Here is a 47,237-nt window from a genome sequence, read left to right as displayed (position 1 = left end):
AGCTCGCGCCAGCAGGAGTCCGACAGCGGCAACACTTACAACCAGCGCTACGACACCAACACCATCGGCGTCGAAGTCAGCCTGCCGCTGTATGCCGGTGGAGGCATCTCGGCGTCCACCCGCCAGGCCAGCCGCGCCATGGAGCAGGCCGAGTACGAGCTGGAGGGCAAGACCCGCGAAACCCTGATCGAACTGCGTCGGCAGTTCAGCGCCTGCCTGTCGGGGGTGAGCAAGCTGCGCGCCTATCAAAAGGCCCTGGCATCGGCCGAAGCGCTGGTGGTGTCGACCAAGCAGAGCATCCTGGGCGGTGAGCGAGTCAACCTTGATGCACTGAACGCCGAGCAGCAGCTCTACAGCACCCGGCGCGACCTGGCCCAGGCACGCTATGACTACCTGATGGCCTGGACCAAATTGCATTACTACGCCGGCAACTTGCGTGACACCGACCTGGCCAAGGTGGATGAGGCGTTTGGACGTTGATTTTTGGGTGTTAAACAACAATAAGAGAGGACTGGCATGGGTATATTTGACTATAAAAACCTCGGCACCGAGGGCTCCAAGGCGTTGTTCGCGGATGCGATGGCGATCACGTTGTACACCTATCACAACCTGGATAACGGCTTTGCCGTGGGTTACCAACACAATGGCCTGGGGTTGGGCCTACCGGCCACGCTGGTCGGTGCATTGCTCGGCAGCACTGATTCCCAGGGCGTTATCCCCGGCTTACCGTGGAATCCGGATTCAGAGAAAGCCGCCCTGGACGCGGTGCAAAAGGCCGGCTGGACGCCGATCAGCGCCAGCACACTGGGCTACGGCGGCAAGGTCGATGCACGAGGCACGTTCTTCGGCGAGAAGGCAGGCTACACCACGGCCCAGGTCGAGGTGCTGGGCAAGTACGATGACGCCGGCAAACTCCTGGAAATCGGCATCGGCTTTCGCGGCACCTCGGGGCCGCGGGAAACCCTGATCAGCGACTCCATCGGCGACCTGGTCAGCGATCTGCTGGCGGCGCTGGGGCCCAAGGATTACGCGAAGAATTACGCCGGCGAAGCCTTTGGCGGCTTGCTCAAGAACGTCGCCGACTACGCCAGCGCCCATGGCCTGAGTGGCAAGGACGTGCTGGTCAGCGGGCATAGCCTGGGGGGCCTCGCGGTCAACAGCCTGGCGGACCTGAGCGGTAACAAATGGGGCGGCTTCTACAAGGACGCCCACTACGTGGCCTACGCGTCGCCGACCCAGAGTGCCGGCGACAAGGTGCTCAATATCGGCTACGAGAACGACCCGGTATTCCGTGCGCTGGATGGCTCATCCTTCAACCTGTCGTCCCTGGGCGTGCACGACAAACCCCATGAGTCGACCACCGATAACATCGTCAGCTTCAACGACCACTACGCCTCGACGGTGTGGAACGTGCTGCCGTTTTCCATCGCCAACCTGCCGACCTGGCTCTCGCACCTGCCCACCGGGTATGGCGATGGCATGACACGGATTCTCGAGTCAGGGTTCTACGAGCAGATGAGCCGCGACGCCACCGTGATTGTCGCCAACCTGTCAGACCCGGCGCGGGCCAACACCTGGGTGCAGGACCTCAACCGCAATGCCGAGCCGCACAAAGGCAATACCTTCATCATCGGCAGTGACGGCGATGACCTGATCCAAGGAGGGAAGGGCGTGGATTTTATCGAGGGCGGGAAGGGCAACGACACCCTCCGTGATAACAGCGGGCATAACACTTTTCTGTTCAGCGGACATTTCGGGCAAGACCGGGTGATTGGCTATCAATCGACGGACAAGCTGGTGTTCAAGGATCTGCAGGGGAGTGTGGATTACCGGGAGCACGGAGGCGATACGGTGATCAGTGTGGGGGGCGATTCGGTGACGTTGGTCGGGGTGAGTGGAGGGTTGGGCGAGGTGGTGATCGGCTAGGACTGAAATGCAGTTGAAAAAGGTGGGAGGGGGCTTGCTCCCGATTGCGGTGGAGCAGCCAACGCATTTATCGACGGGTACACCGCCATCGGGGGCAAGCCCCCTCCCACATTTGATAGGTTTCGGCTTTGGGAATCAGTCTTCCTTGCGCACGGTGGCGACGTCGTCGGCCTTCACCCGTACACGTTTGCCGGCGATATCGGTGAATTCGTAAAAACCGTCGGCGGTCTTGGTTTTTGGGGTGTCCTTGGTCAAATACTGAGTGCCATTTTGCATCGTCACTACGGTTTGCGTCGCGCAACCGGCCAATACCAGAAAAGTGAGTGCAACCAGCGGCAGACCCAAATTCTTCATGTTCATAACCCTTACCTTAACCGTGAAAGTCCCACGCCAGAGGCCGTGGGCGACAAATGTTACGCCATCGACTTCAGCATCTGATCACTTTTATGTAAAAAGTTGCAGGCGCCATTTATCTATTACCGATTGCAACCGGGCCTTTGCGACGGCACTCTGTATGCATAACCAGTATTTGATCGCTGCGCGCCATGGCCAATCCCCTCGAAGAACCGCTCTATTACCTGCATAACTTCCGCCAAGTCCTGCATTGGCTGGGGCAACGCTATGCGGATCTGCTCGACCCGGACGAAGAGCATTTCATTCAGCAATTTGACAGGTTGCCGCAAGCGTCCCAGGCCTTATTGGTGCGCATGGTGATGCGCAAGGGCGTGCATTTTCGTGCGGGCAAGCTCAACTATGTGGAGATCGGTTGCACCCAGGCCGCTGCCGGGCCATTGCTGGAGCTGGGCTGGGTTGACGACGAATGCCTGCTGGCCTTTGACGCGTTGTTCGCCTTGCTGCAAAAAGGCGAGATTCTCGCTGCATTCAAGCCTTGGATCGAACAACCCAAAGCCAAGAAAACCGATTGGCTGGAAGGGTTGTCGGCGCATTTCACCGACAATCGCTGCTTTGCCCACTGGTGCCCCGACCTTGCCGACACGTTGTACAGCCTCACCGTGATGGACCTGTGCGATCGTCTGCGCCTGATGTTCTTCGGCAACTTGCATCAGGACTGGTCCGAGTTCGTGCTGGCTGACCTGGGCATCTACACCTACGAAAAAGTCGAGTTCTGCACCGAATCCCGTGGCTTGCGCAGCCGTGATGACGTGCAGGGTTTTCTGTTCCTGCACCAGTGCCAGCAGGCTTTTGAAACCGGTGCGGCGCTGGAGGAGGTACTGGCCCAGGTCGCCACATTGAACACCGACAATCCCTGGCTGGAAAAACGGCGGGCCAAGCTGTTGTTCCAAGTGGGTCAATATTGCGAGCGCACTGCCGAATTGGCGCTGGCGGAACAGATTTATCGCGCCTGCGCCTACCCCGGCGCCCGCTCACGCTTGATCCGTGTGCTGGAGCGCCAGGAGCACTACGTGCAAGCCATGGCCCTGGCGAACGCCGCCCAACAGGCCCCGGAAAGCGCCGCCGAGCAGCAGCACTTGCTGCGTGTGGTGCCACGCCTGCGGCGCAAACTGGGCAAGCCGGCCTTGCCCAAGGTCAAGCCACGGCCGGTCACGCGCCTGGACTTGGCACTCGCGCTACCGGACCCGCTGATGTCGGTGGAGTATTGCGTGCAGGCTCACCTCAGCGAGCCTGATGGGCCGGTGCACTATGTTGAAAACGGCCTGATCAACTCGCTGTTCGGCCTGTTGTGCTGGGACGTGATCTTTGCGCCGCTGCCGGGTTCGTTTTTCCACCCGTTCCAGCGTGGGCCGGCGGATCTGCACAGTGAAGACTTTCACCTGCGCCGCGCGCCGCTGTTCGCCGCGTGTTTCGAACAATTGCAGGACGAGCGCTACAAAACCACCATCCGCCAACGCTACAGCGAAAAATGGGGGATCCAGTCGCCCTTCGTGTTCTGGAACCTGCTCAGCGCAGAACTGCTGGAGCAGGCCCTGGCCTGCCTGCCCGCCGAACACCTGCGCTACTGGTTTGAACGGCTGCTGCTGGACATCCGCGCCAACCGCGCCGGCATGCCGGACCTGATCCAGTTCTGGCCCGCGCAGAAGACCTACCGCATGATCGAGGTCAAGGGCCCCGGCGATCGCCTGCAAGACAACCAGCTGCGCTGGCTGGAGTTCTGCGGTGAATACCAGATGCCGGTGACGGTCTGCTATGTACGCTGGGCAGCGTCCGCTTGAGTTACAACGTTGCCGTGCGTGCACTGTGTGAGTTCACGGCCAAGGTCGGTGACCTGGACCTGCGCTTCACGCCGTCGCCCAGCGCCCAGGAAGGCATTGTCGGCCACCGCACCGTCGCCTCGCGGCGCAGCCCGCACTACCAGAATGAAGTGGCGCTCGAAGGTGAGTACCAGCAACTCAAGGTGCGGGGCAGGGCGGACGGCTACGACCCGGACGCCAACCGCCTGGAAGAAGTGAAAACCTATCGCGGCGACCTCGACGCCCAACCCGCCAACCACCGGCAACTGCATTGGGCCCAGGTCAAAGTGTACGGCTGGTTGATGTGCCAGAAACTCGGCCTCTCGCAGATCGACCTGGCGCTGGTGTACTTCGACATCGTCGGCGAGGGCGAGACGGTGCTCAACCAACACTTCCACGCCAGCGAACTGGAGCCGTTCTTCAACCAGCAATGCGCGCTGTTCCTCGGTTGGGCCCAGCAGGAAATGGCGCACCGCGAAGCGCGCAATAGGGCCGCGCAGGCCCTGGCGTTTCCCCATGCCGGTTTTCGTCCTGGCCAGCGCTCGCTTGCTGAATCGGTGTACAAGGCCGTCAGTACCGGCCGCTGCCTGATGGCCCAGGCGCCTACCGGCATCGGCAAGACCATCGGCACGATTTTCCCGTTGCTCAAGGCCCTGGCGCCCCAGCAACTGGACACGCTGTTCTTCCTTACCGCCAAAACCCCCGGCCGCAAGCTCGCCCTGGACGCCGCCCACGTGCTGCACACCAGCAGCCCCGAGCTGCAATTGCGCGTCCTGGAGCTGGTGGCGCGGGACAAAGCCTGCGAGCACCTGGACAACGCCTGTCACGGCGACGCCTGCCCCTTGGCCAAGGGTTTCTACGATCGCTTGCCCGCCGCGCGCATCGCCGCGTCCAAGGTGCGCCTGCTGGACCAGCGCAACCTGCGCGACGTGGCCCTGGCCCATGACGTCTGTCCCTATTACCTGAGCCAGGAAATGGCGCGCTGGGCCGACCTGGTGGTCGCCGACTACAACTACTATTTCGATTTTGGCGCCATGCTGTTCGGCCTGGCCCAGCTCAACCAGTGGCGCGCGGCAGTGCTGGTGGACGAAGCGCACAACCTGGTCGAACGGGCCCGCTCGATGTACAGCGCGAGCCTCGACCAATACCACCTCAAGACCCTGCGCGACGTCGCGCCCGAGCCCTTGAAAAAACCCTTGCAGCGCCTCAACCGTGAGTGGAACGCGCTGCACAAGGACCAGATCGCGCCGTACCAGGCTTATGCCGCCCGCCCGGAAAAACTGTTGCAGGCCCTGAGCCTGTGCGCCAGCAGCATGGGCGAGTATTTCAATGAGCATCCCGAATCGCTCAGCGGCGACCTGCAAGCCTTCTATTTCGAGGTGCTGCAATTTGCCAAAGTCGCCGAGCTGTTCAACGAACACTTCATTTTCGACATCAGCAAACGCCAGCTCAGCGGCAAACGCAGCAGCTCAACCCTGTGCCTGCGCAACGTGGTGCCCGCCGAATTCATCCGCCCACGCTTGACTGCGGCCCGCAGCAGCGTGCTGTTTTCCGCGACCCTGAGCCCCCGTCATTACTACGCGGATTTGCTCGGTTTGCCGGCGGACACGGCCTGGGTCGATGTGGAGTCGCCGTTCAAGGCCGAGCAATTGCAGGTGCGCATCGTCGATGCGGTCTCCACGCGTTTCGTGCATCGCCACGCCTCTTTGGAACCTATTGTTGAACTGATCGCCCGCCAATACACCGCGCAGCCTGGCAACTACCTGGCGTTCTTCTCAAGCTTTGATTACCTGCAGCAGGTGGCGCAGTTGCTGGCCGAGCGACACCCGCAGATCATACTCTGGCAACAGTCACGCGGCATGGCCGAGGCCGAGCGCCAGGCGTTCCTCGACCAATTCACCGAACACAGCCAGGGTGTCGGCTTTGCCGTGCTCGGCGGCGCCTTTGGTGAAGGCATCGACCTGCCCGGCGCCCGTTTGATCGGCGCCTTCATCGCCACCCTCGGGTTGCCCCAACTCAACCCGGTCAATGAACAGATGAAACTGCGCATGGGCGCGATCTTCGGTTCAGGCTACGACTACACCTACCTGTACCCCGGCATTCAGAAAGTGGTGCAGGCAGCGGGCAGGGTCATCCGCAGCCAGCAGGACCGTGGCGTGGTGATGTTGATCGATGACCGCTTCGGCGAAGCGCGGGTACGTCAGTTGTTGCCGCGTTGGTGGGCGGTTGCATGAGGCATTCCCGCGATCAATGATGCTGGTGGCGTTGAAAACAATGCCGCACGCTGGGGAAAACCTCGAAAAGGCCATGCCAATGAGCGAGCAACTCATCTGCGTCAACGGTATTGAGTTAAGCGTCCACATCGCCGGTCCCGAAGACGGCAGGCCGATCTGGCTGCTTCACGGCTTCCCGGAGTGCTGGCACTCCTGGCGCGAGCAGATTCCCGCGCTGGCGGCTGCGGGCTATCGGGTGTTTGCCCCTGAAATGCGCGGCTACGGCCAGTCAGGTTCGCCGGCCGAGATCGCCGATTATGATCTGCTGACGCTGTGTGGCGATATCCAGCAGGCCATGGACCATTTTGGCCATGCGCAGGTGGTCATGGTCGGCCATGACTGGGGCGCGGTCGTGGCCTGGCACCTGGCGTTGCTCGAACCTGAACGGATCACGCGCTTGATCACGCTGTCGGTGCCGTTTGCCGGGCGGGCCCGTAGACCGGTGATTGAAATCATGCGCGAGCTGTACGCCGACCGCTTCAACTACATCCTGTATTTCCAGGAACCGGGCGTCGCCGAGCAGGAGTTGAACGCCGATATCGAGCGTACCTTGCGCCTGTTCATGCAGGATCAGGATGTGTTTCTGCAAAGCAAACCCGCGAATGCCAGGTTGCTTGAGGGGGTTCCGGCACCCCGCGCCTTGCCGCACTGGTGCTCCCAGGCGGATCTGGAGGTCTACGTGCACACCTTCGCCGAGCATGGGTTTCGCGGCCCGTTGAACTGGTACCGCAACTTCGAACGCAACTGGCAACGCACAGAAAGCCTGGCCGGCAAGCAGGTGCTGCAACCCACGCTGTTCCTGATCGGCGACCGCGACCCGGTCGGGGTCTTCGAGGCCCACACGCTCAAGCGCATGCCTGAGTCAGTGCCTCACCTTGAGCAGCATGTGCTGCTCAACTGTGGCCACTGGATCCAGAACGAGCAAGGGCAGCAGGTCAACGCACTGATGCTCGGGTTTCTAGGGAAAGCGGGGGCTGCTTAGACCACTTCCAGGTATGAGCTGTGTATCGCCCGCGCCAGCTCGCGCACCGTGTCGATGAATTCCGTGAGACGGCTATGCAAACCATCCTCCAGAATCTCATCAATCCCGGTATACCTGAGCCGCGCCTCGAACTCCGCCGCCAACCGCTGCGCCGTGCGCCCATAACTGCCGGGCAGATCCGCCAGGATATGGCTCAATTCCTCGATACACGCATGCAACGAACGCGGCACATCGCTGCGCAGCAACAGCAGCTCCGACACCGACCGCGCATTCAAGGCATTCGGGTACAGCTCGGTATACGCCTCAAACGACGACAACGCGCGGAGCAGGGCGCTCCACTGGTAATAACCGCGTGCCGACAAGTCGCTGACTTCTTCCGACTCTTCGCCAAACATCTCGTAACGCGCATCCAGCAGACGCAGGGTGTTGTCCGCGCGCTCGACAAAAGTGCCCAAGCGGATAAACCGATAGGCGTCGTTGCGCATGATTGTCCCGGAGGTCGCCCCACGGAACAGGTGTGAACGCTGCTTGACCCAGTCACAAAAGTGACTGATGCCATGCCGCGCCAGGCCGCCGGCGGCGATGCTGCGCATTTCCAGCCAGGTAGCGTTGAGGTTTTCCCACATGTCGGCGGTGATGCGCCCGCGTACCGCGTGGGCATTGCCACGTGCAGCGCGCAGGCAGTTGTAGATGCTGGCGGGGTTTTCTTCGTCGAGGGCGAAAAAATGCAGCATGCGTTCGGCGTCCAGCTGTTTATGACGCTCAAGGTAGCTGTCCAGGGTGCCGCTGCTGAGCAACGACATGGCCAGTTCATCCAGGCCATCGCTGCGCCCGGCCTGGGGCATCAACGACAGCGAGTAACTGACTTCCAGCATGCGCGCCAGGTTCTCGGCACGCTCCAGGTAACGGGACATCCAGTACAAATCTGCGGCGGTTCTACTCAACATACTCAGCCCTCCACCACCCAGGTGTCCTTGGTTCCGCCGCCTTGCGACGAGTTGACGATCAACGAGCCTTCCTTCAGCGCCACGCGGGTGAGACCGCCGGGCACCAGGCGGGTTTCCTTGCCCGAGAGCACAAACGGCCGCAGGTCGATATGCCGTGGGGCGATGCCATTTTCGACAAAGGTCGGGCAGGTGGACAGGCTCAAGGTCGGTTGGGCGATGTAAGCGTGAGGACGGGCCTTGATGCGCTGGCGGAAGTCCTCGATCTCGGCGGCGGTGGAGGCCGGGCCGACCAGCATGCCGTAGCCGCCGGAGCCCTGGGTTTCCTTGACCACCAGTTCCGGCAAGTGGGCCAGGACGTGAGACAGCTCATCGGGTTTGCGGCACTGGAAAGTGGGTACGTTCTGTAGCACCGGTTCTTCATCCAGGTAGAAACGGATCATTTCCGGCACATAGGGGTAGATCGACTTGTCGTCGGCCACGCCGGTGCCGATGGCATTGGCCAGCACCACATTGCCGGCGCAATAGGCGGCGACCAGGCCGGGCACGCCGAGCATCGATTCGGGGTTGAAGGCCTTGGGGTCGAGGAAGGCGTCGTCGATACGTCGGTAAATCACGTCCACCGGCTTGGGGCCATCGGTGGTGCGCATGAACACCTTGAGGTCGTGCACGAACAGGTCGGCGCCTTCCACCAGCTCCACGCCCATTTCCCGTGCCAAGAACGCATGCTCGAAGAACGCGCTGTTGAAGCGCCCCGGCGTCAGCACCACCACATTGGGGTTGTCCAGGCGGCTTGAGCTTTTAAGGGTCTTGAGCAGCAGGTTGGGGTAGTGGTCCACCGGCGCAATGCGCTGTTTGGCAAACACCTCGGGGAACAGGCGCATCATCATCTTGCGGTCTTCGAGCATGTAGCTCACGCCGCTGGGGGTGCGCAGGTTGTCTTCCAGCACGTAGTAGGTGCCGTCGCCGTCGCGCACCAGGTCCACCCCGGAGATATGCGAGTAGATGTCGCGGTGCAGGTCCAGGCCGACCATCGCCTTCTGGTAGCCCTCGTTGCCCAGCACCTGCTCCGCCGGAATGATCCCGGCCTTGATGATGCGCTGGTCGTGGTAGATGTCGGCGAGGAACATGTTCAGCGCGTTGACGCGCTGGATGCAGCCGCGTTCGATCACGCTCCATTCACTGGCGGGGATGCTGCGCGGGATGATGTCGAAGGGGATCAGGCGCTCGGTGTCTTGTTCGTCGCCATACAGGGTGAAGGTGATCCCGGCGCGGTGAAACAGCAAATCGGCTTCACGGCGACGCTGGGCCAGCAGTTCCGGCGGCGTATTCGCCAGCCAGCGGGAGAAATCCTGATAGTGCGCGCGGCACGCGCCGTTCGCGTCATTCATTTCATCGAAGAAAGATAGAGCCATTCCAGTACCTTGTCAGTGCCGAGGAGAGCTTGGGTGGCACTGCCGCTTAAAAAACCGCATATTTTTATGAGCCCGTGGCCGATGGTGCCAATGGGCCTGGTCCTTACTTTCTTGTGGGGTCGGCTCTGGGTCGGGGGGTAACGAATGCTCCTTTATTCGGGCAGATGAATGGTTTAAGCAATGCCTGTGCCGAAACGCCCAAATTCTGTGTAGTGAGCGGGCTTGCCCCGCGCTGGAGTGCGTAGCGCTCCTGTTTGTTGGGGGCCGCTACGCTGCCCAGCGCGGGGCAAGCCCGCTCACTACAAGAGCCCTGTCTTCCGTGGGGCACGCAGTGCGCCGGAATGGTGCGCGAACAAACTTGAACTTCACCCACCCCCGATTCTTCTAATAGGACTCGAACCTGTGTGGAGCACTGTCGTGCCCAGAATCATTCCTTCTCCCAATACGCCGGAAGCGGCGCTGGCCGACCACAGCGAACACAACGCGAAAATCTTCGGCTCACCCAAGGACCGCCTCGATTTCTACCGGCGCGAAATCCAGTACGAAACCACCATTTTGGCCAACCGCACCGACGCCTACCTCACCGCGCAGTCGTTCCTGGTCATCGCCTTTGTGTCCGGCATGGGCAACCTCAACCCGGAGTGGGGCAAGCTGTTCACCCTGGTGGTGCCGGTGTTCCTGGTCGCGCTAGGCATTCTCAGCTCCCTTAACGCCTGGCCAGGCATTCGGGCCGCGTACGAGATCATCGACCACTGGCACTACAAGCAAAGCGAACTGCTGCGCAGCGAGCCGGTGATGGGCTTGGCCTACGATGAGTCGCCGCTGTTTTCCGAAATGGAGTCGTCCCACAAGGGCTATCGCAAGTCGTTGCTGTTCTCCATGCGTGCGCCCTGGCTGTTCATGGTGTTCTGGCTGGTGCTGGGGATTTATGCGTTCTATATCCAGGTCGACAATCCGATCCGGTGAGCAATCGGACGGAACTTCGCCGGTCGGCGCAGCGCCTTACCTTCAGGCCCTGCTGATTTCCCTCCGGCCTACCAAGAGGTGACCCATGAGCACGAATAAAGACCCCCAACTCGATAACCGTAATGATCCGGCCATCGACGGCGGCGAACCGGCGCCGGGTACCGCTGCCGACGCGCCCAAGGACCCGGTTCCGGCCAAAGACCCCAAAGCCAAGGAAAACGACTACAGTCCAGACTTCAAGCCCGAGCGCGAGCCCAAGCCTGAAACCGATGCTGATATCGACACCCAAGGCGGTTAGAGGAGACGATCATGTCAAAAGAACTCGACGAAGAACTCAACGATCCGGGCAATGAAGACCCGGGTTCGTTGATGGACGATGCAGAAGTGCCGCTCAACGATCTGGATGACGCGGCAGATGTGGGTAATAGCGAGGGTCAAGACTGAGCTTTCACCTGGGCACGTCGTTCATACCACGCCAGCATCGGCTGGGTACTCAGGCCATGAACGACGATGCTCAAGGCAATGACGGACAGGGTCAGGTTCACGGCCACCGCACTGCTGGTGCCGATCAACCCATGATTGAGCGCGTAGAACAGGTAGTAAATGCTGCCGATCCCACGAATCCCGAACCAGCCCATCAGGCCGCGCTGCCTGAGGTCGACCAGACGCCCCCAGGGCATCGCCAGCACGCCCATCGGGCGAATCACACAGAATAACAACGCCGCCACCGGCAGCGCGCGCCAATCCCAATGGCTCACCAGCACGATCCCCAGCACCGTCACAAGGAACACCTCCATCGAACGCTCCACCAGGCTGCCGAAAGAGAGCATGTCGCCCATCATCACGCCGGCGGCGATCTGGGTATCTTTCAATTCGCTGACGTCGCCCTGCAGCGCGTGCTCGGGCTCGACTTCCAGGTGACCCACCACCGGCAGCGCAAGGTGCTCCGAGGGTGTCTGCGAACTGCCGGTTGAGCGAAATTCCGCCTGGCGCAGACCAAGCCCTGCCGCGAACACCGACAGGAAGCCATAACCGCCCACCGCTTCGGCCACTACGTAGGCCAGCGCGATCAAGGCGAGCGTCAGGTAGTCATTGGGCGAGAGCGTGCTGTCACTGTGGGTGATGCGCAACCACAGCGTCACCCGGCCAATGCCGCGGCCCATCCAATAGCCGATCAACAACCCGACCGGTACCGCCCAAACCAGGTTCTTCAGCACCCAACCGCCCAGCCAGTCACCGTCAAACCCGCCGTGCTGCATGAACAGCAGGGCGAAGATCACAAACGGGAAGGCGGTGCCGTCGTTCAAGCCTGCTTCACCAGACAGCCCGAAGCGCAGCGCGTCATAATCCTGGGCGTTATTGACCTGCACCAGTCCCGCCAGCACCGGATCGGTCGGTGCCAGGACCGCCCCCACCAGCAGCGACACACCCCACGACATTGCAAACAGGTAGTGCAGCGTCAGGCAGAGGCCGAGGATGGTCAGCAGCATCACCGGCCCGGCCATGCCAAATGCGATGCGCCAGAGCCGGTGTTTGAGCGGCAGACGCAGCTTTAAACCGCTGACGAACAGCGAAAACAGCACCGCGACTTCGGTCAGGTGCTCCATCCAGCGCGCGGAATGCTTGATATCCAGGTGCAACAGGTCGACGCCCAGCGGGCCGATCCCTACGCCCAGGAGCAGGCACACCGCCGAGGTCGTGACCGGCATCCAGCGCAGGTAAGAGGAGGTGAGGGCAAGCGTGAGCAATACGGCGCCCAGTACGGCCATCCATAGAATAAAAGTCATCGGACATCTACCGGGCCGTGGTCTGTCCGGGTTTGAGAGCAAGCGTCGCGTGCAGGTTCAATGTGATTGCGCCCACGCCGATTTCACGGCCCCTCTAAGCGCTCCAGCAACAGGCGCTCCAAGGTTTCCACTGGCAACGGCCGGCTGAACAGATACCCCTGGATCTGATCGCAGCCGGCCTCTTTCAAAAACGCCAACTGCGGCTGGGTTTCCACGCCTTCGGCCACCACCCGCAGGTTGAGACTGTGGGCCAGTTCAATGATGGTGCGGGTGATCGCCGCATCCTGCGGGTTGCTGGTGACTTCGCGGATAAACGCGATGTCGATCTTCAGCGTGTCGATGGGAAACCGCCGCAGGTACGCCAGGCTCGAGTAGCCGGTGCCGAAGTCGTCAATGGAGATTTTCACGCCCATGGTGTGCAGGCGTTGCAGGCTAGCGATGGTGTGCTGGGTGTTTTCCATCAACGACCCTTCCGTCAGTTCCACTTCCAGCCAGTGCGGCTCGACCAGGTGTTGCTTGAGCAGGCGCGCGATATCGGCAATCAGGTCGCCTTCGATCAACTGATGACCGGAGACGTTGACCGACACCTCCACCGGGCCAATCGGCCCTTGTTGCCACTCGGCGATCTGTCGGCACACCTGTTCGATCACCCAGCGCCCCACGGGCACGATCAAGCCCAGGCTTTCCAGGATGGGCACGAACACGGCCGGCGACACGGCGCCATAGTCCGGCCGTTCCCAGCGCAGCAACGCCTCGAGGGCGCACAGGCGGCCGCTGGCCACCTCGACCTTGGGCTGGTAATGCAGGGTGAATTCATGGTGTTCGACGGCCTGGCGCAAGGCATTTTCCAAGTCTTGCCGGGCCAGGTCATGCACGTTCATGCCGGTAGGGCGTTGTGCCAGCTCGCGCGAATGGCTCACCCAGTCGCCGCGCGTCTTGAGCCGCAACAGGTTACGTACCCGCAACCAGAGTTCGACACGCTCCACGGGCTTGGTGATGAATTCCTCGGCGCCGGCCTCCAGTCCGTTGACCCGTGCACTCGGTTCGCTGAGGGCCGACAACATGATGATCGGAATGCCTGCCGTGGTTTCATCACCTTTCAACTGGCTGGCGACTTCGTAGCCGTCCATGCCTGGCATCATGATGTCCAGCAGGATCAGGTCCGGTGGCTGTTGCGCCACCAATTGCAGGGCTTCTTCGCCGCTGCCCGCACTGAGGGTCTGGTAGCCCTCGTGTTGCAGCAAGGTTTCCAGGAGCTTGCGAACCTGAGGTTCATCATCAACGATCAACAGCGTCGCGGGTTGGCTGGCCATGGAGAGGACTCATATGAGGGGTTTGGTGTGCTGTTGCAGCAAGGTGTCGATCACCTGGTACAGCTCTTTGTAACGCAGCGGCTTGATGATGTAGGCGTCACACCCGGCCAGCCGGGTTTTTTCACGGTCTTCTTTCATCGCCATGGCCGTCAGGGCAATCACCGGGATGTGTGCGGTAAGCGGGTCACCCTTGAGCAGCGCGGTGGCGGCCAGGCCGTCCATGCCCGGCAACTGGATGTCCATCAGGATCAGCGCCGGTTGCTGTTCGCGGGCCAGGGTCAGGCCGGTTTCGGCATCGGGCGCCCACAGCACGGTGTGACCTGCATTCACGAGCAATAAGCGCGCCAGGCGCATATTGGCCTCATTGTCTTCAACGATCAGGATGTTGGCCATGCAGCCTCCGCAGCGCGGTGCAGCGGCAGCCAGGCCACAAACCGCGCGCCACAGCCTGCGCGGCTGGCCACGGCGACGCTGCCGCCATGCAGGTCCGTCAATTGCTTGACCATCGCCAGCCCCAGGCCGGTGCCTTCGAATTTGCGCGCCAAGCTACTGTCGATCTGGCTGAATGCCTTGAACAGCTTGCCCATGTCGTCCTCGGCAATCCCGATGCCCGTGTCGCTGACGCTCAACTCGAGGAACTGTTGGTGGGGGCTATCGGGCAAGGCAAAGTTGTACACCGGCCATTCGCCTGGAATCTGCCCGACTTGCTCGCGGGGCACCTGGCGCACCGTCAGCGTCACTGAGCTGCCGTGCTCGCTGAACTTTACGGCGTTGGCCAGCAGGTTGTAGACGATCTGTTTGGTCTTGCGCAGGTCCAGCGCCAGGCAGCCGAGGTCTTCGGGGCTTTCGAGTTTCAACTGGATGCGTTGCAGCGCGGCTTTTTCCCGCACGATCAGCAGGCTGTTGGCCAATAACCCCGCCAGCTCCACGGCTTCCAGCTCCAGCTCCATCATCCCGGCCTCGACTTTGGACAGGTCGAGGATGTCATTGATCAGCGACAGCAGGTGCTGGCCGCTGGTGAAAATGTCGCCGATGTATTCGCGTTGGGTGTCGCTCATTTCGCCGACCAGGCCATCCTTGAGCGCCTCGGAAAAGCCGATCACCGCATTCAACGGCGTGCGCAGTTCATGGGACATGGTGGCGAGGAACTCGGACTTCATATGGCTGGCATGTTCCAGCTCCAGGTTCTTCTCTTCCAGCGCCCGCTCGAAGCCTTTGCGCTCGGCCTCTTCCTGCTTGCGCGCGGTGTTGTCGGTGCCGATCAACAGGTAGCCGATGATGGTGTCGTAGCGGTTGCGCAGGGCGGTCACCGAGACCATGGCCGACAGGCGACTGCCGTCCTTGCGGATATAGGTCAGCTCATAGATGTCTTCGATGCCACGCGAGGCCTTGAACACCAACGCTTCGAAACCCGGCGTGATCGGCGTGTCCAGCTCCAGGCTGAGGGCGGCGGCGCGGGTGATCAGTTCGACGGGGTCGGAGATGTCGGCAGGGGTGATGCGGTTGACCACATCGGCGGCGGCATAGCCGAGCATGCGTTCGGCGCCGACGTTGAAGATCTGGATGACGCCTTTTTCATCGGTGGCGATGCTGGAAAAGTACGCGCTGTTGAAGATCGCGTCCTGCAGGGCGCCGGTCTTGAGCAAGGTTTTCTGGCGCTTGAATTCGACGATCTTTTCCGCTCGCGATTGCGGTTGTTCGGGTAACGGTGTGTCCATCGCTAGGCTATTCCGTGACGTTCAGGCCCGCCACCGTCAGACGACGAGGGCGCAGAGCATACTCACAGAAGACCGCTTGGGGCGATGAGGAGGAGATGAGGTTCAAGAACAATAGCAGAGACTGTGGCGTTTTGATGGCTGACCCGTTGCACATACACTCAAACGGATAGGTATGACGAAAAAAGACATCTTTATCGTGAATTCGACGTGATGAAACGTTTCACCTTTCGATAAATGGTCAATGCAAGCGCTTGCGTAAGCAAATGTATCTACATTAGAGTCGGCCTCAATCGACAACAAAAATAATAAATCCAGGAGCTCATCCATGAGCCTTGAACCCTTGCTTGAGATGCAGGGCATCAGCAAAACCTTCAACGGTTTGCGCGTGCTCAAGAATGTCGGCCTGAAGGTCTACCCCGGCGAAATCCACGCCTTGATGGGGGAGAACGGCGCCGGCAAGTCCACCCTAATGAAAATCCTCTCCGGCGCCTACCAAGCCGACCCTGGCGGTGAAATCCGCATTGGCGGTCAAACCATTCCCACCTTCGACCCTGCCACCGCCAAAGCCCTCGGCATCGCCGTGATCTACCAGGAACTGAGCCTGTGCCCCAACCTGAGCGTGGCCGAGAACATCTACCTGGGCCGCGAACTGCGGCGCGGTTGGACCATCGACCGCAAGGGCATGGAGGCCGGTTGCATCGAAGTGCTGCAACGCCTGGGCGCGGAGTTCACCCCGGCAACGCGGGTCAGCAGCCTGTCGATCGCCGAACGCCAACTGGTGGAAATCGCCCGCGCCTTGCACGCCCACGCCAAGATCCTGGTTATGGACGAACCGACCACGCCGTTGTCTTCCCGTGAGACCGACCGCCTGTTCGCGCTGATCAAACAGCTGCGCAGCCAGGGGTTGGCGATCATCTATATCAGCCACCGCATGGCCGAGATCTATGAGTTGTCGGACCGTGTGTCCGTGCTGCGCGACGGCCAATACATCGGCGAACTGACCCGCGAGGCGCTGTCGGCCGAAGTGCTGGTTAAAATGATGGTGGGTCGTGACCTGTCCGGCTTCTACAAGAAGGAACACGCGGCTTACAACCCCGGCAACGTGGTGATGCGTGTGCGCGACATGGCCGACGGCAAGCGCGTGCGCAACTGCAGTTTTGACCTGCATGCCGGGGAAGTGCTGGGCATTGCCGGCCTGGTCGGGGCAGGGCGCACCGAGCTGGCGCGCCTGATCTTCGCCGCCGACCCGCGCACCTCCGGCACGCTGGAAGTGGTCGGCAAGACCGTCACGCAACTGCGCACCCCGGCGGATGCCATTCGCGCAGGCGTCGTTTACCTCACCGAAGACCGCAAGGCCCAAGGCCTGTTCCTGGACATGAGCGTGGCCGACAACATCAACGTCTGCGCTTGCGTGCCGGATGCCCATGCCGGCGTACTGGATCGCGGGCATGCCGCGCAGCGCGCCACGGACGCGATCAAGTCGCTATCGATCCGCGTGGCGTCGGGCAAGGTCAATGTCGGCGCCTTGTCCGGCGGCAATCAACAGAAGGTGCTGCTGGCGCGACTGCTGGAGGTCAAGCCGCATGTGCTGATCCTCGACGAGCCCACGCGCGGCGTGGACATCGGCTCCAAGTCCGAAATCTACCGCATCATCAATCAACTGGCCCAGGCCGGCGTTGGCATCGTGGTGATCTCCAGCGAACTGCCGGAAATCATCGGCACCTGCGACCGCGTGCTGATCATGCGCGAAGGCCAGTTGGTGGCTGAAGTCGGCGGCGCGTCAGGCCAGGTTATTTCCCAGGAACGTATTATTGACCTCGCCACCGGTGGCGATCAGGTGGTAGCCAATGGCTGAATTGAATGTTGCAACAATCGGTAAAGCTGAGCGCGCACGCGAACTGATGCGCACGGTGGGCATGTTGCCGGTGCTGATCCTGTTACTGGTGGGCTTTGCCTTGGCCAGTGAGAACTTCCTGACGGTGCAGAACCTGTCGATCATTACCCAGCAGGCCTCGGTGAACGTGGTGCTGGCGGCGGGCATGACCTTTGTGATCCTCACGGCGGGGATCGATCTGTCGGTGGGCGCGATCCTGGCGGCGTCGGCGGTGGTGGCGTTGCAAGCGTCAATGTCGCCGCAGTTCGGCATGTTCGGGATCGCCGCCGGTATCGGCTTCGGGCTGCTACTCGGGTTGGTCAACGGCGGGTTGATCGCCTTCATGCGCCTGCCGCCGTTTATCGTCACCCTCGGTGCGTTGACCGCCATGCGCGGCCTGGCGCGCCTGCTGGCGGACGACAAGACCGTCTTCAACCCGGACCTGCCGTTTGCCTTTATCGGCAATGATTCGATCCTCGGTGTGCCCTGGCTGGTGGTGATCGCCGTGGCGGTGGTGGCGCTGTCGTGGTTCATCCTGCGCCGCACGGTGATGGGCGTGCAGATCTATTCGGTGGGCGGCAACCCTGAAGCGGCGCGGTTGTCGGGGATCAAGGTGTGGAAGGTGCTGCTGTTTGTCTACGCCATGTCCGGCGCCTTGGCCGGGCTGGGCGCGGTGATGAGCGCGTCGCGCCTGTTCGCCGCCAACGGCCTGCAACTGGGGCAATCCTATGAGCTGGATGCGATCGCCGCGGTGATCCTCGGCGGCACCAGCTTTACCGGCGGCGTCGGCACCATCGGCGGCACGCTGATCGGTGCGCTGATCATCGCGGTACTCACCAACGGTTTGGTGTTGCTGGGCGTCTCGGACATCTGGCAGTACATCATCAAGGGCATCGTGATCATTGGCGCCGTGGCGCTGGATCGTTATCGCCAGTCCGGTGCGCGGACCTGATTTCACTCATACAACAATCACAAGAGAGACCCGCATGAACCTTAAACGCATGTTTCCCGTCATTGCCTTGGCTGCCCTGATGTCCCACGTCGTCGAGGCCCGAGAGTTGAAAGCGCTCGGCATCAGCATGGGCTCACTGGGCAACCCGTATTTCGTGACCCTGGCCGACGGCGCGACCGCCAGGGCCAAGGAATTGAACCCCAACGTCAAGGTCACCTCGGTGTCCGCCGACTATGACCTGAGCAAACAGTTTTCGCAGATCGATAACTTCATCTCCTCCAAGGTCGACCTGATCCTGATCAACGCCGTCGACCCGTCCGCCATGGCCTCGGCCATCAAGAAAGCCCGCGACGCCGGCATCGTCGTGGTCGCCGTGGACGTGGACGCCAAGGGCGTGAACGCAACCGTGCAGACCGACAACGTCGAAGCCGGCAAGCTGGCCTGCCAGTACCTGGTGGACAAGCTGGCCGGCAAGGGCAATGTGATTATCCAGAACGGCCCGCAAGTCACCGCCGTGACTGACCGGGTCAAAGGCTGCAAGTCCGCACTCGCGGCCGCGCCGGAGATCAAGGTGCTGTCCGATGACCAGGACGGCAAGGGTTCCCGCGAAGGCGGCCTGAACGTGATGCAGGGCTATCTCACGCGCTTCCCGAAAATCGACGGACTGTTCGCGATCAACGACCCGCAAGCCATCGGCAGCGACCTGGCGGCCAAGCAGCTCAAGCGCAGCGGCATCATCATCACCTCGGTGGACGGTGCGCCGGATATCGAGAACGCGCTGAAGACCGACACGCAGATCCAGGCATCGGCCAGCCAAGACCCCTGGGCCATGGCGCAAACCGCAGTGAACGTGGGCAATGACATTCTCAACGACAAAGCCCCTGCCGAAGCGATTACCCTGCTCACGCCAAAACTGATTACCCGCGACAACGTCGCTACCTACAGTGGTTGGTCGAGCAAACATTGATCCAGTGAGAGGAACTGCACCGTGGTGACCATGGATGACGTGGCAAGCCGGGCAGGGGTGTCGACGTCGACCGTGTCACACGTGTTGAACGGCACCCGCAAAGTCAGCCCGGCCACGGTGCAGGCGGTGCAGCACGCGATCCAGGCGTTGGGGTACATCCCCAACACTCTGGCGCGCTCGCTGGCCCGCTCCAGTACCAACACCATCGGCGTGGCGATTTCTGCGCTGTCCAACCATTACTTCAGCGAAACCGTGCACGCGATTGAAACCGAGTGCGCCAAGCACGGCTTCATGATGCTGTTTGTCGATACCCACGACGACCCGGAGCAGGAATTGCGGGTGGTCACGGCGCTGCATCATCGGCGGGTCGACGGGATTGTGCTGGCGCCGTCAAACGGCTCCAAGGCCCTGGCGTACCTGCGGGCCAACGAAATTCCCTCAGTGCTGGTGGACCGCATGATGAGCGAGCATTTCGACCAGGTCGGGGTGGAGAATGCCCTGCCGACCCAGGCCCTGGTTGAGCACCTGATTGCCCATGGTCACCGTCGGATCGGCTTTATCGCCGGGCGCGAGGGGTTCAGCACCACCGACGAGCGCGTTGCCGGGTATCGGGCTGCGCTGCAGGCGGCGGGGCTGGTGTTTGATCCGCAACTGCTGGTCAACGGCGGCTCCAATACTGAGCCCGCCCGGCAAGCCACGGTGCGGCTGCTCGGCCTGGCGGCGCCGCCCACGGCGATCATGGCCGGTAACAACCTGATGACGCTCGGCGCCATGCAGGCCCTGCGTGACGCGCAGATCGACGTGCCGTCACAGATGGCCCTGGTGGGCTTTGATGATTTCGACTGGGCGGATTTTTTCGTGCCGCGCCTGACCTTGATCGCTCAGCCGGTCCAGGCACTCGGCGCCCAGGCGGTAAACCTGCTGTTGCAACGCATGGCGTGTCCCACCGCACCGCCCCACAGCGTGCGCCTGGCGCCGACCTTGCAATGGCGTAATTCATGTGGCTGCGATTGATTGGAAGACCTGCATATGAGCCGTCCTGTTTCCCTCGGCATCGACCTCGGCACCTCGGAACTCAAGGCCATCCTGATGGACCTCGACGGGCAGGTGCTGGCCCACGCCGGCGTGCGCCTGAGTGTGTCGCGGCGCCATAGCGGCTGGTCCGAGCAGGCGCCGGAAGACTGGTGGCAGGCGTGTTTACAGGCGCTGACCGAGTTGCGCGGGCATGCGGCGTTCGCCCACGTGGCCTGTATCGGCCTCTCCGGGCAGATGCACGGCGCGGTATTGCTGGGAGCTGACAACCGCGTGTTGTACCCGGCGATCCTGTGGGATGACTCCCGCGCCATCGCCGAGGCCGAGCAGCTGGGCGCGGCGTTCGCGGACGTGACCGGCAGCTTGCCGATGGCCGGGCTGACCGCGCCGAAACTGCTGTGGCTGCAACAGCATGAGCCAGCGGTGTTCAAGGCCATCGACTGCGTGTTGTCACCCAAGGATTACCTGCGTTTGCGCTTGAGTGGCGAGCGTATCAGCGAAATGTCCGACGCTGCGGGTACGTTGTGGCTGGATGTGGCACGGCGTGAGTGGTTCGTCCCGATGCTGCGAGCAACAGGCCTCACGCTTGAGCAGATGCCCAGGTTGGTGGAAGGCGGTGCCGCCAGCGCTGGGTTAAACGTGGACGGACTGGGCTTGCCTGCTTCGGTCGTTATCGCCGGCGGCGGTGGCGATAACCCGGTGGCGGCGGTGGGTATCGGTGCAATCAATGCAGGGGACGGGTTTATCACTCTGGGCACCAGCGCGGCCATCGTCGCCATCACCGACCACGCCGCCGGCAACCCGGCCAGCGCGGTACACAGCTTCTGCCATGCACTGCCGGACCGTTGGTACACCATGGGCGCGATGCTCGCCGGCGCCAGTTGCTTGCGCTGGGTGACGCGCCTGACGGGCATGCCGGATGAGCAAACACTGTTGGATCAGGTGCAGGCGCAATTGCCGATGGGGCAACCGGTGCCCCTGGACACGCCGTTGTTCCTGCCTTACCTCGCCGGTGAACGCACGCCGCATAACGACCCGTTATTGCGCGGTGGCTTTATGAGCCTTGGCCATGACTGCACGCCAGCCCTGCTGGGTTATGCGGTGATGGAGGGGGTGGGGTTTGGTTTGCTGGATGCGTTGCACGCGGTGGAGTCCGCTGGGGCCAACCTCGGCGCCTGCGCCCTGGTCGGCGGCGGCGCACGGAGTGAATATTGGGCACAGTTGCTGGCCAATATCCTGCAGCGGGAGGTCTTCACCTTGCACGGCAGTGAGTTGAGTGCCTGCGTGGGCGCGGCGAAGCTGGGGTTTCTGGCGATCGGCCAAGGGGCGGCCTTGCTTCAGGCAGGGATGGCGGTGAAAGCGCGGTACTTCCCCGATGCCACGCAGCGAGCAGTATTGGAGGCGCGTTATCACAAGTTCCAGGGGTTGCTGGCGGCGGCTAAGACGCTGCACGAATAGTGGAGACGCTAATCCGCCAAAGGCGGCAAGCGCCGTTTCACCGGGGTTTTCTTGACGATTGCCGTGTTGGTTTCGGCATACGCGTTGATCCGGTCGAGCAAATTGTCGAGATGGTCCATGGTGCGCACGTGCAACCGCGCGATGAAGCAGTCTTCGCCCGTGACCTTGTCGCACTCGGTGAATTCGGGGATGGCCTGGATCTGGCGCTCCACCTCCTGCAATTTGCCCGGCAACGGGCGGATGCGCACGATGGCTTGCAGCAGGTAGCCAAAGTGCTTGGGGTCGATGTCTACGGTGTAGTGGGTGAGCACGCCGCGCTCTTCCAGGCGGCGCAGGCGTTCGCCAACGCTGGGTGACGACAGCCCGGTGATGCCCGCCAGGGCCTTGAGGGACAGGCGCGAGTCGTCCATCAAGGCGGCGATCAGTTGCTGGTCGATGGTGTCGATCATGGTATTTGCCTAATAAGAAAAGGTGATCTGGCGGTTTTGCCTTTTTTAGTCGCTGGAGCCACTGACCCGCAGATTGCCATACTTGAGCCTCACTTGAGGAGCCTCAATCATGGATACATCTATCCGTCGCGGGTCGTGGGAAATGGTCGCCGCCATGCTGATCTCGGGCACCATTGGCTGGTTTGTCTTGGTCTCCGGCGTGTCGGTGATCGAGGTGGTGTTCTGGCGCTGTGTCATCGGCGGCCTGACACTGTTGCTGGTGTGCGCACTGCTGGGCTACTTGCGCCTGGACCTGCTGAGTTGGGCCACGTTGGGCCTGGCGATGCTCAGCGGCGTGGCGATAGTCGGCAACTGGCTGCTGTTGTTCGAATCCTATTCCCGCGCGTCGATTGCCATCAGCACGGCGGTGTACAACGTGCAGCCGTTCTTGTTGGTGATGCTGGCAGCGCTGTTCCTGGGTGAAAAGATCACCGTGCAGAAATTGGCGTGGCTGAGCGTGGCGTTCCTGGGGATGCTGGCGATTGTCACCGCGCATGGCGATCAACAGACCGGCGACGATTACCTGGCAGGCATCGCATTGGCATTGGGCGCGGCCTTCCTGTACGCCATAGCGGCGCTGATCATCAAACGTCTAAAAGAAGTGCCGCCGCATTTGATGGCGTTGATCCAGGTGACCACCGGCGCGCTGTTACTCGCGCCGAGGGTGCCTTGGCATAGCCTGCCGGACTCGACCAACGCCTGGACGGCAGTGGTGACGCTCGGCGTGGTACACACCGGCTTGATGTATGTATTGCTGTACGGGGCGATCCAGAAGCTGCCCACGGCCATTACCGGCGCGCTGTCGTTTATCTACCCGATTGCGGCGATCTTCGTTGATTGGATCGCCTTCGGGCATCGCCTGGGCTGGCTGCAATGGCTGGGGGTGGTGGCCATTCTATTGGCGGCTGCAGGGTTGCAGCGGGGCTGGTGGTGGCCCCGCTCCCGCAGGGTTAGTGCGTGCCCTGAAAGATGATATTTTCCGGATTGAAATGCTCCACCACGCTGCCCGGCTGCGGTAGCCCGAGGATGTGCCCCTTGATCTTGCCTACCACGTGCATCTCGCAGGGTTTGCAGTCGAACTTCAGGGTCAGCACTTCGTCGCCGTGGATCAACTGCATCGGCGCGACCTTGGTCTTCACGCCCGTCACACCCTTAGCCTGTTTAGGGCACAGGTTGAACGAGAAGCGCAGGCAGTGCTTGGTGATCATCACCGGGACTTCGCCGGTTTCTTCGTGGGCTTCGAAGGCGGCGTCGATCAGCTTCACACCGTGCCGGTGGTAGAAATCACGGGCTTTCTGGTTGTAGACATTGGCCAGGAACGACAGGTGCGCATCCGGGTAGACCGGCGGCGGCGAGGTTTCGGCCTTGCGGCCACCGCGTGGGTGAGCGGCGATGCGAGCAGTGGTCAGCGCCTCGATCACTTCACGGCGCAGGGCCTTGAGCTGCGAATTGGGGATGAAAAACGCTTGCGGCGCATCCAGCTGAATGTGGGTCGCGTGGTACTCGGTAGTGCCCAGTTGGCCGAGAAGGTCACGCAGGGTGTCCAGCGCCTGTTCCGGCTTGTTGGCCACACCAAACGGGCCGGGCAGGGTGACGCTGGCGCTGATGCCTTCTTCGCTGGTGGCGATGACTTCAAGCTGCTCTTCACGCAAACGAGCAACCCAGGACAGGCCGATACGGCGTTCGGACGAGGTCTTCAACAGCGCCTGTTGCCAGTTGTGATCGAGGTTGCGGTTCAGCGGGTGGTTCGGGCGCAGTTGATGCAGGCCGGCCGGCATTTCATTCGGCTCGACGCGGTAGCGGTAGCGCTTCTCGCCGTCTTCCTCGAACTCACCTTTAGGCTCGGCGATGTTGGCGCGGAAACCCACCACTTCGCGTTTGACCAGCACATTCAGGCCGTCGCCATTGGACAGCGGCTCATGGGTGACCACTTGCAGGTCGCGCTTGCCGGCTTTTTCCACCACGCCCACCGGCAGGCCGGTGAAGGTCGGGGTGTCGAAGGCGCCGATGTCGATCTTGCGGTCACTGACGAAATAGTCGGTGCTGCCACGGTGGAACGTTTTTTCCGGGTCGGGCAAGAAGAAGTGCGCGGTGCGGCCGCTGGAAGCACAGGCCAGGTCCGGGCGGTCTTCGAGAATCTCGTCGAGGCGCTGACGGTAATAGGCGGTGATGTTCTTCACATAGCCCATGTCCTTGTAGCGGCCTTCGATCTTGAACGAACGCACGCCGGCTTCGACCAGGGCGCGCAAGTTGGCGCTCTGGTTGTTGTCTTTCATCGACAGCAAGTGCTTTTCAAAGGCCACGACGCGGCCCTGGTCATCTTTCAAGGTGTACGGCAGGCGGCAGGCCTGGGAGCAATCGCCACGGTTGGCGCTGCGGCCGTTCTGCGCGTGCGAGATGTTGCACTGGCCGGAGAATGCCACGCACAGGGCGCCGTGGATGAAGAACTCAACGGCGGCCTCGGTTTCGTCGGCAATGGCGCGGATCTCTTGCAGGTTCAGCTCACGGGCCAATACCAACTGCGAGAAACCGGCCTGGTCGAGAAACTTGGCGCGGGCGAGGGTGCGAATGTCGGTCTGGGTGCTGGCGTGCAGCTCGATGGGCGGAATATCCAGCTCCATCACGCCCAGGTCTTGCACGATCAACGCGTCGACACCGGCGTCGTAGAGCTGATGGATCAGCTTGCGCGCGGGTTCCAGTTCGTTGTCGTGCAGGATGGTGTTGATGGTGGTGAAGACGCGGGCGTGGTAACGGCGGGCGAATTCCACCAGGGAAGCGATGTCGCTCACGTCGTTACAGGCGTTATGGCGGGCGCCGAAGCTAGGCCCGCCAATGTAGATGGCGTCGGCGCCGTGCAAAATGGCCTCGCGTGCGATGGCGACATCGCGGGCAGGGCTGAGCAATTCCAGGTGGTGCTTGGGCAAGGACATAGTTTTTTTAGTCAGGCTTGTCACGGTCGAGGCGGGCATTGTAGCGATGAAAACCCCTACAAGCATCCGCGCATTGTCCGATTGTGACCGCTGGTGGAGCCTGACTCAGGCTTTGGCAGCCATCGCGGTGACTTCCACGCGCATACCCTCTACCGCCAACGCGGCCACGCCAACTGCCGCACGCACCGGCCAGGGCTTGGCGAAGAAGCGTTTGTAGACCTCGTTGAAAGCGGCGCGGTCGGCCATGTCCGTCAGATAAATGGTCAGGTGCATCACCCGGTCCATGCCGCTGCCGGCCTTTTCCAGGGCGACTTTCAGGGCTTGAAGGGTGCATTCGCTCTGCTGGGTGATGTCGCCCAGTTCCAGGCTGCCGTCGGCGCGGGTCGGGATCTGGGTGGACACCAGGATGCCGTTGAAGCCGATCACGTCGGAAGAAATCGAATCGGCATCCGGGTCCGGGGTGTAGTGCAGGTCGTGGTTGGCCATGGGCGCCTCTCGTTGGCAGGTTCAGAAAGGCGCCATGGTCCCCGAAAATGACGGAGGGGGCAAACTACGCCCAGCGGCGGAACAGTACGCTCGCATTCACACCGCCAAAGCCGAAGCCATTGGACAGCGCGTACTCAATCGGCATTGGCCGGGCTTGACCACGCAGCAGGTCCAGACCGTCAGCAAGGGCGTCGGGGTTTTCCAGGTTGAGCGTCACCGGAGCCACCTGGTCGCGCAGGGCGAGTACGGTGAAGATGGCTTCGATCCCGCCCGCCGCTCCGAGCAGGTGGCCGGTGGCGGATTTGGTCGAACTGATCGCCAGGCTGCCGCCCGTACCGAAGACCGTTCTGATTGCGGCCAACTCACCTTTGTCACCCACCGGGGTCGAGGTGGCGTGGGCGTTCAAGTACTGCACCTGATCCGCATTGATACCGGCCTGACGCAAGGCCTGCACCATCGCGCGTTGCGCACCGTCGCCGTCTTCCGGGCCCGCGGTCATGTGATAGGCATCGGCGCTGGTGCCGTATCCGACCAACTCTGCAATCGGTTGCGCGCCCCGCGCCAGGGCGTGCTCCAGCGCTTCGATGACGAGAATACCGGCGCCTTCACCCATGACGAAACCGTCGCGTGCCTGGTCGAAAGGGCGGGAGGCGCGTTCGGGCGTGTCATTGAAGTCGCTGGACAATGCCCGCGCCGCCGCAAAACCGGCGAGGCTGACCCGATGGATCGCCGCTTCGGCACCGCCACACACCGCCACATCGACTTCACCGGCGCGAATCATGCGCGCGGCGTCGCCGATGGCCTGTACACCGGCAGCACAGGCGGTGACCGGTGCACCCAACGGGCCTTTCAACCCGTAGTTGATCGACACATGCCCGGCGGCCATGTTGCTCAGGAAGGAGGGGATGGTAAACGGTGACAAACGCCGTGGGCCTTTGCTGTCGGTGGTACGCACCGCATCGGCGATCGCTGGGAAACCGCCCACGCCTGAGGCAATGATGGTGGCCGTGCGCGCCTGCTGTTCGGGCGTCTCAGGCGTCCAGCCTGCTTGCTTCAAGGCTTCATCCGCCGCCGCCAGGGCGAACAGGATAAAGCGGTCCATTTTGCGCTGTTCCTTGGCCGCCAGCAGCCGATCGGGGTCAAACCCGGCTTCGGGGTCCTGCTGCACGCTCTGGACCTGGCCACCGATGGTCACGGCCAGGTCTCCGATCAACGCCTGGGGCAAGCGACGAATGCCCGACTGCCCGGCCAACAGGCGTCGCCAGGTTGTCTCCACGTCAGCGCCCAATGGGGTCAGAGCGCCCATGCCTGTCACAACGATGCGTTTACTCATGATCAATCGACTCCGGTTGCGTTGAGGGTACAGACTTTATGGACGTCACTATCATCATGAAAGTAACATGGCATCACACACCTTTGCACCGACCGATAGGAACTTCCATGCAACGCAAATCCCTGACTCGCGACGAATGCCCCATCGCCCGTAGCCTTGAGCGGGTAGGGGAGTGGTGGAGCATCTTGATCATGCGCGACGCGCTGCAGGGCTTACGCCGTTTCGATGAGTTCTCACGCAGCCTGGGCATCGCGCCCAATATGTTGACGCGCCGCCTTAATGCGCTGGTGGAGGCCGGCATGCTGGAGCGTCGGCCTTACAGCGAGCGGCCGCCGCGCGACGAGTATGTGCCGACGGCCAAGGGTGAGGACTTTCGTATGGTGCTGATGTCGCTGGTGGCCTGGGGTAATCGGCACTACGCCGAGGAGGGCACCAGTGTCGAGTTGGTGGAGCGGGGCACCGGGCGTCCGCTGCAGCCGATATTGGCGAGCGAGCAGGGGCAGATCGTGTCGTTGGAGAACTGCGTTTTGCAGGCCGGCCCGGCCGCCAGCGACGGCATGCGCGAGCGTTTGGCGTCGCTCGCCGCAAAGCCTTGAATAACGCGGTTTCCAGCAATAATTTGGCGCCAGAAAATAAACATTTTTGCCGCATAAAGTCGTGTATTTCTCAGCCGATAGCCCATGAAGAAACCAGTTTTTCCGCACGGCTGAGGGCACGTCATGTTCAACACAACACTCAAGACAGAACTGGCGGCCAGGACGGCCGAAGCCACTGAATACAAAGGACTGATTGCTGCACTGGAACGCTCCATGGCCGTGATCGAATTCGACCTCAACGGCAAGGTGCTGCGGGCCAACGACAACTTCCTCAAGACCCTCGGTTATCGCGCCGATCAATTGGCCGGCAAGTCCCACCGTGACTTCTGCCTGCCAGAGCTGACCAGCAGCCCGGCCTACAGCCAGTTCTGGACTGACCTGAAGGCTGGCAGGTTTGTATCAGGCACCTTCAAACGGGTGGACGCCAACGGCAAGACCGTCTGGCTGGAGGCCAGTTACAACCCGGTGCTGGATGAGCGTGGCCAGGTACTGAAAGTGGTCAAGTACGCCTTGGACGTCACCGCCAAAGTCGAGCAAGAGGCGGCGACCCGCAGCAAACTGGCCGCGCTGGACCGAGCAATGGCAGTGATCGAATTTGATTTGAGCGGCCAGGTGCTGGACGCCAATGCAAACTTCTTGAACGTCATGGGTTATGGGTTGGCAGAAATAAAAGGCAAGCACCATCGCCTGTTTTGCGAACCGGCGCTGATCAACAGCAGCGAATACACAGACTTCTGGCGCCGCTTGAACAACGGCGAGTTCTTCACCGGGCAATTCAAGCGCCTGGGCAAGCATGGCCGGGTGGTGTGGCTGGAGGCGAGCTATAACCCGGTCTACGACGGCGACGGCAAGCTGGTCAAGATCGTCAAGTTTGCCAGCGACATCACCGAACGCGTGGAAAAGTTCGAGGAAGACTCTCGTGGTGCTTCCCGGGCCTACCATATCTCGTCCGAGACCGAGCGGTTTGCCGAACATGGCACCCAGGTGATCCAGGAGACCGCCACTGAAATGCGCCGCATCGCCGACAACATCGGCGCGTCTGCACGGCTGGTGGGACAATTGGGCGACCGATCCGAGCAGATCACCGCCATCGTCAACACCATTCGCGGCATCGCCGACCAGACCAACCTGTTGGCACTCAACGCAGCCATCGAGGCCGCGCGAGCAGGTGACCAGGGGCGCGGCTTTGCGGTGGTGGCCGATGAAGTGCGGCAACTGGCCGGGCGGACCAGCCGCTCAACGGCAGAAATTGCCGAGATGATCGGGATGATTCTCTCGGAAACCCGCGATGCGGTGAGCAGCATGAGCTCGACCCAGGAAGGCGCACAACGCGGCGTCAACCTGGCCGACCAGGCGGGCTCGGTGATCCTGCAGATTCGCACCAGCACCCGTGATGCGGTGGAGGCGGTCAGCATGTTTGCATCGAAGCTGGATGAGTCAGACGTGATTCCCAAAACCGCAGTCGGCTGGGTGGGCTGATGTAGCGAGGGAGCTAGCTATAAGGGCGCAGCTGTCTTGCTATGAGGTGGCTTTCTGTGGCGAGGGAGCTTGCTCCCGCTGGGGCGCGAAGCGGCCCCGTTCTAAAGGGACTGCTGCGCAGTCCAACGGGAGCAAGCTCCCTCGCCACACGGATAGTCGACGGTCAGCCGCAGCTCATTCAAATCGCCGAGGAGGGCAGTGATGGCTTCAACGTCATGTTCCCGAGCTTGCCGGGTGGGCTGGATGACGTTTTCGATGAAGGCGTTATCGGAAAAGGAGGGGCATTGCACCCCTCGTTCCGGTTTAAATCTTACTCTTTGACGTCCATGAACTCTTCAGCCCAAGCCACGTAGTTTTCCGGCAAGGTGTACGTGTGGGTCAGCTCGGTAGCGCTCAGGTTATCGGTGCTATGGGTCAACTGGCGCTGAGCACGCAGGCTGTCGTAGGTCGCCTTGATCGCGGCAAAGTAGGCGCCGTGACCAGCAACCACTACACGCACACCGAGGCTGGCCAGACGTTTGGCGTCATTCAGTTTAGGGTTGCCATACGTCACCAGCATCAGCGGCACCGTCAGGTTCTCCGCGATCTGCTCGAGGTGCTCAAAATCAGCCACACCCACCATACAAATCCCATCGGCACCGGCTTTCTGATAAGCCAGGGTACGCTCGATAACCGCTTCAGTCGGCAACACGCCAGCATTGGTGCGGGCAATGATCGACAGTTCTGGATCAACACGCGCTTCCAGCGCGGCGCGGACCTTGCCGATGCCTTCTTCAATGGAGATCAGGTCAGTGGATTTACGCCCGAACTGCGCAGGCAGCAGCGTGTCCTCAATGGTCAAGGCGGCCACACCGGCACGCTCAAGCTCCTCAACGGTGCGCATCACGTTAAGGGCATTGCCGTAGCCGTGGTCGGCATCGGCAATGAACGGCAGTTGGGCAACGCGACCTATACGGGTGGCTTGTTCGACGAACTCACTCAGCGTGATCAGCGCGAAATCGGGTGCGGCCAATACCTGCAACGAGGCAACGGAGCCACCGAGGATGCCGACTTCGAAACCCAGGTCAGCGGCGATACGCGCCGACATCGGGTCAAAGACGGAAGCGGTTTCAACGCAGGTTGGGGTGGCAAGCAATTCACGGAATGTGCGGCGCAGGGCTGAGTGAGAAATCTTTGGCATGGGCTTTCCTGGTTCTGGTCATCGTCTTGTGACGATCAATGTCTATTCGTGGTGGTGCGAGATTAACATGCGGGCGAATAGGAGATGATGACGTTTCAGCATTAGGCGGGGGCGGAGGTACGGAGTGTGGGTTTACGGTTGGAGGGCGGACAGGATTGGCGGGCAGGGCCCGCCAGTTGATCGGCGCCCGGGTTGGGCGCCTTTCTCTCATTCATGCCTGCTCTTGATACCCTTTGCGAAGTTTCTCCGCGATCAGCTTTTCTGCTTCACGCAAAGCACGTTCAGGGCTGTCGAGGGACTTGATCAGGGTCTGACCCTTGGTGCCGATACGGCCAAAATTCACCGTCACCTCGGCCTCCGCCACGCCAATACGCCAGAACTTGTTGGCGTTGCCGTCTCCAAAGGTGAATTCGCGCATCAAGGGTAGCGCTTCAGGGGTGATTGGCGGTTCGACCTCGATCTCGACAGTTTCCTCTGCCTGTTCCGGTTCTGGCAGCGCAGAGGCTTCCTCACCCCGTAGGAGCGTTTCGATGCGATTGAGCACGTCTTCCGGATCGCGCAGCCAGTCATGGCTGGGCACGTCGATAATCTTCCAACCGAAACTGCGCAGTACCGTCGGGCGGAAGATGTAACGCTCACGCACGTCAGCGGCAGCCGCGGTGTCGCCGTCCAGCAGCACGCCGAGGCTGAAGTGTTCGCCGCTGGCGTCACTGATCGCCAAGTCACAGCGGAACTGTGAACGCCCGACATATTCCTGGACCGAATGCCCGCGTTTGCGCAACGCGGCGGCGAGGGCACTGCGCAGGTGGTCCTTGGGCAGGCTGACGGCAAAGGACTGCTTGGCGCCCGGATTGAGGTTGGCGAGGATACCTTGGGAGCGCGGCGCATCCCCAGTGGCACTGGCCTGGGCAAACTGCAGGAACGCACGCAGTGCAGCGGCGCCGTCGTTGTGGGTGTTGGTGATGGCCTCGGATTCGATGCTGGAGACGATAGCCATGCGCTTGCGGGCGCGACTGAAGATCACGTTAAGGCGTTTTTCCCCACCTCGCTGGTTGATCGGGCCGAAATTCATCAGCATCTTGCCGTTTGGTCCTGGCGCGTAGCAGATGCTCAGAATAATCACATCACGCTCGTCCCCCTGGACGTTCTCCAGGTTCTTGACGAACAGGCCATTGAATTGCCCGGCATCTTCACGCACGTACTCGCGCTCAAGACGTGTGGCAAAGGCCGAGTCGCTGCTGGCCAAGTCTTCCAGGGCCTGCTCAATGGCACCTTGCTGCGCCTCGGAAAACGCCACGATGCCCAGGCTCAGGCCGGTCTCGCGTTGCAGCAGCTCACGCACCAGATTGGCGATATAGCGTGCTTCGGCCAGATTGCTGCGGCTGAGGTAGACACCGTCGCTCATCTTCAAGAAGCTGATCGGGCTTTCCAGCAGCGTGTCGGCGCCCTTGACCACCGCCTGGGCGTCCGTGGAGTCAAGGGCCGCGTGAGCCGGGGCAGGGCGCTCGATACGACGGTCAGGAATGGTGATCAGCCGCCCTTCGTAGAACGCTGCATTGGAGAAACTGATCAAGGCTTCGTGGCGACTGCGGTAGTGCCAAGCCAGGAGGGTCGCCGGCAAGTTACGTGCGGCTTGGCTCAGCAGGCTGTCGGCATCAAGGTTGATTGCGATCTGTTCTCCATCCTCCATGGCAATCAGTTCGTTATCGTCCTGGTCGCCGGCGCTGGAGAAGAAGTTGGTCGGTGGCAACTGCATCTCGTCACCCACCACAATCACCTGCTGCGCACGGCTCAGGGCCGGCACGGCTTCTTCGCTGGGGATCTGGCTGGCTTCGTCGAAAATCACCACGTCAAACAGGTCCGGCGTCAATGGCAGGGTGTCGGACACCGACAGCGGGCTCATCAACCAGATGGGCTTGAGGTCGTTGATCACCCGGCCACTGTCGCCACTCGCCATTTCACGAATAGAGCGATAGCGCATGGTCTTGCCCAACTCATGCTCCAGTTCACGACGGCCCTTGGCGTAGGCTTTCTTGAACTCACGGGCTTGGGCGTCCAGTTGAGTCACCGACATCGCCGATTGCTTCACATGCTCCAGAAAACGCTGGTGCAACGTAGCGCTGAGCACGTGAGCATTACTTTTGAGCAGGCTGCTTTCAGCCTGGCTGACCTGACGCGCAGCCAAACTCAAGGCCGGGCCATCGAAGCGCGCCAGCTGCGGGTTGGCGCGGTACAGGCGAGTCAGGTTTTCCTGGGCAATCAAACCGTCCAGTGCGCGGTGCCCCAAGGCGTACTGTTGCACGACCGCCAAGCAGACAGGATCGGCCTGGTGCAACTCATTGAGCAGGGGCAGGGTGTCGGGCAGTTCGTCGAGTTCTTCGCGCAGATCGCGCAGGTATTCCGCCAACTCGCTCAAGCTCGGCGCCGGGTCGAACACACAATGTTGCGCGACCAGTTCGGCCAAGCGGGCCACCGGCTGGCGCAGGTTGGCTGCCTGGCGCACACCAGGCAGGGAATCCGGGTTACCCCGCAGGCCTTCGACCCACTGACGCAACAGCGGTGATGTGCTCAGTTGCTGGAGCAGGGCTTGCAGGTTGCTCACGAACAGGTCGATATCCGGGATGCCATAGCGACCTTGCAGGCGTTGCTGCTCGACGTGCAGCTCGGCAGTGGCGCGGTGCTCGCCGGCCAGGCCGTCGAGCACACTGCGGAAACTGGGGCGAATCGCGTGTTGACTGAAGTCGTAGCGTCGTTGCACTTCACTGCGCAGCCGCCACCAGGCGGGTTGCAGCCAACGCAGCAGCGAGCCTTCTAACCGCTGTGCTAGGTCGAGGGCAGCCTGGGTATCCTGGGGCGCGAGTTTTTCACGCCAGTAGTGGGTCGATTCACGGGCGTTGTGTTGCTGTACGGTCAATGCCTGCAACGCCAGCTGTTCGGCGTGCAACGCTTGGGAGCCCGGCGAGCCTGGCTCCAGCAGGTCGAGGTGCGTTGCCAGGTTGGCGCTGGTCAGTTGTTCCGCGGCCTGGGTCAGTAAGCACGCATCCGCCAGGCGGGTGTCCCCAGACAGCAGGCCCGACGATGACTCCAGGAACGGCTCGACACTGTCCATCAGCCCACTGGCTTCATCAAGGAACGCCTTGAGTTGACCATATGCATGTTCGTGGGTAATCAGGCTTGAGGCCAAGTGGCTGAAAGGATGCCGTGCAAAACTGTCGAGGCCGAAACGTTCTTTGATCGTTTGATACACACGGCCGGTCAGCTCGCTTTGGGCCTGCCAATGACGCCATTCGGGCAAGCGCTCCAAGGCTTCGGGTGGCAGCTTTGCAGCAACGGGCGGCAGTTCAATCAGATGACGTACCAACTCGCGTACCGAGCATGCCAAGGACTCCGGCACCCCAGCCATTGCCTGTTCAAAACACTCTATCAAGCCCAGTTGTTGGCTCAGGCCAGCCAGCAGGGTGTCGCGCCGGGCTTGCAACTGCGGCGACTGCGCATCGCCGGCGATCCAACGCTCATAGCACTCGCGCAGGTTGCCCACGAAGGCCTTCTTGTCGGTCTGAGAGTCGTGGATCAGGCAGCACAAGTCGCCCAGTTCACTTTGTTGCAGGCGATGGAACACCACGTCCAGCGCCGCACGTTTTTCACAGACGAACAGCACCCGCAGGCCGCGACCTGCGTAGTCGGCGATCAGGTTGGTGATGGTCTGGGACTTGCCGGTGCCCGGCGGCCCCTGAATGATGAAGTTACGCCCGGTACGGGCCAGGCTGACGGCGGCATTCTGCGTAGCGTCACCGGCGACCACGTTCCACTGTTCGGTCAACGGGATGGGGTCAGGGGACTGGACCTCGACGTCCCGAGGTTCGATGGAAAACATCCGGTCAAACGCTTCGTTCTGCGCTGGTTCGTCGATCAACTGCGCATAGTCCCGCACCAGCGACATCTTGCGATAGTTGAAGTTGGCCAGGGTCACCTGCGTCAGGTCGATGTCCCAGGCGTAGCGATGCCCCTGGTTCTCGGGCAGGGCGAAGGTACTGTTTTCGGCGCTGCTGGCGACCATCTGAGGGTGTTGATTGCGCAGCACGGGTTTGGCGCCTACGGCCAGGCGCAGCGGCAACTCACTGGGCAGTACCTTCTGCTGGAACAGTTGCAGGCCCAGCGGACGGAAATCTTCGCGGTCGTAGCTGAAATCCGGCTTGACCAAAGGCATCGCTGAACGCTGGCGAGCACGACGGCGCTGGAAGTGGTGCAGATGCTGCACGGCCTTCTGGTGGATCAGCTCGATTTGCGGTTTGCTTTGCAGGCGTAACTCGACGCCGGGCTCGGTCAGTTTGATCTGGCGCGCAATATCAGCATGGATGTCTTCCAGAGACGTCTTTTGCAGGTCGACGGTTTCCGGCAACTGGATATCGTAGAGCTGACGCAACTGATGACGCAGTACCGGGTTGAATTGCGCCTCGGTTTCGTCGCATTGCAACACGAACTGGTCACGCACACCTTTTTTGCGACTCAACTCCACTGGAAGCCAGAGCAGCGGGGTAACAATACGTTCTTCCGGCGTGTCCTTGAGGTTGTGCCAGCGCATGAAGGCCACCACCAGGCGCAAGTTGCTGAAGCCGAACTCGGCACGATCACGTCGAGTTTCTTGGATGATGCGCTCCAGCGACGCCTGCAACCAGGTCTGGTCTTCAAACCGCAGCCATTGCTGCAGTCCAACAGGCTTGCCGCTCAGCACTTGTTCGGAGAACCCGCCGAAGGTGGGTTGCCAGGTGCACAGCGCTTCGGGCCGGATACTTTCAATGCGCATCACCAACGGAACGCTGGCCACGGTCAAGTTGACGTTGGCCTGGGTTGGCCGGAAGTACAGCAGGCGATTGCGGCGCGAAAGGTCAAACAACCGGTTGCGCAGATGTTCCAGCACCACCGTGCGCCGCGACGCCGGGCCTTCGGCCTGGGCCAACACACGCTCTACATCCAGGCTGGCTGGCTGTTCGCGCCAAGACTCCAGGCGCCGCGCCAGCGAGCCCACATCCGTGGCGCGCTCATGGCGGTTCAGCTCAGTCATCTCAACGATCAGATTGGCCAACACCGGGTTGAGCCGGCCATTAAGCTGGAACAGGTTGCGGCGGTGCCGGGCAAACGTCTTGAGGTCATTGATATCGGCGAAATCCAATCCGCATGCCAGGCACGCCAGCAATTGACCGAGCTGGAATATGTCGGTGATCTCATCGTGGTGCCCGAGGCGATGCTCCCAACTGTGCAGGTCCGGGAGGAATACCGGGTGGTCGATGGCTTGATGCAGGTCCTCCTGGAGTTGCAGGTCGGTAATGGCCACGCCGCTTTCCGAGTCCCGGGTCAGGCGGACTTTGCCGACGACATTCAGCGCCGATTCCGGATTGGGCTGCACCTGCTTGATCGCTTCCAGCGCCAGCCGCGGCGGGACACCTTCAGGATTACGCAGTTGCAACGTGCGTTCCGGCCCTTGCAGCACATCGAGGTAGCTGAGCTGGGCGACACGTCCCAGTTCATGCAGTTGTGCCACCTGACGCAGCAGTGGCAGCGCCAGGAACAACACATCGTCGATGGGTACGGCGGCGCCATCGTGGCTCTGCAGCAATTGAGTGAACGTGACGAGTTGGCTTACTGGGTCCATGTGTCGACCTCCGCTTTGAGCGCGCGAACGATCGGGTCGAGCTCACGTTTGGGTAGTTTGATATCGCGCTTGAGCACGCTGATAAAGTCATCGGCGCTGCCGAGTTTCTTGGCGGTGCGCGCGGCGTGCAGCAGGGCTTCATCCCGCAAGTCGCGGTCCACCAGACTCAGGTCGAGCATGATGAAGTGCAGGTATTCATGGATGCTGGTGTCGATACGCTCGGCATTCAACGTCGTTAGGTCGAGTGGCGTTTCGTTGTCCTTCCAATCGGGAAAGAAACCGCGCACCTGATTGAGCACAACCTCTGATTGCAACACGGGGGAGCCGGTGAAATGGGCAATAAAGCTGCGGGTGAGGGCGGTCAACTCGACCTGGTCGATCACGTCCAGACGATTGAGCGACAACGGCCCGCGCAACCGCCGATCCAGCCAGCTATCCGTATCCGGGAGTTGCCGCCACCAGCTGTCCACCGCCTGGGAGCGCAAAAACGTCTCCGGATGGGAAATGCCCTGGGACAGCTGCGCGTCCTTGCCATCCAGCTCTCGGGCCTGCTTCAAGTAGCTGGCGGCATCCACGCTGACAATCCCGGTGTGAATCTTGACCAGCGAGGTAATCGACGCTTCTGGCCCATTAGCCACGAGTGCCGCTCCGCGGTCGGCATAGATTTCGGTGTGCAAGCTATATAGACGTGCCGTCTGTTCCAGGCTGGACGGCGTATTCACATCGGCCATGGCGTGATTGAGAATTCGCTCTGCGGTGAGAAAGTCGCCACCGTGCTCCGACCATAACCGGTAATGAGCCAGCTCATGTCCCAGCAGCGCCAGCAACTCCTGGGCGTCCAGCCGCTCAAGAATCGGGCCGTAGAACACCACATGCACTTCACCGGCCAGGTAATACAGGCTCGCATTCATCGCGCCGTCGCCAGCCTGGTAAAGGGTGGCGGGTGCCTTGATCTGCAAACACTGTAATGCCGTTTCACAGGCCTGATAGGCCTGCGGATGGGTCTCGGGACTTAAGCGATAGGTGTCACGCAGCAATTGCGCACGTACATCCTGGGCATGTTCCTGCTGAACGCCCAAGGACGAGGCCCAATCCCACACGACAGGTTCATGGGCTTTCAGGTAGTCGACCACGCGCTGGTGGTAAGGCAATGGCGTCAGGCTGCTGATATCCAGCGCGGGGGTACTCATCGTTCAAACGTCCTTGAGAGGATACGGCTCCATGCACCGCGTGGGCAGCAGAGACTGGGCTGGCATCCTAGTATCAGTGATCGGCAATAAACGCGGAGCATACCTAGGGGGTGGGGAAAATACTTGTGAAAGTACATGTTTCCGCTCAGTGAAAAAACCGAGCAGCGTCGCGAAGCGGCGGGGGGAGGGGCTGAGCACGTGTAGCAGGGATACCCAAAAGTGATGGCTCTAGGCTATTATTCGATTTTCGGATGATCAGGCAGGGAATCGCATGAACGCGGCAGCACAGTTTCGCAAGGAAGATATATTAGCGCAGTTCCCTGATATTGATGCCAGATACACGCTTGAAGGCGACAAGGCAATCGGCGAAGTTAGCGGCTTTGGTGCCGTTTGGCGTGCGCACGATAACTGGATTGGTTCGACGGTCGCCATTAAATTCAGTGAACATAATCTCTCGGATGAAGTTCGACTCTGCCGTGAAATTGATGGGGAGACGGCTCGGGTATTTGATTTCTATAAGGGTGTAAATGGCTGGGAGGCTTACACCATGGAACACCTTGAGGCGCCTTGGTCAACGCTCTCAAGTCTAATTAGTAAGCGTCGATATAAAAAATCAGACATACAGTTCTATTTTGAGTGTTTCGAAGTGCTCCGCGCGATTCTCCATGGCCTGAGTTCCATGCATGGCAAACCCTACCAACGGGGCAATCGTGTTATTCATGCGGATATCAAGCCGGCCAATCTCTTTCTTTTTAATAAGAAAAAACAGCGACCTCACTCTGTTTTTACGATGCCGGCCTATGTCGACATGATAAAACTTATAGATCTGGGAGTGAGCACTTATAAAGGCGGCGAGCCGCGTGGGTATACACCTGCTTATCGCCCCCCTCAAATGCAGTCGGTTGGGCCAGGTTTTGATCTTTATGCAGTGGCAATCACATTTGCGGAACTGCTGACGAAACAGTTGCCAGCACATGAAGACTTGCTGAATCCCGCTGCCATTCGCAAAGTAATCGCCATTCGGTCGTCCGGCTCGTTCTGCATTGATGAACTGGCTGTAGAGATGATAAAGCGCTGCAAGAATGCAGCGACTCAATCCACTCATACGGCTAATAAGCTGATCGAATATTTAGACTCAAAACTGTTTGATCGCGAACACCTTAGCCTGATGTGCTTGCGAAAACTCGTAAAGTCTGAAATAGCATCGGGCACCAAGACCGAGCTGGCCGCTGCAATCTATCCCGAGATAGCCAAGTACTGGGGGTGGAAAAACACCTCTCCAAAACGGAGGACACTATCTGAGGAGTTTGTGATCACGATGGTTGATGAAGGGCTCATAAAGAAAAGTCCCGCGGCCAAGCGGTTTGTTGTAGCAACAGGAGCGACATAGGCTCACCGCACGAACCTGCAGCTTGCAAACATAGCCGCCTTTAGGGCGGCCTTTTTAATTGCCGCACGCCAGCATTCACCAGAGGGAGGGTGAATGCTGGCTGCGCCAATCGTGATTTGAGTGGAAAACCCTTAAAACGCAGCAATTCCTACTCCAAACCCTCCTCTTAAAGAAATGAGTGGAATCCATCACGGTTTTTCCATTCAAGAAACAAAATAAATCATGATTTTCCGCTTGTTTATTTAGGCCCAATTCGTGAGTTGCCACTCATTAATTCAAACCACTCTAAGCGTCCTGCAAAAAATCTAGCTAACCCCTGCCTCCACCTCTCCTGTGTCTCCGCATGCGCCACTCAGAGCACTTGGTTGCCAAGATTTCTGTCAATACTCATATATTATCCGTCCCCGTTCTCCAAAAGAAACAAGGGGAAAGTGGCAATATATCTATAAATATTTAGCAGTTAGCTTTTTTTAGCATTTCAAAGTTTTTTGCATCTGAATTTTCGATAGGTCTTGACGTTAAATAACATCATTGAGTTCAAATGACTAACTGGAAGTCCTAATCGGCTGCCAATATAACCATAAAGTTATGGGTGTTTTTTAGGAATAAAAAATATTCGAAAATTCTAGAGCGCCCGGTACTTGGGGCTTCCAGCGATTTAGTGTGCCAAGTGAAGCTTGGGAAAAAATTTAGTTTACATGTATTGACAGTGCCAAGAGGCGCTCTTGACCTTCAAAATGGATTTGGGTTTACTGCTCGCCATCCAATAGTTGGACGGTTACAACCCGCTCTTTAAAAAATCGAAAGTGGTCGATCTAAGGTTTGGCGAATATCTCGTAAAAAAAATAGAAACCATAGATCTGACCACATGTTAGAGGAATGGTAATTGAAAGATCTTCCTGGACATATTTTGGGAACTTATAATCTGAAGCTAGATTCAACCAGTACTATCGCCGAAATAAGACGGCATGAGGAGGCGGTTAGGCGATACGAAATTCTCAAGGACTATTTGACAGGAACAATTAGTGCTGATGTAGCTATGGAGATTCTTTGCATCAAGAAGTCTCGCTTTTACAAGCTACTTAAATACATGACGGGAGCTAAAAGTTACAGGGCACTGGTATCGAATGTGACAGGGAGAAAGCCAGGCCTGACAGTGACAGATCCTGAGACACTGAAGTTAATAGAGGAGATGTTCGAGGAACATTACCCTAGCCACAAGACCATCGCTGCGGTATGGAAACATTGTCAAACCCAAGCCGATAATCGGCGGACGCTTAGGCCGAGTTACCATACCGTCTCGACTTGGATAAAGGCCAAAACAGAGTCGCTTCTTTACGAGATGACTCACACAGGAGACCAAAACAAGCAAAGGTATGGGGCAAAGCCCGGTTATAAAGCTACTAAGAGACCGTTGGAGTGGGTTCAGATCGACCACACTGTTGTCGATCTTATGGTAGTGGATGAGGAAGACAGAAATGTCGTCTTGGGACGTCCTTACATAAGTATAGCGGTTGATTTGCATACACGTGTGATACTTGGTTTTTACGTCTCATTACTTCCGCCAAGCGCTGTATCTGTTGCAATGCTTATGGAAAACTGCGCCTTGCCCAAAGCGGAGTTTCTGAAAAGCCTAGGACTCCCAGAACACTTGCTTCCCTACTACGGATTGGCGGAAGTCATCCACACTGATAATGCAAAGGAGTTCATATCTGACGTATTCGTCCTAAACGCCAAGGACTTTGGCATTGACGTTGAGCATCGAGATATTCCCGAAAAACACCAAGGTGGCCATATTGAAAGTCTGATTGGAAAGTTGATGATCCACACGATCCATCCGCTGCCAGGCACCACAGGCTCCAATGCTCAGCAGGGTAAGCATCTGAAAAGTAACAAGAAGTCTGCAATAGGGCTAACTGGGCTGCGCCGTATGCTGGCCTATGCCCTACACGCCTACCATCAGACGAAACACTCGGAGCTAAATAAGACTCCCGCGCAAGCATGGGAGGGTCACTTTTCTAAAAAACCGAACAGTCGGGTTTTGGAAACGTCCCAGTATGAAGACTTCAAATACCGGTTTTACCCAGAAGTCTCTAATAAGAAAGTCGTGCCGGGAGGTATTGAGATTTTTCGCAGATTTTATTACGGTCGCTTACTTAAGGACAGGGTTCGCGACGAGGTGACAGTTAAGTATGATCCACACGATTTGAGTTTCATTTACGTAAAACTTGGCGAGATTTTCGAGAGGATTCCTTGTGTGCGCAATAGTTTCTGTAGGAGTTCGGACTATGAGACATACCGTTGGCAGCGCCAGCAAAAGGGAGATCGAGATGGCACCATGACGAAGGAAGGAGCGCAGTCTTATGGTGAAATTACCAAGCAAAAAAATAAGGAAGTAAAATTAACTACTCAGGAAAAGCGCAGGAGGAAAACGGTAAAAGGAAAAACTGACTATAAAAAACAAGCAGGTTTACACGGCAAAAAATCAGAAGGTGACAGCACACTGAGCCGTGTTGCGCCGAACACACCCAGCACTACCGGCAAGGCAAATCAAACCGGCAAGTCATCTAAGAAGTCGAATATTTTTGATATTGGCGGTTTCTTCAAAAAGACCGAAGATGTTGACTACAACCAGCCTCCGACTTTTTACGATAGCAACTAATTAAACGCCTATATTGTACTTAACCTGAGCGCATGGGCTTGTCTTTGTTGTCTCTTATTTAGACATCAGCCTGAAGGCATTCATGCGCTCACACTTTTGTGAACTCCCATGACAGATTACTCGCACGTACACCCTGCGTCTCAAATTCACTTCAATGAGTCAGACGATGTTCGTCTTATCACCTGTTCCAACGATTTCTGGGTGCACCATCCTAACGCTCAGAAAATCATACTAAGGATGGAAATGGCAATGAAGATGCGGAACAAGATCAACGCACCCAGTATGCTCGTTACATCTCCTGGAGGAGGAGGCAAAACTGCCTTGATTGGTGAGATGAAGGCCCGGAATGCGACGAACGAAAACAAAATGATCTTCGTGACCATGCACCAAAGCCCTAATGGCTACTCACTAAAGGATCTTATCCTGGGCGAACTTGGTTTGGGGGTAGGGCGAAGGGCGCGGCAAGGCCATAACATTACTCCTGAACTTCAATACATCATCAGGACTGAAAATATTCGCGCTATCGTTATTGATGAAATTCATGATGCACTAACATTAACCGAGCTTCAGCAGCGCATCAATCTTTCGCTTCTGAAGAATTTGTCTGGCTCCACCTACGGCCTCTCAGTGTTTGCGTTCGGGGTTCCAGATGCAGCGCGTGTACTTCGGCAGGATCCTCAGCTTGAACGTCGATATCCCGTGGTGGCCCTCAATGGGTGGGAAAATGGCCCAGAGTTTCGCAACTTTGTGTCCAGCTATATCCACCATTTGCCACTGAAGAAAAAAACCAACTTCCAAGATCAAGTGCTCTTCCTGAAAATCATGAAAAAAGGGCAGGGTATCACCGACAACGTCGTGAAAATTCTGCAGGCATCGGCGATGGCCAGCATCATTGATGGTACCGAACACATCAACCACCTTCACCTTGATAACATCGATGAGATCATGGCGAATTTTAACTATGCACTTCGTGGCGCAGAGATGCCCCCGGAAGAAGATGAGCAGTCTGCATAAGATGAAGCATGATCTGTCACTTTTAAAAAAACGCCAGATCGCCCGCGCAGTACTGGAAGGCCTCCACGGCTTCCAGTATCTCTGGCCTGAACGCAGAGAGGTTATCGAGGCTTTGGACAGAGTAGCCAATTCCGATGAAGCCATTTTTCTGATGTTGCGGGGGGCGGCAGGGGTAGGAATCAGCTCAATACTTGAAGAGTTCGCTTCGAAATACCGTAGCCAGGTTATTTTTGTGACGCCGCGTCTTTATTCAAAACGGCTAAACATGATTGGCCAAGTACTTCACGCTCTTTTTCCATATAGCAATTTCCGGAGCCACACATACGTACCGAACAGCTTGATGCAATTCCGTCGGGCCGCGCGAAAAATTATTATTTTCGACGATTTGGATATCATTTCTAACCAAAACGATACGCATGAGGTTCTCTTTGACCAGCTCCAACAGCTTGCACGGTGTCCAAGTGAATTCAAGATTATTATGTCTACGAGGAACAAGAGGCTGCTCGGTGATTACTGCCGGGTAAGGCGCGTCAAAAGCATGGTTGTTCCAGTGTCTGGAATAATATCGGCAGCCGATGTAAAAGACGTTGTTCAAAGATTTTACGACTGGTGCAATGGGCAATTCGATACTTGCGTTCAATTTCCCTGCATGTCTCAACTCTTCAAACGTGAGCAAGATATGCCTATCGACCGCATTATTTATGCGTGTGAAACCATTTATTGCTCAGAACTTTTGAAGGCGTCCAGCAGTTTCAACGAGAAGATGTCTGATTTTACAAAAAAACCAACCACTTCTGGGTCGCTTTATCATGTGTCAGACCTTCGTCATGCCGTTGAATATGAAGCGTTCGGCTGACATACCTCGAGCACAGAGTTCGCCAAATTACGCTATGCAAATGACAGCGTCGCCAAATATTTACCTTCCAACAAAGGAATAGCACCAGTGAAATCGACAAAGCCCGTAGTGCCGGAACCCCTAGCAGACGAAACGCTATCTTCATGGATGTGGAGAGTGAACTCTCAAATACCTATTATCTCCCATGTGCGATTCAGTTCGCCGGAAGGCGAGATCAAAAATCGCGACTCAATGGAACTCTGGGCTGAACGGTTTGAAGATCGTGATCTATTGAATGAAAATGTTTATGTTGAGTTATTCAAAAAAACATTCAATATCTCTCAGGATTGGTTAAGTAAGCGATTTCCTGAATTCAGTCGACCGACCATACCGGCCCAGTTCAGAAGGGCGTTTTGTTCGCAATGCTTTATGGCGTCCTTCGAACAGGTAGGCACTCCGATCAGTAAGGTTCAGTGGTGCTACCTAACCAAGCCATTCTGTGATTTACATCATATTCCACTGCACGACTCTTCGATTTTTTTTATAAATCATGACGATTACACAATTCAGGCATTTGTGTCCTACTGGGATGACCCTAAGTTTAAGGAAAACTGCGATGCCATCTGTGACGTCTGGAGGATGAGGAATAGTCTGGCGCTAAAAGCACAACAGCGCTTGCACAAACTGACTAGACTCGCGTCCAAATCTGGACAGAGTTTCAATGTTCAGATGTTCATGGTGACATTAATGAGGGCCATGATGAGTCCTGCGCTCCATCACGGCTATCCCAAAATCGCATTTCATCATTGGGGTGGCAGCGACCCGTATGCGGGCCTGGGGGTTCACGGCGATTTCTACCAGGAAATCTATCGAAGCACTTCCTTGGCTCGGCTGTACGCTCTTTATTTTAGCGCTATTATTTTGGGCTGGATTACCAGTGAACAAGCGCGGAAGACTCTTCATGAAGGTTATTTTTCGCCTTGGAGCACTGACGCGATATGGTTAATACTCGACAAGACATCAGGAGTTCTGAGCTTGCTTTTTTCTGAACTTAAGCTTTATGAAACGTCATACCTAAACTTAAGATCGATGGAGATCCCTAAATTGATTCGGATTCGTTACGATGCGTAAGATCAGTACACTCACTTGGGTGCCGGGATGTCTAGTGCATCGCCCTGGTACCTTTTCGTATCATCACTTTGTTGTTGTCTTACATGTGGACTTGATTACCTTGGAGATCCTAACTTACTCTCTCCAATTCAAGGAAGGGTGTGATGATATATCTAAGCCATCCTTGATCAATACATTGAATCCTTACGGTTTCTGGTTGTGGCAAGCAGATCAATGTGATTTGAATAGGCACACGGCGTCGGTTTTGGCGTCACCAAGACTTGCCAGGGGGGATTTCGACAGTTTTGGCCCTCTTCGCGTCATCCGGAAATTTCCATCCGCTAAATTGGGCCTCTTAGCCAATCGCCTCATGAAAAGTTTCTACGATTTAAATGCCAGTCACCTCGGTCATCTCTATAGTCCCATACGGACTTCCAACAATCTTCTACTCCAAAGAATCAACCGCTCGGTTGAATACGCTAATGGATTTTGCACCACCCAGGGCTGATTTATCTGTTGCTCATCGACAATAAAAAGTCTTCGTTCAATATCTACGACGTCAAATCAAATATGAGTTTTCGCGCGCAAACCGCCGGCATCATGAATCAAGGCCGCGACTTAGGCACAGCGGACGGCTCGGACGTTGGAGCATTAAACCTGCTGCGCACTGATTCGTTGCATCGGAATAGCCCCGTAATCCACCTTGCGAAAATGGACGGCTCGCTCAGGAATTTAGTCTGGGAGTGTTGACACTGTGTTCCTGTCCGACGCGTGGCGGTGCCATGCACACATTGAACTCGACCAGTGAGGCGAGGCCGGCGACGGGTTTCTGATTTGCCGATGCTGTTGGCAGGGCCACACCTTTCTCGACTCTCGCGTCTAGTCGCATAATCAGATCTGACTTCAGAAATAGAATGGGGAGCACAGGCTCATGGTTCAGATGAGTGCCTTGGTTTGGGTTCACCGAGCGTTTACAAAAAAGTCGCTCGTAGCAAAAAATTAGGCATATTTATGCGTAGACGCATTTGATCGGTTCCAGTGCAAACTGGATCATTCCCTGTTTTTTTTCCAGTACTCTCGTACAGACGACAATGCTAATCCCAACTGTGCTGCTGCCTGCTGCTGAGTCGCGCCGACCGCCTTAAGATCTAGCACGGCTCTCTCATTCTCAGCATTCAACGGCTTACCCCGACCCCGCTTTATAAGCGAGCCATTCCCATCAAATTGCTCGCTGAGCGCTTCCATTCCTCCACCAGCGTGAAAATCTGATACCTCGACCTCAGCTTCACGCATTACTTCAAGAGGCTGCTTTCCCTCTTGGTGAGCAATGCACAAGCTAAGCATCGCCACCGGACTGATCCCAAGCGACTCCGCCAGATCTGCAAATTGCTCAAGGGTGATGCTCGTCTGAGCATTTTCTAGCGCACTTACCTTTCGCCGGTGGGTGGCATCCGAGACGTCGGCATACTTTGCACGTCGTATTACGCGGAGCGCACGAAGCACTCCTGCAAATGCGGTTCTCAATTCCATGACTTGCCCAAAAGTCAGGATATAGCCACAATTGACCAGTACGAATAAACGTCAATTTAGTGTATTATTAGCCAATTACGACCAGCTTCAGCGCCAGCTATCCCGCGATATTGAGCCGTGGCGCACTGACCCTTGCCCTCAAACCTCAAAGCATCGCCGTCGCGATGGATTCAACGAGAACCCGATGTTTAGAACAGACGATAATGATTTGGCAGGCGTCCCAGGAGTTTTCGGGGAGGGCCTTGCGCACTGGCATGCAGTTTCCAGGATGCTCAGGAAGCACTGGTTCCACCTCACTGTAAAAATGATCGTGAGGGGCAGGGCGCAAGAGTTTGAGCTGATGGTCAATGACGAGCCAAAGCTCCATCAAGTGCTCCAGTCCCAAGACGATGAGGTCTTCGTCAAAGAGATTCAGATTGTCACCCCGGCCAGCATGAATGGTGGCGACGCTTGGCGGATGGAGAAGGTAGAGAGCTTGGCCCTGGGGCAAGATTTAGATGGCGACGCCGTCTGTGTAGTGATGGTTGAGGGTGGCTTGATTTATCACGACTCGTATCGTTCCAGCCTGGATGTGACGACGTTGACCAATATGCGAACCCTTTACGATCGCAGCGTGGGGCAGGGTGTGCACTGACTTGTCAGAGGAGCAGCGTGAATGGCTAGCGCGGATGGTAACGAGCTGTTGAATGATGACCATACTTTTATTGAAGGCGCATCACTGAGTTTGGGCGAGGCTCGTGCACTTGTGTCTGAGCGCTTTCCGAGGAAAGCTTATTGCTTGGTGGAGCAGTGGACTCTTTTCCAGGCAAACGTATCCGCTGATGATCTGGCCAAAATTCACGCCGCTGGGCATCTTCCATTGGTGGTCTTTGCCCATCGAGTAATAGAAGATACCCGTGGTCGCTTTCAGCCTGGTGATTGGGTGCGGTCAAGTATGTGCACATCGTTCGACGGTAGCATCCTGGCCGAAACCAAGAACACCGTGTATGTGTTGGTCGGCCCCGGTCGACGCCAAACGGCGAGTCTGAAAACGATTTTCTCTTTTTTCTGATCGCGTATAGCAGTGGTCAGTCCATGTGTAAGGACACTAAATGCCCGGCTCCATCAATGTAGATTTTCACAGCAAACAGCATTCCGACTTTGATCTCCAGTGCATAGCCGGAGCCGTTTCTCAAGGCTTCGATCAGCCGGTGACTGCATACCTCACTGAAGCCTTCATCAAGTCCCGGACATGTGTTGGAGTCGTATTTGGACATCAAGGGGACGACCCTCACGGAAGGTTCGAAGACGGCCGGGTTATCCAAACCGGTGTTGTGGTGATGGCTCAGAAGGAAGGGGGTTATTGGGTCTTATCAGATGAGGCTGGCAGCAGGTATGTGCTCGTCACATTTCGCCGGGAAGGTGGGAGCGAGAGCCTGCTCAGTTATTTAAAAACGGCAGAACCGCAACCATAGCTACCTTGCTGAGTTCGACATGAGCGATATTCCTCCAAACGAAAAGGCTCTACCCGAAATCAAGATTGAAGAGTTCAGAGCGCGTTATCCGTAG

General features: G+C 58.6%; 39 protein-coding genes and 1 pseudogene. 25 read left to right on the top strand and 15 right to left on the bottom strand.

The window, feature by feature from the left end:
- Together AC3ZU9_RS01570 and AC3ZU9_RS01565 are read left to right on the top strand one after the other, a co-directional pair.
- Positions 1-480, top strand: a 480-nt coding sequence (locus tag AC3ZU9_RS01570) for a TolC family protein (RefSeq protein WP_490090218.1), incomplete at its 5' end; no start/stop codon positions are given.
- A 36-nt stretch (positions 481-516) separates the two neighbouring features.
- Positions 517-1,926 carry a polyurethane esterase gene (locus tag AC3ZU9_RS01565; protein ID WP_490090217.1) on the top strand — a complete coding sequence of 470 codons (1,410 nt, stop codon included), beginning with the start codon at positions 517-519 and terminating at the stop codon, positions 1,924-1,926.
- Positions 1,927-2,061: 135 nt separating this feature from the next.
- On the opposite strand, the gene AC3ZU9_RS01560 is transcribed toward AC3ZU9_RS01565, so the two are convergent.
- A complete protein-coding gene (locus tag AC3ZU9_RS01560) occupies positions 2,062-2,286 on the bottom strand; it encodes a YgdI/YgdR family lipoprotein (protein WP_046036312.1) in 225 nt (74 codons plus the stop codon).
- A 185-nt stretch (positions 2,287-2,471) separates the two neighbouring features.
- Here AC3ZU9_RS01560 and AC3ZU9_RS01555 point away from each other — a divergent pair, with 185 nt between their 5' ends.
- The 3 genes from AC3ZU9_RS01555 (at position 2,472) to AC3ZU9_RS01545 (ending at position 7,391) form a co-directional block, all read left to right on the top strand.
- Entirely contained in the window at positions 2,472-4,118 is a 1,647-nt protein-coding gene (locus AC3ZU9_RS01555) for a VRR-NUC domain-containing protein (RefSeq protein ID WP_490090216.1), read from the top strand.
- Positions 4,115-6,370 carry an ATP-dependent DNA helicase gene (locus tag AC3ZU9_RS01550; protein WP_490090215.1) on the top strand — a complete coding sequence of 752 codons (2,256 nt, stop codon included), beginning with the start codon at positions 4,115-4,117 and terminating at the stop codon, positions 6,368-6,370. The genes AC3ZU9_RS01555 and AC3ZU9_RS01550 overlap by 4 nt, the downstream gene beginning before the upstream one ends.
- Positions 6,371-6,449: 79 nt before the next feature.
- Positions 6,450-7,391, top strand: coding sequence for an alpha/beta fold hydrolase (locus AC3ZU9_RS01545; protein ID WP_122811539.1), 942 nt, complete (start codon positions 6,450-6,452; stop codon positions 7,389-7,391).
- Here AC3ZU9_RS01545 and AC3ZU9_RS01540 read toward each other — a convergent pair.
- Positions 7,388-8,338, bottom strand: a complete 951-nt coding sequence (locus tag AC3ZU9_RS01540; RefSeq protein ID WP_012724311.1) for an alpha-E domain-containing protein — start codon at positions 8,336-8,338, stop codon at positions 7,388-7,390. The genes AC3ZU9_RS01545 and AC3ZU9_RS01540 overlap by 4 nt on opposite strands.
- Positions 8,339-8,340: 2 nt before the next feature.
- Positions 8,341-9,750: a circularly permuted type 2 ATP-grasp protein gene (locus AC3ZU9_RS01535; RefSeq protein WP_046036314.1), complete on the bottom strand. Its 1,410-nt coding sequence runs from the start codon at positions 9,748-9,750 to the stop codon at positions 8,341-8,343.
- 417 nt (positions 9,751-10,167) lie between these two features.
- Between AC3ZU9_RS01535 and AC3ZU9_RS01530 the strand changes: the two genes are divergently transcribed.
- The 3 genes from AC3ZU9_RS01530 (at position 10,168) to AC3ZU9_RS01520 (ending at position 11,160) form a co-directional block, all read left to right on the top strand.
- Positions 10,168-10,716 carry a hypothetical protein gene (locus tag AC3ZU9_RS01530; RefSeq protein ID WP_064054645.1) on the top strand — a complete coding sequence of 183 codons (549 nt, stop codon included), beginning with the start codon at positions 10,168-10,170 and terminating at the stop codon, positions 10,714-10,716.
- An 85-nt stretch (positions 10,717-10,801) separates the two neighbouring features.
- Entirely contained in the window at positions 10,802-11,014 is a 213-nt protein-coding gene (locus tag AC3ZU9_RS01525; RefSeq protein WP_046036315.1) for a hypothetical protein, read from the top strand.
- Between the two features lie 11 nt (positions 11,015-11,025).
- Positions 11,026-11,160, top strand: a complete 135-nt coding sequence (locus tag AC3ZU9_RS01520; RefSeq protein WP_490090214.1) for a hypothetical protein — start codon at positions 11,026-11,028, stop codon at positions 11,158-11,160.
- On the opposite strand, the gene AC3ZU9_RS01515 is transcribed toward AC3ZU9_RS01520, so the two are convergent.
- The 4 genes from AC3ZU9_RS01515 to AC3ZU9_RS01500 form a co-directional block, all read right to left on the bottom strand.
- Positions 11,151-12,503, bottom strand: coding sequence for a cation:proton antiporter (locus AC3ZU9_RS01515; protein ID WP_490090213.1), 1,353 nt, complete (start codon positions 12,501-12,503; stop codon positions 11,151-11,153). The genes AC3ZU9_RS01520 and AC3ZU9_RS01515 overlap by 10 nt on opposite strands.
- Positions 12,504-12,586: 83 nt before the next feature.
- Complete coding sequence (locus tag AC3ZU9_RS01510) at positions 12,587-13,816, bottom strand: EAL domain-containing response regulator (RefSeq protein ID WP_490090212.1); 1,230 nt, start codon at positions 13,814-13,816, stop codon at positions 12,587-12,589.
- A 9-nt stretch (positions 13,817-13,825) separates the two neighbouring features.
- Positions 13,826-14,209 (bottom strand): response regulator, encoded by a 384-nt coding sequence (locus AC3ZU9_RS01505; RefSeq protein WP_320400733.1) that lies wholly within the window; start codon positions 14,207-14,209, stop codon positions 13,826-13,828.
- A complete protein-coding gene (locus AC3ZU9_RS01500; RefSeq protein ID WP_102061490.1) occupies positions 14,194-15,534 on the bottom strand; it encodes a sensor histidine kinase in 1,341 nt (446 codons plus the stop codon). Before AC3ZU9_RS01500 ends, AC3ZU9_RS01505 begins: the two co-directional genes overlap by 16 nt.
- 325 nt (positions 15,535-15,859) lie before the next feature.
- Here AC3ZU9_RS01500 and AC3ZU9_RS01495 point away from each other — a divergent pair, with 325 nt between their 5' ends.
- Genes AC3ZU9_RS01495 through xylB form a run of 5 tightly spaced genes read left to right on the top strand, consistent with a single transcriptional unit; the run spans position 15,860 to position 21,816 of the window.
- Positions 15,860-17,389 (top strand): sugar ABC transporter ATP-binding protein, encoded by a 1,530-nt coding sequence (locus tag AC3ZU9_RS01495; RefSeq protein WP_012724294.1) that lies wholly within the window; start codon positions 15,860-15,862, stop codon positions 17,387-17,389.
- Positions 17,382-18,359, top strand: a complete 978-nt coding sequence (locus AC3ZU9_RS01490) for an ABC transporter permease subunit (protein ID WP_012724293.1) — start codon at positions 17,382-17,384, stop codon at positions 18,357-18,359. Before AC3ZU9_RS01495 ends, AC3ZU9_RS01490 begins: the two co-directional genes overlap by 8 nt.
- A gap of 34 nt (positions 18,360-18,393) precedes the next feature.
- Positions 18,394-19,326, top strand: coding sequence for an ABC transporter substrate-binding protein (locus AC3ZU9_RS01485; protein ID WP_012724292.1), 933 nt, complete (start codon positions 18,394-18,396; stop codon positions 19,324-19,326).
- A gap of 21 nt (positions 19,327-19,347) precedes the next feature.
- On the top strand, positions 19,348-20,340 hold the full coding sequence (locus AC3ZU9_RS01480) for a LacI family DNA-binding transcriptional regulator (RefSeq protein ID WP_490090211.1): 993 nt from the start codon (positions 19,348-19,350) through the stop codon (positions 20,338-20,340).
- A gap of 15 nt (positions 20,341-20,355) precedes the next feature.
- Positions 20,356-21,816 (top strand): xylulokinase, encoded by a 1,461-nt coding sequence (gene xylB, locus AC3ZU9_RS01475; RefSeq protein WP_490090210.1) that lies wholly within the window; start codon positions 20,356-20,358, stop codon positions 21,814-21,816.
- Between the two features lie 8 nt (positions 21,817-21,824).
- Here xylB and AC3ZU9_RS01470 read toward each other — a convergent pair whose 3' ends face one another.
- Positions 21,825-22,265 carry an Lrp/AsnC family transcriptional regulator gene (locus tag AC3ZU9_RS01470; RefSeq protein WP_490090209.1) on the bottom strand — a complete coding sequence of 147 codons (441 nt, stop codon included), beginning with the start codon at positions 22,263-22,265 and terminating at the stop codon, positions 21,825-21,827.
- A gap of 109 nt (positions 22,266-22,374) precedes the next feature.
- Between AC3ZU9_RS01470 and AC3ZU9_RS01465 the strand changes: the two genes are divergently transcribed.
- A complete protein-coding gene (locus AC3ZU9_RS01465) occupies positions 22,375-23,277 on the top strand; it encodes a DMT family transporter (protein WP_046036326.1) in 903 nt (300 codons plus the stop codon).
- Here AC3ZU9_RS01465 and AC3ZU9_RS01460 read toward each other — a convergent pair.
- The 3 genes from AC3ZU9_RS01460 to fabF form a co-directional block, all read right to left on the bottom strand.
- Positions 23,255-25,234 (bottom strand): peptidase U32 family protein, encoded by a 1,980-nt coding sequence (locus AC3ZU9_RS01460; protein WP_490090208.1) that lies wholly within the window; start codon positions 25,232-25,234, stop codon positions 23,255-23,257. The genes AC3ZU9_RS01465 and AC3ZU9_RS01460 overlap by 23 nt on opposite strands.
- A 105-nt stretch (positions 25,235-25,339) precedes the next feature.
- On the bottom strand, positions 25,340-25,720 hold the full coding sequence (locus AC3ZU9_RS01455; RefSeq protein ID WP_012724285.1) for a RidA family protein: 381 nt from the start codon (positions 25,718-25,720) through the stop codon (positions 25,340-25,342).
- Positions 25,721-25,784: 64 nt separating this feature from the next.
- A complete protein-coding gene (fabF, locus tag AC3ZU9_RS01450; RefSeq protein WP_490090207.1) occupies positions 25,785-27,053 on the bottom strand; it encodes a beta-ketoacyl-ACP synthase II in 1,269 nt (422 codons plus the stop codon).
- A gap of 107 nt (positions 27,054-27,160) precedes the next feature.
- Here fabF and AC3ZU9_RS01445 point away from each other — a divergent pair, with 107 nt between their 5' ends.
- The 3 genes and pseudogenes from AC3ZU9_RS01445 (at position 27,161) to AC3ZU9_RS01435 (ending at position 29,128) form a co-directional block, all read left to right on the top strand.
- Entirely contained in the window at positions 27,161-27,649 is a 489-nt protein-coding gene (locus tag AC3ZU9_RS01445) for a winged helix-turn-helix transcriptional regulator (protein ID WP_490090206.1), read from the top strand.
- A gap of 123 nt (positions 27,650-27,772) precedes the next feature.
- Positions 27,773-28,540: pseudogene (locus AC3ZU9_RS01440) on the top strand (PAS domain-containing protein); the annotation flags it as partial.
- 3 nt (positions 28,541-28,543) lie between these two features.
- Positions 28,544-29,128 (top strand): methyl-accepting chemotaxis protein, encoded by a 585-nt coding sequence (locus AC3ZU9_RS01435; protein WP_224265899.1) that lies wholly within the window; start codon positions 28,544-28,546, stop codon positions 29,126-29,128.
- A 310-nt stretch (positions 29,129-29,438) separates the two neighbouring features.
- Here the strand turns inward: AC3ZU9_RS01435 and AC3ZU9_RS01430 are convergent, their stop codons facing one another.
- The 3 genes from AC3ZU9_RS01430 to AC3ZU9_RS01420 form a co-directional block, all read right to left on the bottom strand.
- Positions 29,439-30,308 (bottom strand): isocitrate lyase/PEP mutase family protein, encoded by an 870-nt coding sequence (locus AC3ZU9_RS01430; RefSeq protein ID WP_012724281.1) that lies wholly within the window; start codon positions 30,306-30,308, stop codon positions 29,439-29,441.
- A 211-nt stretch (positions 30,309-30,519) separates the two neighbouring features.
- A complete protein-coding gene (locus tag AC3ZU9_RS01425; RefSeq protein ID WP_490090205.1) occupies positions 30,520-35,958 on the bottom strand; it encodes a WGR domain-containing protein in 5,439 nt (1,812 codons plus the stop codon).
- Entirely contained in the window at positions 35,946-37,148 is a 1,203-nt protein-coding gene (locus AC3ZU9_RS01420; protein ID WP_490090204.1) for a M48 family metalloprotease, read from the bottom strand. Before AC3ZU9_RS01420 ends, AC3ZU9_RS01425 begins: the two co-directional genes overlap by 13 nt.
- A 271-nt stretch (positions 37,149-37,419) precedes the next feature.
- On the opposite strand from AC3ZU9_RS01420, the gene AC3ZU9_RS01415 reads away from it, so the two are divergent.
- From AC3ZU9_RS01415 to AC3ZU9_RS01395, 5 genes are all read left to right on the top strand, one after another.
- On the top strand, positions 37,420-38,538 hold the full coding sequence (locus AC3ZU9_RS01415; protein ID WP_490090203.1) for a serine/threonine protein kinase: 1,119 nt from the start codon (positions 37,420-37,422) through the stop codon (positions 38,536-38,538).
- Between the two features lie 886 nt (positions 38,539-39,424).
- Positions 39,425-41,200, top strand: a complete 1,776-nt coding sequence (locus AC3ZU9_RS01410; protein ID WP_210624410.1) for a TnsB C-terminal domain-containing protein — start codon at positions 39,425-39,427, stop codon at positions 41,198-41,200.
- A gap of 108 nt (positions 41,201-41,308) precedes the next feature.
- Positions 41,309-42,214: a TniB family NTP-binding protein gene (locus AC3ZU9_RS01405; protein WP_228732722.1), complete on the top strand. Its 906-nt coding sequence runs from the start codon at positions 41,309-41,311 to the stop codon at positions 42,212-42,214.
- Positions 42,198-43,070, top strand: coding sequence for a hypothetical protein (locus tag AC3ZU9_RS01400; protein ID WP_137211950.1), 873 nt, complete (start codon positions 42,198-42,200; stop codon positions 43,068-43,070). The genes AC3ZU9_RS01405 and AC3ZU9_RS01400 overlap by 17 nt, the downstream gene beginning before the upstream one ends.
- Positions 43,071-43,157: 87 nt before the next feature.
- Positions 43,158-44,180 carry a hypothetical protein gene (locus AC3ZU9_RS01395; protein ID WP_137211951.1) on the top strand — a complete coding sequence of 341 codons (1,023 nt, stop codon included), beginning with the start codon at positions 43,158-43,160 and terminating at the stop codon, positions 44,178-44,180.
- Positions 44,181-45,209: 1,029 nt separating this feature from the next.
- Here the strand turns inward: AC3ZU9_RS01395 and AC3ZU9_RS01390 are convergent.
- Positions 45,210-45,689, bottom strand: coding sequence for an XRE family transcriptional regulator (locus tag AC3ZU9_RS01390; protein ID WP_137211952.1), 480 nt, complete (start codon positions 45,687-45,689; stop codon positions 45,210-45,212).
- 31 nt (positions 45,690-45,720) lie between these two features.
- On the opposite strand from AC3ZU9_RS01390, the gene AC3ZU9_RS01385 reads away from it, so the two are divergent.
- From AC3ZU9_RS01385 to AC3ZU9_RS01375, 3 genes are read left to right on the top strand one after another with little or no spacing between them, the layout of a single operon-like run.
- Positions 45,721-46,323 (top strand): hypothetical protein, encoded by a 603-nt coding sequence (locus tag AC3ZU9_RS01385; RefSeq protein ID WP_490090202.1) that lies wholly within the window; start codon positions 45,721-45,723, stop codon positions 46,321-46,323.
- A gap of 21 nt (positions 46,324-46,344) precedes the next feature.
- The gene (locus AC3ZU9_RS01380; protein ID WP_490090201.1) at positions 46,345-46,740 is read left to right on the top strand and encodes a DUF6957 family protein; all 396 of its coding nucleotides are present in this window, start codon (positions 46,345-46,347) and stop codon (positions 46,738-46,740) included.
- A 40-nt stretch (positions 46,741-46,780) separates the two neighbouring features.
- Positions 46,781-47,143, top strand: coding sequence for a hypothetical protein (locus AC3ZU9_RS01375; protein WP_490090200.1), 363 nt, complete (start codon positions 46,781-46,783; stop codon positions 47,141-47,143).
- Positions 47,144-47,237: the final 94 nt, after the last annotated feature.

This window comes from Pseudomonas sp. A39 (genome assembly GCF_058145955.1).
This window is presented reverse-complemented; position numbering and strand designations above follow the sequence as displayed.

What these genes read in the sequence shown, in the direction of transcription:
- AC3ZU9_RS01565 (WP_490090217.1), top strand. Translation starts at nt 517, where the DNA reads ATGGGTATATTTGACTATAAAAACCTCGGCACCGAGGGCTCCAAGGCG.
- AC3ZU9_RS01560 (WP_046036312.1), bottom strand. Translation starts at nt 2,286, where the DNA reads ATGAACATGAAGAATTTGGGTCTGCCGCTGGTTGCACTCACTTTTCTG.
- AC3ZU9_RS01555 (WP_490090216.1), top strand. Translation starts at nt 2,472, where the DNA reads ATGGCCAATCCCCTCGAAGAACCGCTCTATTACCTGCATAACTTCCGC.
- AC3ZU9_RS01545 (WP_122811539.1), top strand. Translation starts at nt 6,450, where the DNA reads ATGAGCGAGCAACTCATCTGCGTCAACGGTATTGAGTTAAGCGTCCAC.
- AC3ZU9_RS01540 (WP_012724311.1), bottom strand. Translation starts at nt 8,338, where the DNA reads ATGTTGAGTAGAACCGCCGCAGATTTGTACTGGATGTCCCGTTACCTG.
- AC3ZU9_RS01535 (WP_046036314.1), bottom strand. Translation starts at nt 9,750, where the DNA reads ATGGCTCTATCTTTCTTCGATGAAATGAATGACGCGAACGGCGCGTGC.
- AC3ZU9_RS01525 (WP_046036315.1), top strand. Translation starts at nt 10,802, where the DNA reads ATGAGCACGAATAAAGACCCCCAACTCGATAACCGTAATGATCCGGCC.
- AC3ZU9_RS01520 (WP_490090214.1), top strand. Translation starts at nt 11,026, where the DNA reads ATGTCAAAAGAACTCGACGAAGAACTCAACGATCCGGGCAATGAAGAC.
- AC3ZU9_RS01515 (WP_490090213.1), bottom strand. Translation starts at nt 12,503, where the DNA reads ATGACTTTTATTCTATGGATGGCCGTACTGGGCGCCGTATTGCTCACG.
- AC3ZU9_RS01510 (WP_490090212.1), bottom strand. Translation starts at nt 13,816, where the DNA reads ATGGCCAGCCAACCCGCGACGCTGTTGATCGTTGATGATGAACCTCAG.
- AC3ZU9_RS01505 (WP_320400733.1), bottom strand. Translation starts at nt 14,209, where the DNA reads ATGGCCAACATCCTGATCGTTGAAGACAATGAGGCCAATATGCGCCTG.
- AC3ZU9_RS01500 (WP_102061490.1), bottom strand. Translation starts at nt 15,534, where the DNA reads ATGGACACACCGTTACCCGAACAACCGCAATCGCGAGCGGAAAAGATC.
- AC3ZU9_RS01495 (WP_012724294.1), top strand. Translation starts at nt 15,860, where the DNA reads ATGAGCCTTGAACCCTTGCTTGAGATGCAGGGCATCAGCAAAACCTTC.
- AC3ZU9_RS01490 (WP_012724293.1), top strand. Translation starts at nt 17,382, where the DNA reads ATGGCTGAATTGAATGTTGCAACAATCGGTAAAGCTGAGCGCGCACGC.
- AC3ZU9_RS01485 (WP_012724292.1), top strand. Translation starts at nt 18,394, where the DNA reads ATGAACCTTAAACGCATGTTTCCCGTCATTGCCTTGGCTGCCCTGATG.
- xylB (WP_490090210.1), top strand. Translation starts at nt 20,356, where the DNA reads ATGAGCCGTCCTGTTTCCCTCGGCATCGACCTCGGCACCTCGGAACTC.
- AC3ZU9_RS01470 (WP_490090209.1), bottom strand. Translation starts at nt 22,265, where the DNA reads ATGATCGACACCATCGACCAGCAACTGATCGCCGCCTTGATGGACGAC.
- AC3ZU9_RS01465 (WP_046036326.1), top strand. Translation starts at nt 22,375, where the DNA reads ATGGATACATCTATCCGTCGCGGGTCGTGGGAAATGGTCGCCGCCATG.
- AC3ZU9_RS01460 (WP_490090208.1), bottom strand. Translation starts at nt 25,234, where the DNA reads ATGTCCTTGCCCAAGCACCACCTGGAATTGCTCAGCCCTGCCCGCGAT.
- AC3ZU9_RS01455 (WP_012724285.1), bottom strand. Translation starts at nt 25,720, where the DNA reads ATGGCCAACCACGACCTGCACTACACCCCGGACCCGGATGCCGATTCG.
- fabF (WP_490090207.1), bottom strand. Translation starts at nt 27,053, where the DNA reads ATGAGTAAACGCATCGTTGTGACAGGCATGGGCGCTCTGACCCCATTG.
- AC3ZU9_RS01445 (WP_490090206.1), top strand. Translation starts at nt 27,161, where the DNA reads ATGCAACGCAAATCCCTGACTCGCGACGAATGCCCCATCGCCCGTAGC.
- AC3ZU9_RS01430 (WP_012724281.1), bottom strand. Translation starts at nt 30,308, where the DNA reads ATGCCAAAGATTTCTCACTCAGCCCTGCGCCGCACATTCCGTGAATTG.
- AC3ZU9_RS01425 (WP_490090205.1), bottom strand. Translation starts at nt 35,958, where the DNA reads ATGGACCCAGTAAGCCAACTCGTCACGTTCACTCAATTGCTGCAGAGC.
- AC3ZU9_RS01420 (WP_490090204.1), bottom strand. Translation starts at nt 37,148, where the DNA reads ATGAGTACCCCCGCGCTGGATATCAGCAGCCTGACGCCATTGCCTTAC.
- AC3ZU9_RS01415 (WP_490090203.1), top strand. Translation starts at nt 37,420, where the DNA reads ATGAACGCGGCAGCACAGTTTCGCAAGGAAGATATATTAGCGCAGTTC.
- AC3ZU9_RS01405 (WP_228732722.1), top strand. Translation starts at nt 41,309, where the DNA reads ATGACAGATTACTCGCACGTACACCCTGCGTCTCAAATTCACTTCAAT.
- AC3ZU9_RS01400 (WP_137211950.1), top strand. Translation starts at nt 42,198, where the DNA reads ATGAGCAGTCTGCATAAGATGAAGCATGATCTGTCACTTTTAAAAAAA.
- AC3ZU9_RS01390 (WP_137211952.1), bottom strand. Translation starts at nt 45,689, where the DNA reads ATGGAATTGAGAACCGCATTTGCAGGAGTGCTTCGTGCGCTCCGCGTA.
- AC3ZU9_RS01380 (WP_490090201.1), top strand. Translation starts at nt 46,345, where the DNA reads ATGGCTAGCGCGGATGGTAACGAGCTGTTGAATGATGACCATACTTTT.
- AC3ZU9_RS01375 (WP_490090200.1), top strand. Translation starts at nt 46,781, where the DNA reads ATGCCCGGCTCCATCAATGTAGATTTTCACAGCAAACAGCATTCCGAC.